Here is a 56,415-nt window from a genome sequence, read left to right as displayed (position 1 = left end):
CGAACTGACCATCGACGGCGGCCACTCCGCCTGACAAAACTGTCGGTCCGCCTGACTAGCTTGGCGGCATGCGTTTCTCTGTCACCTTCGGAGCGGTTGGCCCAGGTCGCGATCCCCGCGGCCTGAGCGAACTCGCCCGGATGGCCGAGGACTGTGGCTGGGACGCCGTCTTCCTGGAGGACTACCTGACCTACCAGGGCGACGCGTCCCAGCCGACCTACGACCCCTGGATCTGCCTGGCCGCGATGGCCACCGCAACCGCTCGAATCACCCTCGGTACGACGGTCACGCCGGTGCCCCGCCGTCATCCGTGGAAGCTCGCCGCCGAGGCTGTCGCTCTGGATCACTTGTCAGCCGGCCGTTTCGTCCTGGGCGTCGGGATCGGCGACCCCAACGATCTCTGGGACCAGCCCACCTCCGCCAAGGTGCTGGCCGAACAACTGGACGAGTCGTTGGAGGTCATCTCCCGCCTCTGGTCCGGGCAACCGGTGCATTTCCAGGGCAAGCACTACCGGCTCGACGGTGCGCAGCTGAGCGCGAAACCTCTCCAGCAACCCCGCATCCCGATCTGGGTGGGCGGCAACCTGCTCGTGCCCGCGGTCCGCCGCAGAATCCTTCGCTGGGACGGATCCTGTGCCTACAAGGGCACCCCGGCCGCACCGGAGAAGCTCACTCCGGACGATGTCCGCCTGCTGCTCGCGGAGCGGGCGGCGTTCGTCGTACCGGGGGTGCCGGCCGTGGGGTCTGCCGCCCGTCCGGGCTGTTTCGACATCAAGGTGAGTGGCGGGGATGCCGCGGAGTTCGCCGCGGCGGGGGCGACCTGGTGGGGGCGGTGGATCGCCCCGGGGCCTCGCAGCGAAGCCGAAGCCATCCTCCGAGCGGGCCCGCCGAGCCTGACCTGAGCTTCTGAGCTCCAACCGTTGACAGGGAAAGCAGTTGGGGGTGAGACTGCGAAAGCGTTTGAACGTTAAAACGCTCGTCCTCGGTGCAGCGGAGGGGGTCTGTCGTGGCTACGCTGAAGCAGGTTGCGGCTCATGCGGAGGTTTCGGTGCAGACCGTCTCCAACGCGCTGAACGCACCCCATCGACTCCGGCCGGACACCCTGCGACGGGTGACGCGGTCGATCGAGTTGCTCAACTACCGGCCCAATCGTATCGCGCGCAGTCTGCGGACCAGCGCCGTCGAGCTGATCGGGTACTGCGTCCCCAGCTGGCCGAACGGTCAGGCGCATCTGGTGATGGACCAGTTCCTGCACGCGCTCTGCGCCTCGGCCGAGAGCAGTGGGCGGCACATCCTGCTGTTCACCGCCCCGGTCGGAGTCGAGGGCATGCCGGTGTACGAGGACCTGCACGCACGCCGGCTCGTGGACGGGTTCGTGCTGTCGCAGACCGAGACGCATGATCCGCGGCACGGCTGGCTGAAGGAGCAGCAGATCCCGTTCGTCTCGTTCGGCCGGGTCTGGAAGCAGTCCACCCAGCCCGGCCCGTGGGTCGACGTCGACGGCGCCGGCGGTTGCGCCACCGCGGTCCGCCACCTGCACAAGACCGGGCGGCGCCGGATCGGCTTCCTCAGCTGGCCGAAGACCTCCGGACTCGCGGAGGACCGACTGACCGGCTGGCAGACCAGCTGCCGCGAACTCGGCCTTCCCGCCGGTCGCGAACTCGCCTTCCACTGCCAGGAAGACACCATCGACGAAGGTGCTCGCGGTACTGCGGAACTGCTCGACGCGGATCGCGGGATCGACGCGATCGTTGCCATCAGCGACATCCTTGCTCTGGGCGCGTTGCGCGAACTCACCCGGCGTGGACTCACCGCCGGTGTCGAGGTCGCTGTCACCGGGTTCGACGACTCACCGCTTGCTTCGGTGGTCTCGCCGGCGCTGACCAGCATCCGGCAGCCGATGGACCAGATCGCGACCGAGCTGATCGACATCCTCACCACCCCGGCCCCGGCCGGCGCCACCGAACGACTCCTGCAACCGGAGCTAGTAGTCAGGGGCAGCTCAGCACCTGGCTGACACGAAGGAGAACGTCATGACACTCCGCCCTGTCGGACGAACCAGAAGACAAGTCAGAAGACGGTACGCCGGTGCGGGTGGGTTGATCGCCGCGGCTACTGTCCTTGCGATCAGCGGCATTCCTTCCATCGCTTCTGCTGGAGAGCCGGCATCCGGAGTACAGGCCGCTGAATCCCACGCCGGAGTACAGGCCGCTGAGTTGTCGGAGTCCTCGCGGTTGGAGGATCGGCGGTCGTTGGTGGTGGGGGATCGGGCTTATGCGATGGGGGCCGAGGACGGGTTGTATCCGGCTACCGGGTGGCATACGCGGGGTGAGATGGGTGGGATCTGGACTCCTCCGCTGAAGTTGCTCGACGGGATCTGGTTCGGGGTGGACGGTGCGTGGCTCGGGAAGGACGTCGCGGCTGCGAAGTACACGAGTGGTCACGGCTACCAGCGGATCAGCTATCCGAGCAGCGTCAGTGTCGAGCGCACCGACTTCGTGCCCGACGGCATCCGTGCGACGCTCGTCGGTCTGACGCTCAAGTCCAACCAGGGCAAGACCGTGAAGCTCGACGTCGACGCGCACTCCGAGCTCATGCCGGCCTACCCGTGGGGCGGCACCACCCCCAACGCCGGTCAGACGAACCTTCCAGACAGCGGCTCGTACGCCGACGGCACCCTGCGATTCCGCGACCAGGGCACCCCGCCCGTGCCCAACTCGCCAACGCACGACTACAACGCGATCGTCGGCTCGTCCCTCCGCCCGGTGAGTCACGCACTCGGCCCGAACCACCGAGGCCCTCAGGACCCAGCCGTCATCTGCCCAGCCGACGGTCCGGCGCCCGAGCACTGCGACGACAGCGTCTTCGGCAAGGGCACCGGCGGACGCCTCACCTACACCGTCGACCTCAAGCCCGGCCGTACGACGACCGTGTGGTTCGCCGTCGCCGGATCGGACGACGGCAAGGCGGCCGCGCAGCGCGAGTACAAGCGGGCCATCAGCAACCCGGAGAAGTTGCTGCTGGCAAAGAAGAAGAGCCGTGCCGCGATCGGCGCGATGACCGCGGTAGACCTGCCTGGTGACCGGCTACTGCAGCAGAGTGTCGAGTGGAGCAAGCAGAACCTCGCAGACTCCGTCCAGGAAGCGCGCAACCTGCGGATCCGCGACGTCAACGAAGGCAAGTCGTACCCCGCACCGGTCGGCACCGTCGACGTCGCGCGGTGGTTCGGCGCCGGCTTCCCCGACTACCCGTGGCTGTTCGCAACCGACGGCGAGTACACCTCGTACGCCGCGGTCGCGGCCGGCCAGTTCGACACGGTGAAGCAACACCTGCGGGCCCTGCGCGACGTGAGCGACCTGCTCAACAACCGCAGTGGCAAGGTCGCCCACGAGGTGATGCCGACCGGCGACGTGTACTTCGGCTCCAACACCAGCGCCGGCAACACCGACGAGACGGTGAAGTTCCCCAGCGCCGTCGCGCTGCTGTGGCGGTGGACGGGTGACAACCGGTTCCGCGACGAGATGTACGACTTCAGCGTGCGCAACCTCAAGTACGTCTACCGCGAACTCGACAAGGACAACGACGGCTGGCTCGAGGGACTCGCGAACGTCGAGCGCAGCGGCATGGGCTCGGAGAAGCTCGACAGCACCGTGTACCTCGCCCGCGGCCTGCGCGACCTCGCCGACCTGGCGGCATCGCGCCACGACCGGCCGATCCAGCAGTGGGCGACTGCCAAGGCGAACGACGTGGAAAAGCGGTTCGAGGCGCAGTGGTGGGTCGAGAAGGCCTTCGGGTACGCCGACTCGATCGACGACCCGGCGAACCCCGCGAACGACAACACGCCGATCTTCCAGCGGCACTGGACCGGCGTCACCCCGATGGAGGCCGAGCTGGTCCGCCCGGGCAAGCCGACCACTCCCCTGGCCTCGACCGAGCATGCCAAGATCGCCCTCGACCAGCGCGAGAAGCCTTGTTACACAGGCGAGTTCGGCCTGTTCCACACCGGTACCGGACCGACCTCGGATCCGGCCGGCAATCCGGGCGCGTCGTGCGACACGGTCGTCTCGGCTGTGAAGAGCGAGCGGGCCATCTTCTCGCTCAACACCTCGATCATGGCGGTTGCCGAGGGCAACTTCGGACGGCTCGGCAAGAACCAGCAGCAGGTCTACACCACCGGCAACGCCCGGATCCAGCTGGACCCGAAGGTCTGGGAGACGCCGGGCGCGATGCCGGAGATCGCGCCGTCACCGGACTCCCCCGCGAACATCGACCGGGCCTTCACCGACCGCTCGATGGCGCTGCAGGCCTGGGGCACGTACGGCGTACTGTGGCCGGTCGTGCACCAGCAACTGGGGGTCGACCCGGATCTCGGGCACGGGAAGGTGACCGTCGTCCCGCAGCTTCCGGCGGGCCAGCAGAAGGTAGCCGGGAGCAACATCCGGCTCGGTCGTGGCTCTATCGATGTCGCCGCATCCATTGTGGGTAAGGAGCTTCGGACCGACGTGCGCAGCAAGGGGCTGCGGGCAACCATGACGGTTGGCGCGGTGCTGCCCGCGGGCGCGAAGGTGGGTGCGGTAGCGCTCGACGGTCGCGCGACGCAGTACCAGTTGGTGACGACGGCGCGGGGCACCGAGGTGCGGGTGGCGGCTCGTGGGCCGCACGCGATGCTGCGGATCACTCTTCGCTGAGAGCGCCACCACGAGACCGGCCGGTGCACTAAATGGTGCGCCGGCCGGTTCCGTTATGGGCGGAAAGAAGTGAGCCCCTCCGAGTATGAGTCGGAGGGGCCCACAAGAGCTGAAGGAAGGTGACGTCTCCAGCTTCCCGAACGAATCCGTGGGGCCGGCAAACCCCGTCACCGGTCTACCTCGGTGGGGATCCCCACCGCTAGGGTCCTCGGTTTCCGCTCGACCCACCGCTCCGGAAAGAGCAGCGTGCCGACAGTTCTACTCCCCTGGCGAGGGCCGCACAACCCTTTACTCCACAGAGATTCCGTTAAGGCGGGAACCGCCGCGTGTCGTCCACAGCGAGCACTCAACCGTCCACAGAAATGGGCGAGGTTATACACACCCCCTGTGCATAACCTCGCCCATCCGGTGACCTACCGCAGTGAAACGATCAGCACGGCTGCACCTAGAACGTGGTGGTTCCGTAGTCGTAACGAGCGCTTGATGGAGTGGCCCGGGTGAAGGCGATGTGACGTGGCCGGAGTTGCGGAAGGCGCCGACCGTGCCCCGGGTCTGATTGTTGACGTAGGACTCGAAGTAGTACGGGACGTGGTACTCACGGCAGTCGTAAAGCGAACCCTTGAGTCCGGTGAAGTCCCCGCCTTCGTAGAGGCAGAGGTTGTAGTAGTTGCAGCCGTACGGCCAGGCCCGAGGGCGGCCGGCGACTGGTTCAGGTCACATGCCCTCCTGAGAAGGATCTGGATGAGACGGCACCATTCCGGTCCAGCTCGACGCTTGGGTGACGTGGGGACGAACTCGGAGTACCAGCAGGAGAAGCGTTGCCGCCCTTGCACGTGGTGGAATTGTCTGCCCTGCTGGTCGAATCGTCACTCCCAGCGGAAGAATCGGGCTGCCAGTGCGACGCAGGCTACCGTGACGGCGAGCAGTGCGGTGACGTTCTCCAGGCCGGGCCACTGACCGGACCAGGCATCCTGCATGCCGGTCATGCCGGCGCCCATCGGGGTGATGTCGCGGAGCCACCGGATCGACTCGGGCATCAGGTCGCCCGGCGTCCAGACACCCGCGAAGAGCATGCTGGGGAAGATCAGCAGGTTGCCGACGATGTTGGCGGCCTTGGCGGTCGAGACGAGTCCGGCGATCAGAACGCCGATCGACAGCATCGCCACTGTGAAGAGCAGCGCGGACAGGGTGAACGGCAACGGCGAGGCGGGCAGTTCGGCGCCGAAGGCCGACGCCCCCAGGCCGAGGATCAGAACGATCACCGCGGCGGCAGCAGCCAGGTGCAGCAGCAGTTGCGCCACCAGCAGCTTCACCGGACGGACCGGCGTCGTCGACATCCGCCGGAGCACGCCCTTCTCACGATAGCCGGCCAGGACCGCCGGCAGGGCGGCCATCCCGAGCAGGCTGATGCCGATCCCGATCGCCATGGTGGGCAGGAAACTCACCGGTACGCCGTTGTCACCGCCGTCGTTGCCGTCGTTGATCAGCGAGAAGACGGTCAGCAGCCCGGCCGGCAGGGCGAAGATGAAGAACAGCCCGGTCCACTCGCGCAGGAACAGCTTGGTCTCGATCCGGGTCAGTGCGAGGGTCTGGCTCATCGGTCCGCTCCTTCGAAGTCCCGGCCCGCCAGGGCGAGGAACGCGTCGTCCAGGGTGGTTTGCTCGGTGTGCAGGTCGCGCGGCGGGAGACCGCGGGCGGCCAGTTCGGTGACCACCTCGACCAGGAGGTTGTCGTTGCCCGTGACAACGAATCGGCCGGTCTCGTAGCTGACGGAATCGACAGCGGGCAAGGCTTTCAGGACTGCTTCGTCCAGCTCGCCCTGGACCCGGAAGCTGATCCGCTCCCCGCCGCGCGCCGCATCGACCAGCCCGGCTGGGGTGTCCAGGGCAACGACCCGGCCGGCGTCGATGATGGCGATCCGGTCGCACAGGTACTCGGCTTCGGCCATGAAGTGCGTGACCAGGATGATCGTCACGCCCGAGTCGCGGATCTGCTTGACCAGGTCCCAGGTGTCGCGCCGGGCCTGCGGGTCGAGGCCGGTGGTCAGCTCGTCGAGGATGGCGATCTTCGGGTTGCCGATCAGCGCCAACGCGATCGACAGCCGCTGCTTCTGCCCACCGGACAGGTTGCCGAACGCGGTGTCGCGTACGCCGGTCAGTCCGAGTCGTTCGAGCAGCTCGTCCGGGTCTGCCGGGTTGGGATAGAACGACGCGTACAGCTGGAGCGCCTCGCGGGCCTTGATCCGCTCCGGCAACTCGCTGGCCTGCAACTGGACGCCGACCAGCGACGTCAGCTCGGCCCGTCGCTTGCGCGGATCGAGGCCGGCCACCCGGACGGTTCCGCCGTCCGGCGTACGGAGCCCGGCGATCGACTCGACCGTGGTGGTCTTGCCGGCCCCGTTCGGACCGAGGATGCCGAAGATCTCGCCGTCGGTGACGGTCAGCGAAACATCGTCGACAGCGACGGTAGTGCCATAGGTCTTGCGAAGGTGAGTGACGACGACCAAGTCGCCTTCAGACGGTTCTGCGGGCATGGCAAAGCCTCCCTCGGTACTGCGGGCTTGGGTGAAGCGGAGCTATGGGTGCTGGAGAAGGTGAAGCGGGTCAGCCCTTGGCGGGCTTGAGTGCCATCGGGCGGATCAGCAGGTAGGCGCAGTACAGCGCGATGGCGTTGACTGCAAGGACTCCTGGGATGCCGACAGCCAGAGGGGGTCGGTGGTAGCCCGTGTTGGCCAAAGCGTCAGCCATCCACTGGGCGACCAGGAGGAACTCGGCGGCAGCGGCCGGCAGCAGACCGAGCGGAAGGAAGGCGACGCCCTTCCAGAAACCGAAGCGGTAGAAGGCACTGCCGATCAGCCAGCCGGCTGCTTCGTGCGACAGGATCAGCAGGAAGAACTCGACGAAGATCAGGCCGGCCTGCGACGTCTTGGTGAACAGGTGCGGATTGGCCAGCGCCTGCTGAAGCCCGGCCCAGTCATAGATGCCGCGCTCGACCTGGTAGGCCAGCACCCAGAGCAGCGAAGTACTGGCCGCCGCGCCGAGCAGAAGGATGCTGCCCGCCACGGCGAACATCCGGCGGGTCACGCCGTGCGCGACCAGCAAGGTGAACAGCGCGGGCGTCAGGGTGATGCCGACGGCTGCGGAGAAGTACTTCGGGGACTGCGTCCCGTAGTCCCACATGCTGCTGTTCAGGTCTCCGGTGAACAGCTTGATGACCAGGCCGCCGAGCGAGAACGCCAGCAGCATCACACACCAGTACCCGACGATCATCGGGCGCAGCCCGACCATCATGGCCTGCAACACGTTGCGCAGCCGCCCAGTCGCGGTGACTGCCCCGGGCAGGGTCGCCGCGCGGGCCGTAGTACCGGCTGCTGTTTGGGTGGTGGCGGTCATCGCGAGCCCTCCTTCACACGCGTCGTGCCGGTCAGATGGACGAAGAGTTCTTGCAGGCCGACCGGGCCGATCTCGAGTCCGGCCGAGTGCGCCTTGGCGTGCAGGCCGTCGTCCAGGTCGCCAAGCACAGTGGTGGACTTGGTGCCGCCGAGGCGCTGCTCGGCCAGGACGACCATGCCGGCGGTGAGCTCGTCGACCGCGGCTGCAGGGCCGACGATCGAGGCGCCGCGACCGCGCAGCGAATCGACCGGCGACTGGGTGACCAGCTTGCCGTTGTCGAGGATGACGACCTCTTCGAGCAGCGCGCTGACCTCGTTGACCAAGTGGGTGGACAGGACGATCGTGCGCGGTACTTCGGTGTAGTCGGCGAGCAGGGCGTCGTAGAAGAGGTTCCGCGATGGCACGTCCATGCCCAGGTAGGTCTCGTCGAAGATCGTCAGCGGCGCGCGACTGGCCAGTCCCAGCACGACACCGAGCGCGGACTTCTTGCCCCGGGAGAGTTTCTGGACCTTCTTCCCGGTCGGTACTTCGAACTTGTCCAGGAGCTCGCCGGCCAAGTCCTCGTTCCAGTACGGACGCAGGGCGCCGGCTAGAGCGAGCACGTGCTTGACCAGCGCGGAGTCGACCAGGTCACCCGACTCGCGGATCAGGCAGATCCGGCTGGTGACGACGGCATCCTCGTACGGCGGCAACCCGCCGCCCAGCTCATCGCCCTCGATCAGGACTCGGCCACTGTCGGGCTGCCGGAAGCCGGCCAGAGTGGCGGCCAGCGTGCTCTTGCCGGAGCCGTTGCGGCCCAGCAACCCGTGGATCTTGTCGGGCGCGAGCCGCAGGTCCAGCCCGTCCAGCGCCGGTACACCGCCGAACGTGACGGTCAGGCTCTCGGTCCTCACTCCCAGGCCGCTCACTGCTCCCCCTCCTTCTGGACGTACTCGACGATTTCGCTCAGCGGTACGCCGATCGCCTTGGCCTCACGGATCATCGGATCGACCACCTCGGTGAAGAACGAGTCGCGCCGGCCGGTCCGCAGCAGCTTGCGCGCATCCGGGCTGACGAACATGCCGATCCCCCGCTTCTTGTAGAGCACGCCCTCGTCGACCAGCTGGGCGAACCCCTTGGCCGCGGTGGCGGGATTGATCCGGTAGAACGCCGCGTACTGGTTCGTCGACATGACCTGCTCGTCCTCGGCGAGGGCACCCGTGACGATGTCGTTCTTGATCTGCTCCGCGATCTGCAGATAGATCGGGCTGCGATCGTCGAACACTGTGCCCCCTCCTGGTTCTTCGGTTCGTAGGTTCATTACTTGACTAACGAACCGTAGCACCCGGGGTCGGTACCGTACAACCGTGACTGACAACGTGCGAGAACTGCGCCTGGTCGTGACCGTCGACGACTACGAGGAGGCCGTCGCGTTCTACCGCGACGTGCTCGGACTGAGCGAACGGGAGGCCTACGAGTCCGAGGACGGCCGAGTAACGATCCTCGAAGCCGGCCGCGCCACCCTGGAAATCGCCGACCCCAACCAGGCCGACTTCATCGACAAGGTCGAGGTAGGCCGCCGAGTAGCCGGCAAATTCCGCGTAGCCCTCGAGGTAGACGACTCCACAGCCACCACCGCGAAACTCTCCGAGGCCGGCGCCACCATCATCGCCGACCCCACCCGCACCCCCTGGAACTCCCTCAACGCCCGCCTGGAAACCCCAGGCGGCATTCAGTTGACCCTGTTTACTGAACTAGACGACTAGCGCTCCACGGGTGCTGATCTTGGTACGGCATGGGATGCCGGTTCACGGGCCTGATGTGGCCGCTCGGGACTGGGTGTTGGCGCCGGAGGGGGAGGTCGCCGCACGCGCGCTCTGCCGGCGGCTGCCGGTCGGCGCGCGGCTGGTTGCGAGTTCGGAGCCGAAGGCGATTGGGACGGTTGCGCCGGCCGGGAGGGTGATCGAGGATCGGCGGTTCGACGAGATCTCGCGGGTCGAGGCCTACGACGACGACTTCCGGACGCAGCGCCGGGCGTATGTCGGCGGGGTGGACCACACCGACTGGGAGGCCAGGGAGGACGTCGTCCGGCGTTTCGCGGCTGGGGTCGCCGAGCACGTCGCGGCAGCCGACGGTCGGCCGGTGGTGATCGCCTCGCACGGCATGGCGATGACGTTGTGGCTCACGGCAACCATCGGCCTGGATGACCCGGGTGCGTTCTGGGCAGCTCTACGGTTTCCCGATGCCCACGTCGTCGATCTGGCGGCGAAGACCGTCGTTCAGCTCTAGAGCGGTGTGGCCAGGGTGGTTAGGGATTGTTGCCACTCGGAGGATGTCGAGAGGGGGAGCGGGTCTATCGGGTTGGTGTGCCAGGCGTGGATGGGGCGGATGCCGTGGAGGGCGTTGACCAGCCAGACTTCGTCGGCGTCGGCGAGGTCGGCGGCGGTTCGGGTGCGTTCGGCGATCTCGGTGCCTCGGTCGGTGGCCAGGCGGCGGAGGAGGGTGGCGGTGACGGACGGGAGGATCGGGAGGGTGGCCGGCGGGACACACAGGACGCCGTCTTCCCACCAGAGCAGGGCTGAGTAGGCGCCTTCGAGGGCGATGCCATCCGGCGCGACCAGGAGGACCTCGTCGGCGCGGTCGGTTGCGGCCGCTTCGGCCCGCAACTCCCCGAGTACTTCGAGATCCGGGCCCTTCACGCGCGGAGTACGGCGGGGATCGGGCCGGACCGCGACGCGGATCCGGCCGCCCTGGGGTGGTGCCGGGCGGAGCTGGACGGCCAGTTCGCCGTCGGTGGTCAGCTCGAACCGCGGGAACCACCGGCCGAACCCGGGCAGCCGCTTGACCTGGTCGTCGAAGAAGCCGCCGGCCTCGACCCCCAGCGCCGCGCACGACGCTGTGAACCGCTCCCGGTGCAAGGCGAGACCACGCACCTTGCCGTCGGCAACCAAGAAGGAATCCGCCACCTGCAAGGAAGTCATACCGTCCGCCCCTGGATCGTTGCTGTTGCCTTGAGCACCATTTCGTCGTACTCCGCGACCGGGTCCGAGTCGAGCACGATCGCCCCGCCCGCCCCCACCACGGTCTCCCCCGCCGTCATCACCGCGGTCCGGATCACCACACTCAGATCGGCCCGGCCGTCCACGGTCAGATAGCCGAGCGCCCCCGAGTACACCCCACGCGCCGACCACTCCAACTCGTCGAGCAGCTCCATCGTGCGGATCTTCGGTGCCCCCGTCATCGACCCCGGCGGGAAACACGCCCGTACTGCGTCGATCGCGTCCACCCCGGACCGCAGCCGCCCGCGAACCGTCGTCACCAGCTGATGCACAGTCTCGTAGCTCTCGACAGCCATCAACTGCGGCACCTGCACAGTCCCCGGTGCGCTGACCCGGCCGAGGTCGTTGCGGATCAAGTCGACGATCATCAGGTTCTCGGCCCGCGTCTTCTCGTCCTCCGCGAGCGCCTTGGCGACCAGCTGGTCCTGAGCCGGGTCGGCGGAACGCGGCGCGGTCCCCTTGATCGGCCGGCACTCGGCCCAGCCGTCGCCGTCCACGGTCAGGAACCGCTCGGGCGACGAGCTCGCCACCGCCAGTTCGCCGTACCGGAGGAAGGCGGAGTACGGCGCGGGGTTGCTCTGTCGTTGCCAGAGGTAGAACCCGAACGGGTCGTCGACAGCGGGCAGCCGGACCCGGTTCGTCAGGCAGACCTCGTAGGTCTCGCCGGCTTCGAGCGCGGCCATGCAGGCGTCGATCCCGGCCAGGTAGGTGGCGCGATCCTGCTCGAGGTGCGCTTCAAGCTCGAGCTCGGCGATCGGAGGCGCGCCCAGCCAGCCCATGGACCAGCTCGCGGCAACCGACTCCGCACGGTCCAGCCACTCGCGCGCCCCAGAATCGCCAGGAGCATGCACCGCGACGAGAAGGGAGCGATCCTCCTCGTGATCGACGACGACAAAACGGTTGGCCCAGATCCACAACGCATCCGGAGTCGGCGCTTCGTGCGCGGCCGCTCCCCCGGTGAGCGCCTTGAGCTCGTAGCCGAAGTACCCGACATAACCGCCGCTGAAGACATCCCGCAGCTCAGCCGGTACTGCGTCCAGCTGGGCTGACCGCGCGCTCAACAGCTGCTGCAGCTCCACGAAGACGTCACCGTCGGCGACATCCCGTACGACGACCTCCGCGTCGGCACCGCTCGACGTACCGAGGACCGAGACGCGGCGGACGTGCCGGTCGGTCAGGCTGCCGTCGAGCCAGAAGGCGGCCGGCTCGTCCGCGAGCAGCTCCCGGTAGATCCGCTCACCGTCCAGCGCATGATCAAGCGCACGGACGGACCAGATCAGAGCAGGCACAGCATGAACGGTACCTAGTGGAGAGCGACCTTGGTGCGCATGGCCGTAATGCGGCGGATCGGGATGGCGACCTGGAGAGGCTCCTTCGCGCCGCGTTCGGCCAGCCAGACGGCGGCGACTTCGCGGCGTTTGTCCGAAGTACCGGGCAGGTAGAGCGCACCGACCAGGCGGCGGGCGTCGTCGAGGGTTCGCACGGTGTACGCGTACCGCTCGCGCTGCGACTCCATCACGTCGAACCCGGCCGCCCGCAACTGATCCTTCAGATCCTTGATCTCGCCACCGCCAGGGAACTGCGGCGTCGACCGCAGCCGGGTGGTGAGACTGGTGAGCGTGCGAAGGTCGCTGCGGCGCAACGGCCGGACCGCCGGGACCGTCGCGGCCAGCACGCCGCCGCGTCGCAGTACGCGAGCAGCCTCGGCCAGTACTTCGGGCAGCGGCTGCAGGACCGCCAGCCCCATCGAACAGGTGACCACGTCGAAAGCCTCGTTGGCGAACGGCAGGTGCCGCGCGTCCGCCTGGACCTTAGGACCGGGCGCGCCGGCCAGCTGTGCGGCGTTGTTGTCGGCGCCGACCACCCACCGCCCGTACAGCTCGCGCGCGACCGGGCCGTTGCCGCAGGCAAGGTCGAGGACGCGCCGCGCCTCGCCGGAGACCGCACGGACCAGCCAGCGATAGGGCGTGTGGTCCCCGGCCACGGCTCGTGACAACAGGGCTTCAGTGCTGCCCGGCGCCGCGGTGTGGAACTCCCGCAGGTACTCCGGCCAGTCGATCTCGTTCTCAGGCATCGCGGACAGACGTTACTGCCTGACCACTCTCAGTACATCATCGAGAGCTGTCGGTCCCACTTCTTAGTAGAGTCTTAAACCACGCTGACGAAGATGTGGCCCGCGGTTTCGTCGCTGATCACACCGCCGGCCTCGCGGCTGCCGACCAGCACGCCCTCCGCATCGAGCGTCGAGTCGACCTCGCGGCCGGGCAGCGCGCCCGCGCGGCGCAGTACCGACATGGCGTCGTCGTCGGTCTGCACCGGCTCGGCGATCCGCCGGACCAGCACCCGCACGGAGTCACCGGTGGCCTGGTCGAGCACCTTGACCAGCGGCTCCACGCCCATCCGGAACTCGCCGATCGCGGTCGCCTGACCGTCCTTCTGCAGCTCCTCCAGGCCCGGGATCGGGTTGCCGTACGGCGACTCGGTCGGGTTGTCGAGGATCTTCAGCAGGCGCAGCTCGACCGCGTCGCTCATCACGTGCTCCCAGCGGCAGGCCTCCGCGTGCACGTCCTCCCACTCCAGCCCGATCACGTCGACCAGCAGGCGCTCGGCCAGGCGGTGCTTGCGCATCACCCGGGTGGCCTGCATCCGGCCGACCTCGGTGAGCTCGAGATGACGGTCGCCCTCGACCGTGACGAGGCCGTCGCGCTCCATCCGGGCCACCGTCTGACTGACCGTCGGGCCGGATTGGTGCAACCGTTCCGCGATCCGGGCGCGCAGCGGCAGGATGCCCTCTTCTTCCAGTTCGTAGACGGTCCGCAGGTACATCTCGGTGGTATCGATCAGCTCGCTCACGACATCCATTCTCACCTACTCAGGCAAGCCTTACCCAATCGTGTGTTCGATTCCTGTGAAGTGTCTCCGAAAGTTGTGCGTCGGACAGGATTGGGTGATGGCTACTGCGGTGATGTGGTTTCGGCGGGATCTGCGGCTGGCGGACAACCCGGCCTTGCTGGACGCGGTCGCGGCGGGTGACGGGCGGGTGGTCGCGCTCTTCGTCCTCGATCCGTTGTTGTGGGATCAGGCAGGTGCGCCTCGGCGGGATCATTTGACCGCTTCTTTGCGGAGTCTGTCCGAGTCGATCGGTGGGCGGCTCGTCGTACGGCGTGGGGATCCGGTGGAGGTCGTTCCGGCGGTGGCGGCCGAAGTCGGGGCGGCGAGTGTGCACGTGTCGGCGGACTTCGGGCCGTATGGGCAGCGACGCGATGCGGCTGTCGAGAAGGCGCTTGGGTGTCCGTTGGTTGCGACGGGTTCGCCGTACGCCGTTGCGCCGGGGCGGGTGCTGACACAGCAGGGCTCGGCGTACCAGGTGTTCACGCCGTACTTCCGTGCGTGGCTCGACCATGGCTGGCGGCAACCGGTGGATGCGCCGAACCGGGTCGATTGGGTCGACCTCCCGAGTGGCGAATCGCTCAAGGCGGTCGAGGTGGTTGCCGGCGAGGCGGCGGCTCGGGAGCGATGGGAGCGGTACCTCGACGAAGTCGCGGAGTACGGGCAGGTGCGGGACCGGCCGGATCTCGATGCCACCTCGCGGATGTCGGCGCCGTTGAAATACGGGGAGATCCATCCGCGGACGATGCTCGCCGATCTCGCACGGGAGCGGAGTGCAGGAGCGGAGGGGTACCGGCGGGAGCTGGCGTGGCGGGAGTTCTGCGCGGAACTGCTCGCGCGGCATCCGCAGGCCGCGTGGAAACCGGTGCGGGCGGAGTTCGAACGGATGGAGTACGACGAACCGGGAGATGTCTTCGAGGCGTGGTGCCGCGGGATGACGGGGTACCCGATCGTGGACGCCGGGATGCGGCAACTGGCCGGGACCGGGTTCATGCACAACCGGGTGCGGATGGTGGTGGCGTCGTTCCTGGTGAAGGACCTGCATGTGCACTGGAAGCACGGCGCGCGCTGGTTCATGCGGAACCTGCTTGACGGGGATCTGGCGTCGAACTCACTGAACTGGCAGTGGGTCGCGGGCTGCGGGGCGGACGCTTCGCCGTACTTCCGGATCTTCAACCCGACCACCCAGGGACTGAAGTTCGACCCGCAGGGCGACTACGTACGCCGCTGGGTGCCCGAGCTCGCGGACCTCCCCGGCAAGACAGCGCACGAACCCTGGAAGTCCTCGAACGCCGTCGACTACCCGTCCCCGATCGTCGATCACGCCGAAGCTCGCCAGGAGTCTCTCCGCCGCTACGCCGCCCTGCGCTGAGCGCAGCCACTTGACCTCCTCCCTCATCGGGGTATTGTGCTAGTTAACTAGATGAATGGGGTTGAGGATGATCGAGTTCCATCTGGACGGGCGGTCGGGGGTCTCGCCGTACCAGCAGATCGTTCAGCAGGTGAAGAACGCCCTGCGGCTGGGGTTGTTGCGGGAGGGGGACCAGCTTCCGACGGTGAAGGACGTGGTCGGGCAGCTGGCGATCAATCCGAACACGGTGCTGAAGGCGTACCGCGAGCTGGAGCACGAAGGGTTGGTCGCGGCGCGGCCAGGGCGCGGGACCTTCGTCACCAAGACGCTGACCGACCACAGCCTCGCCGCGCACGGGCCGTTGCGTACCGACCTGCAGCGCTGGCTGACCAAGGCGCGCAAGGCCGGGCTCGACGACGACAGCATCGAGGCGTTGTTCCAGACGACCTTTCGGTCCGCCGCTCAGAAGGGGATAGCGTGACCACCGCACTCAGTGCCCAAGGCCTGGGCAAGAAATACGGCCGCCGCTGGGCGCTGACCGACTGCACGCTGGACGTCCCGGCCGGCCGCGTGGTCGGTCTGGTCGGACCGAACGGCGCAGGCAAGAGCACCCTGCTGAACCTCGCCGTCGGCATGCTGACCCCGACCGCCGGCACCATCGAGGTGCTCGACGCACCGGCCGGCGGTCCACAGCTCGCCAAGATCGGGTTCGTCGCGCAGGACACCCCGACGTACGCGCGGCTGAGCGTCGCCGACCACCTCCGGCTCGGCGCGCGGCTCAACCCGGGCTGGGACGAATCGCTCGCCCTGGCACGGATCCAGAGCCTCGGCCTGGACCTGAAGCAGCGGGCGGGCAAGCTGTCCGGCGGCCAGCGCGCCCAGCTCGCGCTGACGCTCGGCGTCGCCAAACGGCCCGAGCTGCTGATCCTGGACGAACCCGTCGCCGCGCTCGATCCGCTGGCCCGGCGCGAGTTCCTGCAGGACCTGATGGAGGCCGTCACCGAGCACGAGCTGAGCGTCATCCTCTCCTCGCACCTGGTCTCCGACGTCGAGCGCTCCTGCGACTACCTGGTCGTCCTGGTCGACTCACGCGTCCAGGTCAGCGGCGACATCGACACCTTGCTCGCCACGCACTACCGCCTGGTCGGCCCGCGCCGCGACGAGAAGTCCATGCCGGGAAACCAGCACATCGTCAGCGTCAGCCACACGGATCGCCAGTCGACGTACCTGGTCCGCACCAGCGACCCGATCCTCGACCCGGCCTGGACAATCTCCCAGCTCACCCTCGAGGACATCGTGCTCGCCTACATGGGCCGCTCCACCTCGGCGCCGAAGAACAACCGCCCTCTGCTGGAGGTACAGCGATGATCTGGCTCACCTGGCGGCAGTTCCGCCTGCAGGCGTTGGTGGTCATCGGCGCCGTCGCGCTCCTCGCCGTCTTCCTGGTGGTGACCGGCCCCGGCCTGGCCGACGACTACCAGCGCTACTCGACCGAGTTCCTCAAGCGCATCGGCCTGGAGCGGATCAACTCCTACCTGTACGTCGTCGGCCAGGTTCTCGTGTACGCCGCTCCGCCGGTGATCGGCGCGTTCTGGGGCGCACCGCTGATCGCCCGCGAACTGGAAGCCGGCACCCATCGGCTGGTCTGGAACCAGAGCATCACCCGGACCCGCTGGCTGGTCACCAAACTGGCCGTCACCGGCCTGGGCGCGATGGCCGTCACCGGTCTGCTCAGCTTGGCGGTGACCTGGTGGTCCGACCCGATCGACGACGCGATCAACACCGGTCAGTCGTCCGGCATCTTCAACGTGCCGCGGCTCCTGCCTCCGGTCTTCGGAGCCCGCGGCGTGGTACCGATCGGCTACGTGGCGTTCGCGTTCGCCCTGGGCGTCGCGGTCGGTCTCGTCGTACGCCGCAGTGTGGTCGCGATCGCCGTCACTCTCACGGCCGTGATCGCGGTCCAGGTGCTGTCACCGCTGCTGCTCCGGCCGCACCTGATGACACCGGCCGAGGCCAAGGTCGTCGTCACGGCCGAGAACATGCGCGGATTCATGTTGACCGGTCCGGAGGACGACGCGGAAGTGGTGCAGCTGGAGGCGAAGCTCGAGGGCCAGGAAGGCTTCTGGAAGATCTCCGAGCACACGGTGAACTCGGCCGGCGTCGTCCAGAAGAAGCTGCCGCAGTGGCTGGCGAAGTGTGGACCGCAACCGCCGAACGCCACCGCCGACCCGGCCCGCAAATCCTTCGACGCGTGCTTCCAGCAGCTCGCCGACGAGGGCTATCGGCAACAGATCAAGTACATCCCGGCCAACCGGTTCTGGGGCCTGCAGTGGCGCGAGACCGGCCTGTTCCTGCTGCTCGCGGCGGGCCTGACCGGCTTCTGCTTCTGGCGGATCAGGCGCGATCTCTCCTGAGCCGCACCCATCTGGCGAGCAAAGCCAGCGCCAGCAGGACGGCGCAGATGACGGCCGAGGTCAGCGGCAAGGTGACCGCGAGGACGACACATCCCGCTACCCCGAGGATGTTGAGGACTCGCGGCCACCGCCGATCCCCGGCCGGTTGCGTGTACGCCGACGCGTTGGCGATCGCGTAGTACAGCAGGACTCCGAACGACGAGAAGCCGATGACGCCACGCAGGTCGGTGGTCAGCACCAGGATGCCGACCACGGCCGCGAGCGCGATCTCCGCGTGGTGTGGCACCTGGAACCGCGGATGGACGGCGGCAAGCCAGACCGGGAGATCCCGGTTGCGGGCCATCGCCAGCGAAGTCCGGCCGATGCCGGTGATCAGTGCCAGCAGCGCGCCGAGGCTGGCCAGTGCGGCGCCGACTCTGACGATCGGCTGGGCCCAGGCCGCGCCGGCCGCTTCCACCGCGGCGGCCAACGGCGCCGGCGACGAGGCGATCCGATCCGGGCCGAGGGCAAACAAAAGGCTGACGCCGATGACGAGATAGATGCCGACGGCACCGAAGAGAGCGATTAGGATGGCGCGCGGGATGGTGCGGGCCGGTTCGCGGACCTCCTCCCCCATGGTGGCGATCCGGGCATAACCGGCGAAGGCGAAGAACAGCAGACCGGCGGCCTGCAGTACGCCGTACGGGCTGGTGCCGGCGGTCCAGTCGGTGACGTGGTCGGTCGACGTCGTGAGCAGCAAAATCACGACGATGGTGAGGACTGTGAGCGTGCAGGCGACCAGGGTCCGGGTCAGCGCCGCGGTCCTGGTGATGCCGCGATAGTTCACCGCCGCGAGCGCGACCACCGCGGCCAAGGCGATCAGCCGCCGCGCCCACTCATGATCCGGTACTGCGTACGTCGCGAACGTGAGTGCCATCGCGGCACACGACGCGGTCTTGCCGAGCACGAAGGCGCAGCCGGCCGTGTAGCCCCACCACGGGCCGAGCCGCTCCCGGCCATAGGCATAGGTGCCGCCCGAAACCGGGTAGACCGCAGCCAACTGGGCCGACGCGGCGGCGTTGCAGTAGGCAACAAACGCCGCGATCACCAGCGAAACGAGCAGCAGTGAGCCGGCCGCCCGAGCAGCCGGAGCCCAGACCGCGAAGACGCCGGCGCCGACCATCGACCCGAGCCCGATGACTGCCGCGTCCCTGACCCCCAGCCGCCGCGCCAGCTCGACCACGCGCTTCAGACCGCCTTGAGGAGAGTCAGCAGGCGGGCGACCTCGGTGGCGACCGCGGTGCGGGCCGGGCCGAGGTACTTGCGAGTATCGACGAGGGTGGGCTGGTCGGCCAGGACCTGGCGCACCGTCGCGGTGAAGACGTTGTTGAGGTGGGTCGCGATGTTGACCTTCGTCATCCCCGCCTCGACCGCGCGAGTCAGGTCCGCATCCGCGACACCAGACGAACCGTGCAGCACCAACGGAACCGGTACTGCGGCCCGCAACGCGCCGATCAGCTCGAAGTCGAGCTCGGCGGTCCGCTCGGTCATCGCATGCGACGAACCGACCGCGACGGCGAGCGCGTCCACGCCGGTCGCCTCGGCGAACGCCAGCGCCTCGTCCGGCCGGGTCCGCGCACCCGGGGCGTGGACGCCGTCCTTGCCGCCGACCTCACCGATCTCGGCCTCGACGAAAACGCCGTGGTCGTGGCAGAACTTCGTCACCTCGCTGGTGGCCGCGACGTTGTCGGCGTAGTCGAGCTTCGACGCGTCGTACATCACCGAGGCGAAGCCGAGCCCGACCGCCTCGGTGACCAGGTCACGGTCCATCGCGTGGTCGAGGTGCACGACGACCGGCACCCGCGCGGCGGCCGCGGCGGCCAGGGTCGCGACGGCGATCGGCTTGAGCGCGCCGTGGTACTTGACCGCGTTCTCGCTGATCTGCAGGATGACGGGCGCGCCGAGCTGCTCGGCACCGGCGATCAGCGCGGTGGCGTGCTCCAGCTGGATCACGTTGAACGCGCCGACCCCGCGACCGTCCTTGGCGGCACCCAGCACGACCTCTGCCCCGGAAACGAGCGGCATGACGAACTCCCTTGTTCTAAAGGCTTTGGACGGCGACCAGCGGTTGCCACCGCCGGTACGCCTCGAGGTCGATGTCCCCGGCAACGGGGGTCAGTACTGCGGCAGCTGACGCCGCTACGGCCGACTTCAGCACCGAGGGCCAGCCGGGTTCGGGGCCTCGAGCGATGGCGGCCGCGACGACCGCAGTACAGGCGTCGCCTGCGCCGGTCGGGTTGCCCGAGACCTGCTCGACGGGGCGCGCGCGCCAGACACCTTGATTGCTGGCGGCAACCATTCCGCGGGCGCCGTCGGTGATCACCGCGGCGGTCGCGCCGGACGACACCAGCTGCCGAGCGCCTTCTTCCACGCTCAACTCCCCCAGCGCCTCGCGGAGCTCGGCGGCGTTCGAGCGGACCACGGCACCGGCCTTCGCGGCCGCGACCAGCGCGCTGCCGCCGACATCGATCACCGACAGTACGTCGTGGTGCCGGGCGCGCACAGCCAGCTCCGCATAGGCGTCAGCCGGCAGACCGGGCGGCAAGCTCCCCGAGCAGGCGAGCACGTCCAGCTTCGCCCATGGCATCCGGTCATGGAAGGCGCGCCACTCGTCCTCCGACACCGCCGGTCCCGCTTCGTTGAAGATGGTCGCGTCGCCGTCGACACCGTTGACGATGGCAACGGTTCGCCGGGTCTCGCCGCGGATCGGGGTGAGCAGCGCGGTCAGGCCGGCGTCGAACAGTTCCTCGGCGACAATCTCGCCGGTCAGCCCGCCGACGAAACCCAGCGCGAGCACCTGATGCCCGAGTGTCGCCGCAACCCGGGCCACGTTGACGCCCTTCCCGCCGGCGCGTTGCCGCGGCGAGCCGACCCGGTGGCTCCCGCCGACAACCAGCTCGGGAACGTCGTAGGTGACGTCGAGCGCGAGGTTGAGGGTGACGGTCCCGATCAGTCCAGCCACGAACCGGCCCGCATCACCTTCTGGACCTGGTAGTCCTCGTCCAGCACGACCAGGTCGGCCCGCTTGCCGGTCTCGATTCCGCCGACGGTGTACCAGCCGAACGCCTCGGCCGGGGTCGTCGAGGCCATCCGCGACGCGTCGACCAGTGACACCCCGGCCTTGACCGCGTTGCGGTAGGCAACGTCCATCGTCAAGGTGCTGCCGGCAATCGAGTGAGTGCCCTCGGCAAGCGTCGCCAGCCCGTCCTTCACGTCCACTTCGAGACTGCCCAGCATGTACCGCCCGTTGGGCATTCCGGTGGCAACCATCGCGTCCGTGATCAGCGCGATTCGGTTCACCCCGGCGGCGGCCAGCGCGACCCGGACCACCTGCGGGTCGAGGTGCATCCCGTCGTTGATCACTTCGAGCAGCAACCGCGGATCGTTCAGCGCGGCACCGACCGGACCGGGATCGCGGTGATGGAACGGCCGCATCCCGTTGAACAAGTGGGTCGCCACCGTCGCCCCCGCGTCGGCCCCCGCGATCATCTGCTCGTACGTCGCGTCCGTGTGCCCCAGCGCCGCGACGACCCCGGCGTCGACGACCTGGCGGATCGCGTCCAGCCCGCTCGGCAGCTCCGGTGCGATCGTCACCATCTTCACGGCGTCGCTGAGCACCTTGGCCACATCGCCCTCGACGGGATCGCGCAGCAGCGACGGTTCGTGGGCCCCGCACCGCGCGGCCGACAGGAACGGCCCTTCCAGGTGGACGCCCGCGATCACTCCGTCGGTGACGAGGTCCGCCAGGCAGGCGGTCTGGGAGACCAGCTCGTCGAGCGGCCCGGTGACCAGACTGGCCATCGTCGTCGTGGTGCCGTGCTTGGCGTGGAAGGCCGCGACCTTGCGCGCCTCCTCGGGATCGGTGGTCGAGTACGTCGCCCCGCCACCGCCGTGCGTGTGGATGTCGACGAACCCGGGCACGACGGTCACGTCGCCGAGATCCTCCGGCCGCTGCCCATCCGCGGGCATCCCGTCCGAGCGCCGCCCGAAGGACAGGATGTCGCCGTCGGAGACCTGCAGCCAGGCGTTCTCGAGCACATCGTCCGGGGTGACGAGCCGCGCCACCCGATACGTCGTCATTGCGTCTCTTCTCCGCTCTCGTCGGCCGCCACCCGGTCCCACGCCATCAGCGCGGCGCCGAGACAGCCGGCCTCTTCACCCAGTACGGCGGCCACGATCTCCGGCTCGCGCTGGAAGGTCAGCCGCGCGTGAACACCTTCGCGCAGCGGTGCGAGCAACGTCTCACCGGCCCCGACCAGTCCACCGCCGATGGCGATTCGCGTCGGCGCGACCAGCGTCGTGTACATGACGAGTGCGTCGACCAGCGCGGCCAGCGCCTCGCTCCACACCACCGCGGCATCGGCATCGCCTTGCGCGAGCAACTCCAGGACCTCGCGGGCGCCGTCGACGACCCGGCCCGTCCGCAGGTGGTACCGGCGGGCCAGTGCAGCCGCGGAAGCCACTGTCTCCAGGCATCCCCACTGGCCGCACGCGCACTGCTCGGCCGTCTCGCCGTGGACGAAGCGCGTGTGACCCAGTTCGCCGGCGTAGCCATCACCGCTGACGAGGGACCCGTCGACCACCATCGCGGCCGCGATCCCCGTGCCGAGCGGGAGGAACAGGGAGTTCGTAGTACCGGTGAGTGCGCCTTGGCGTAGCTCTGCGTAGCCGCCACCGCGCACATCGTGGGCGAGCAGGATCTGCTGGTCAGGTCCGACCGCCTCCTGCAGCGCGGCCAGCACCGGCGTACCGGCCCAGGCCAGGTTCTCCGCGACGACCGTGCCGTCCTCGGCGTTGATGATGCCCGGTACGACGACGCCGACCGCGCGCACCCGGTGACCGTCGGCGGCGGCCTTCTGCTCGAGCTCGACCACGGTCTCCAGCAGGGCGTCGAGAACCTTGCGGCCCCCACCTCGTGGGTCGTCGACGGCACGCGGTGTCGGCCTGGTCTCCCGGTGCAGCACGGCACCGTCGGCGGCGACCAGGCCGCACTTCATCCGGGTTCCACCGAGATCGACGGCAACCACGACTTCACTGGGGTCCACGGAGCGCCATTATGCAGCGTTACCTACCGGTTCGAACATCCGCGAGCAATTTCTGGACAACCCCGACCAGCCCACCGGGGCCCGTCAGCTGCGCAGTCCCCGGTCGAAAGCGGCGACCAGGAAGGCGATCAGGTTCTCCGCCAGCCGGCCCGGTTCCTCCTCGTTGCCCAGACCGTTGCCCTGACCGTTGCCCAGGCCGACGGGCTCCCCGCCCGGTGCTCTGCTCAGCGCCTGCGACTGGTGCAAGGCCAGGAGACCCAGCATGTTCACGAAGCCGAACGCCACTGCTTCCGGTGCCGCCTCCGGCAACGCCGCCTGCAGTGCGGCCAGGTACCGCGCTTCGACGGGATCGGACTCGGCCGCGTACAGCTCGCGGATCCGCTGACTCGGATCGAAGGCGACCCGGCCGATGAACCTGGCCACCACCGGCCCGCGCTCACCGCGGCGCAGGACCAGATCCAGGCCCGGCTCGATGAAGGCACGGATCAGTTCCTCGACGGCCGGATCCCCCTTCTCCTCCAACTGGTCCAGCCGGCGCCGCCGCTCGGTGTTCACCGGCGCCATCGCGCGGGCCACCGCCGCCCGGAGCAGGGCTTCCTTCGAGCCGAAGTGGTAGTTCACCGCCGCGATGTTGGCCGCCGCCGCGACCGTGATCGCCCGCAGCGAGGTCCCCTCGTAACCGCCCTCGCCGAACCGCTGCTCGGCGATGTTGAGCAGCCTCTCCCGGGTTGATTCCACGGGTGTCTCCACAGAGTTCTCCTTCCCCCCGGCCACTGCTCGCTCAGGCACCCCACCTGCTCACGCGCCGTAGCCTGCAGTCAGCATAGTTCAAACGGTCGTTTGAATGAGAGTGGTCAGGGCAGTAAATCTGGAAAGAAGCTCAGAAATCACGGGAATCCCCGCTCTCCTGCGCCTGGAGGCCGGGCGTTAGGGTCTAACGGCATGACCACGTTGCGGATCGCACCGCGCTTCAGGGGGCCGGCCCAATCAGGCAACGGGGGCTACGTCGCAGGCCTGGTCGGTACTGCGCTGGCCGCGGTGGCCGCCGCGGACACGGCTCCGCGCGTGCGGCTGCTGGTGCCTCCGCCGATGGAGACCGACCTGGAGCTCTCGGTCGAGCCGGCCCACGCGACGCTGACCGACGGAGCTTCCGAGGTGGCCGTCGGTCACACGGTCGACGCGGAGACCTTGTCCGACGCGACCATCGACCCGGTCGCTCCGGATGAGGCGCTGGCGGCGGAAGCGAAGTACCGGGGGCTGGTCAGTCATCCGTTCCCGGGGTGCTTCGTCTGCGGGCCGGAGAACGCCGAGGGGTTGCAGTTGAAGCCCGGGCCGGTGGGCGATGGACGGACGGCCTGCACGTGGCACCCGGCCGATGATCTGGTCGGCTCTGACGGGCTCGTCGACTCCGTGTTTCTCTGGGCGGCGCTCGACTGTCCGAGCGGGTGGGCGATCGATCTGGAGGGGCGCCCGTCGGTGCTCGGCCAGATGTCGGCCTGCGTGGATGCTCGTCCGCACCCGGGCGAACCCTGTGTCGTGATGGGCCGGATCCTCGCCGAGGACGGGCGCAAGACTCACACCGCCAGCACCTTGTACGACTCCGACGGCCGCGTGCTGGCGAGGGCCCGCCAGACCTGGTTCCTGGTCGACCCGGCCACCTTCAACGCCGGCTAGTCGTTCTTGGCGGGCGGCTGGTCGGGTGCCGGCTAGTCGTTCTTGGCAGCGGCCAGGGCCTGGACGATCAGCCCGTTGCGGATCTTCTGGCCCGCCGGCGTCGTGTGCGCGCCGTCGCGCAGGTAGCGCCGGGGCCGGCTGGGGTCGGCCGCGAGGAACTCCGCCCAGCGGGCCAGCTTCAGGTTCGGGTGCTTGCTCTCGGCCGCACGCAACTGCCGGTTGACCCAGGCGCTGTTGGCCCGATCCGGTTCGACCGTTCTGCGCCGCTCGACCGCCACCGTCACCCAGACGACGGTCCGGCGCCGGCCGACGATGCTCATCACCCGTTCGACGTTGCCGGCCACCGCCGGCGGGTCGAAAATGTCGTTGGTTCCCACCGCCATCAGGATCCGGTGGGGCAGGCCGTAGGTCCGCGCCCAGATCTCGAGCGCGTCCGTGGCCGGTCCGCTGGGGTGTCCCGCCCAGTTGTGCGTGGCGAGGGCGTCACCGGTCGTGGCCGTCAGCTGCCGGATCAGGGCGGGAGTGTCCTGGATGGCCAGACTGTCCCCGAACATCACCACCCCGTTGGTGCGCACCACCCGCCGGATCTCGCTCGGGTCCGAGATCACCCGGCGCTTGGTCTGCCACGGCGCCAGCTCCCCCGAGCCGTACTTCCCGCTCGACGGCTGGGCGGCCGGCTGGGTCGACGGCTCCGTCGACGACTTGGCCGACGACTGGGGCGGCCGCTCGGACAGCGGCTGGAAGGGTGGTTGGGTCAGATCCGGATCGTCGGAGCCCTCGAGCTCGCAACCGAGCGACGTACCCACCGCCGCCGCGATCGCCCCGATCAGTACCGTACGCCGCGTAGCCCCCACCGAGTTCCTCATACTCTTCAAGACTGATGAAACGCCTTCTTCGTTGAGTCAGGGAACCATATTTGCAGGTTCTTGCAAATCCGGGTGCGAGCAGCTACCGAGTGCGAGCAGCGTGCGCACGCACCTTGGCCCGGTTGCCGCAGGTGCCCATCGAGCACCACCGGCGACGTCCGCGGGGGTCGAGGAAGAGCCATCCACAGTTGTCGCCCGGGCAGAGGCGGACGTGATCCCTCGCGGGGCCGGTGAGCAGTTCCGACGCGAGCAACGCCAGCTGGTCGAGCGGCATCCCGAGGTCTTCCGGCAGCTCCCACGCCGCCCGCACCCCGAGCCCGTCGGCCGGTACGGGGCTCAAGTGCCGGCGCGCGGTGGCACGATCCACCGCGCGCGACACCGCGTCGAACGATCCGGCTGCCGCCTCGTCCGTCAGTACGTCGTACAGGTCGGCCCGGAACTCCCGGACCGCGTCCAGCCGCCGCGTCGCGTCCGTCGGTTTGCCCGAGGCCTGCTCGATCAGCCGGAACACGCTCGCGTCGGAGAGCAGGCCGACGTACCCGTTCCAGATCACGAAGGCCTCGTACGACGTGAGCCACTCACTCGCCGCCGGACCCCGACCGGCGAAGTCCGAGCGGGTGTTGAGGAAATCCAGGACGGGGTCGGCGCCGACGGGTTTCGGCAGCACGATGCCCTGGACCAGCTCCAGGTGGGACGGCAGCGTGGACACCGGTCAGCGGGGAGTCTGGGCCGGGGTCGGTACCGGGATGCTGACGTTGCCGTTCTGCGGGATGACCATGAACTGGATCTTGCCCGACTCGATCGCGGATTTCAGCAGGTAGCCGTTCGCACCGAGCATCGCGACCTGCTGCTTGACCGACTGCAGCTCGACGTTGACCTGCTGGTTCTTCTGCTCCTGGGCCTGCCGCGCGAGTTCGGCGCGCTGCTTGGCCTCGAGGCCGTCGATGATGCCCTTGTCCAGCGGGGTCGGCTTCTGGATCGTGAAGGACAGCTCGCCACAGGCGTTGTTGCCGGTGTAGGCCGGGCCGCAGAAGTAGTCGCCGCCGACGGCGGCCGGCAGCAGCCGGGTGAACGCCGCGGACGCGGCGGTCTGGAACTCCGCCTTCTTCTTCTCGTTGTTGTAGAGCTCGGCCCAGGCGTAGCTGGTGCCGACCGCGGCCAGCGCACGGTCGATCTGCGGCCGGAAGTAGGACTGCAGCATGGCGTTCCAGCCCTCGTCCTCGTAGGCCTCGGTCTTCAGACCGATCCGCTCGTGGAACTGCTGGATCACCTCGGGCTTGCGGTTCAGCGTGAAGTACACCTGGACCCGGACGCCGAGCCGGACGTTGTCCTTGCTGACCACCGTCACCTCGTCGGCGTTCTCGGTGTCAGCGCCGGCGCCGCCGATGATGTAGGAGCGCTGGTCGATCGGGTAGGAGTAGATCGTGTCGCCGGGCCCGATCAGCTTGTTGGTGGCGCCGGGCGGGATGATCGACTTGAACTTCTTGTCCTCGACCACGCCGCCGCCGTAGTGCAGGCCGATCTTGTTCGCCTCGGTGCTGGCGAAGTTGAAGATGTTGAACAAGATGATCAGCGCGACGACGATCGCGATCAGGATGCCGATCACCTTCGCCTTGCCGCCACCCCCGCCCTTGATCGCCGTTGCGTTCCCCAGCTTTGCCATCAGCGGTCGAGCTCCTTGTTGTCGGTCAGTCGCCGGATGTCGGCGAGGGTCAGGTCGGCGGTGAGCGCGACGTCGCGCGGCACCGACGGATGCGAGGAGAGCGTACGCAGCCCCTGCTCGGCAGCCGCGACCGCCTTCTCGAGCCGCCGGACCTCCTGGATCAGCGCCTTGGTCTCGCCGTTCAGTTCGGTCACGGCCTGCTCCGCGGAGACGGCCCGGCGGTACGACGACCAGGCGAACCAGACGGTTCCGACCAGCACGATGAGAGCGGGCAGTCCGAGCCTGATGACCATGGCTCCATGGGACCACGAGACGGCGTTCATCTGTCGGCGAAAACTGGTTGAACGCACGTCGCTCGCGACGTAGGTTCTGAGTACACGCGAAGGGAGGTGGTCCAACGCATGAATTGCAATCGGACTCGTGAGGTGGCGGCGGGCTAACCGCCAACCACTGTTTGACAAGTGGGCATGTGGCTAGTCAGTACGACGCCGGCCACCGGATCCGCGGGTAGTCAGGAAAGTCCGCCTGACCCTGAGCTCGACCACCCGGTCGTGTCCCAGGAAGTGCCCGCGGGTCTCTTTTTTTGCCCAACCGCCTTGCCTTACTCGGGGAGCGGGCAGTCGAGGCCGAGGGCCTCGCCGATCTCGAACAGTTGCGCCTGGAAGTAGGCGCCGGCATCCTCCAGCGCCCAGTGCAGCTGACCGAAGACCTCCATGCAGATCAGCCCGTAGAGCCGCGTCCAGTAGGTCAGCGACAAGTAGATGGCCCCGGCCGGCATTCCGTCGAAGTACTCCGCCTTCTGGGTCAGCTGGGCGAGCAGCTCCGGCCCGAGCGCCTCCTCGGGGGGATGGGCGAACGGCTGCTGGCGATACACCTTCGCGACCAGGTCCTTGAAGACCGCGCCGAACCGCATCGCCGCTTGGTGTCCCGGCGTCAGCTCGTGGTGCTCGGCCAGCGGGTTCGGCACCGGCGCACCGAAGAGCAGCCCGAACTCGGCCGGATGGGCCAGCGCCCAGTCCCGCAGTCCGCCGGCGATCAGGAACAGCTGGCCACCGAGGTCGGCCCCCGGGTCGCTGTCGCGCAGGGCGATCAGCGCGTCGGTCAGTTCGTCGTACAGGTCGGCGATCAGGGCGGAGATCAGCGCCTCGTGGCTGTCGAAGTACCGGTAGAGCGCGGGTGCGCTGAGGCCGAGCTCGCGGGCGACCGCGCGCAGGCCGACGGCCGGCACCCCGCCCTCGACAAGCAGTTTGCGAGCGGCGGCCTTGATCTCGGCAACGGTCGCGGCCCGCTGCCGGTCCCGCCGGGTCTCGCCCGTCTTCAGGTCCACCGAAAGCCCTTCTTCCACCGATCTTGACAAGCAGACCCTAGTGCTGCGTAGTGTTTACACCGTTAACTGTTAACGGTGTTCACCGCCGCGATCACTGTTCAATGTACGCCCGCGGGAGGGCTTCGTGTTCGAGACACTCGGCAGGTTCACCTACCGGCGCCGCCGCCTGGTGCTGGCACTGACCGGGGTCTTCGTGGCCGCCGCCCTCGCCTGGGGCACCGGGGTCTTCGGCTCGCTGGCGAACGGTGGATTCGAGGCGCCCGACACCGAGGCGTACCGCGCGGTCCGGACGATCGAGCAGGCCGTCGGCCGGACCGGTACTGACGTGATCGTGCTCTACCGCAGCGACTCGCGAACCGCGTCCGACCCGGCCTTTCGGCAGACCGTCGACGACCATCTCGCGGAACTTCCCACCAGCGAGGTGGTGCGCAAGGCGACCTTCTGGAGCACCAAGTCACCCGCGTTCGTGTCGAAGGACCAGCACTCGACGTACGCCGTACTGACGCTGGCCGGGGCCGATCCCGAGGAGCGGCTGGAGACCTTCCACAAGATCGCCTCGCAGGTCCGGCAGGCGCCCGCCGGGCTGGACGTGAAGGTCGGCGGTGAGGTCGCCGTCTTCGACGAGGTGAACACGCAGACCGAGCACGACATCGTGCAGGCCGAGTCGATCTCGCTGCCGATCGTGCTGATCCTGCTGGTGGTGGTCTTCGGTGGTCTGGTCGCGGCCAGCTTGCCGCTGTTCGTGGGCGGATTGGCGATCCTCGGTGCCTTCGTGGTCCTGCGCGCACTGGCCACCTTCACCGACGTCTCGGTCTTCTCGATCAACATCGTCACGATGATCGGCCTCGGACTCGCGATCGACTACGCGTTGTTCATCGTCACCCGGTTCCGCGAACAGCTTGCGCTCGGCAACGATGTCGAGACCGCCCTGGCGGTGACGATGAGCACGGCCGGCCGGACCGTCGCGTTCTCCGGTGTCACGGTCGGCGTGGCGATCTCGAGTCTCGTGCTGTTCCCGGTGATGTTCCTGCGCTCGATGGCGTACGGCGGCGCTGCCGCGGTGCTGGTGGCGATGATCGCGGCGCTGACCGCGTTGCCCGCGCTGCTGGCCGTGCTCGGCCATCGGGTGAACAACCTGCGGATTCCGTTCTTGAAACGCCACGTGGGTTCTAGCGAGCATGGCGCCTGGTACCGACTCGCGCACAGCGTGATGCGCCGTCCGATCCGGTACGTCGTTGTCCTGGTGCCGTTGTTGCTCATCCTCGGGATTCCTTTCCTGCAAGCGCAGTTGGGCGGGGTCGACCATCGCGCCCTTCCCGCCGGCGCCGACAGCCGGACGGTCACCGAGGTGTTGCAGAGCGACTTCGCCGGCGCGGGCGGTTCCGACGTACTGGTTGCTGCTCGGGTGTCGTCGGGTGATCCGGCGACGGTGCTGGCGCCTTATATCGCTGAGCTACAGCAGGTGAAGGACGTCACGGGTGTGCAGTTGGCCGGCTTCAAGGACGGCATCGCATCCGTGGTCGTGCACACGCACTACACCTCGCAAGAGTTGCCTGCTCGCGACGTGGTGGAGGGTGTCCGTGCGGTCGATCCTCCGGCCGGAGTCTCGATCGAAGCCGGCGGAGATACCGCGGCACTTGTCGACCTGCTGGAGGTACTGCGCGAGCGCGCGCCGTGGATGGCCGGGTTCATCGTGCTCGTGACCTTCGTGCTGCTGTTCGTTGCCTTCGGCTCCGTTGTGCTGCCGGCCAAGGCCTTGCTCATGAACGTGTTGTCGCTGTCCGCCTCGTTCGGCGCGATGGTGTGGATCTTCCAGGACGGCAACCTGTCCGGCCTGCTCGACTTCACCCCGGCCGGCTTCCTCGACGCGACCAACCCGGTCCTGCTGTTCGCCGTACTGTTCGGGTTGTCGATGGACTACGAGGTGTTCCTGCTCAGCCGGATCCGGGAGGAGTACGACCGGACCGGCGACAACAGCCAGGCGGTTGCCCTCGGCCTGCAACGCACCGGCGGCATCATCACCAGTGCGGCGTTGCTGCTGATCATCGTGGTGGGCGCGTTCGCCACCTCGGGCATCGTGTTCGTGAAGATGATCGGGATCGGCCTGGTGATCGCGATCGCGATCGACGCGACCGTGGTCCGCGCGCTGCTGGTGCCGGCCACGATGCGGTTGCTCGGCCGCGCCAACTGGTGGGCTCCTGAACCGCTGGCCCGGTGGTGGCAGCGGCACGGCTTTCGCGAGACGGGACCGGCTGAATCAGGTGAGCCAACGCCACCACGCGAGCTAACTCGAGTCGGCTAAGGCTGCAAGCGCTGCAGGCGCCAGGAGTCGCCGGCCTTGAGGTACTGCAGGCGATCGTGCAACCGGCCGACGCGGCCTTGCCAGAACTCGAACACGGCCGGTTCGATCCGGTAGCCGCCCCAGAAGTAGGGGGTGGCGATCTCGGTCCCCTCCGGCCACTGCCGCTCGTACGACGCGTACTGCAGATCCAGCTCCTCGCGAGACTCCACCGGCTGGCTCTGCTGGGAGGCCCAGGCACCGAGCTGGGAGCCGCGCGGCCGGCTGGCGAAGTACGCGTCCACCTCGTCCTGCGGCAGCTTGCTCGCGGTGCCTTCGACGCGCACCTGCCGTTCCATCGCGTGCCAGGGGAAGACGAGGGCGCAAGCCGGGTTGACCGCGAGGTCGTCGGCCTTGCGTGACTGCTGGTTGGTGTAGAAGACGAAACCGCGCTCGTCGAGACCCTTCAGCAGGACGGTCCGCGCGGACGGCTTCCCATCGCGGTCGGCTGTCGCGAGCACCACCGCGTTCGGCTCGTGTAGGCCGGCGTCGGCCGCCTGGGCGAGCCACAGCGCGAACTGCTTCACCGGGTCGGCGTCCACCTGGTGTTCGAGCAGCTCACCCAGGCCGTACGTCTGCCGCATCTCTCCAAGGTCCACGACCCGAGCCTAGTGCTGCTGGTACGGACCGTCCTGCGTGTGGGAGCCGTGTGGCGACTGAGGACCCTGCTGCGGGTTGCCCGGCTGCGGGAAGGTGCCCGGCTGCGGATGAGCGCCTTGCTGCGGGAAGGTGCTGTGCTGCGGGTACTGGCCGGGCTGGCCGGTCGGGAAGGTGTCCTGGACGCGGAGCGCGGTCTTGCGCGCGTCATGGAGGAGCCTGCTGGCGCCAAGCGCGATGAGGAGCACTCCGACGAACAGCATCGAGCCGTCCCAGGCGATCGAACTGCGGAATCTCGGCTGCCCGGGGACCTCGAAGAGCTTGCTGAGATCGATGGCCAGCCTGATCGGCAACACGTGGAGCGCCAGCGAGACGACCGTCCACAACAGACCGGCCCCGATCATCACCCCCGCGGCGATCGGCCGGATCGACATCAGCAGGCCGACGACCGCCGCGATCACGACGATCAGCACCGCCCACATCAGGCTGCTCCCGTCGTTCTGGTACCGGATCAGCCGCAGCATCATGTGACCGCTGGCATACGACAGAGCCATCATGCTGAGCCAGGCCACCACCACACCGGTGACCACTCCGCCGAGCAGGCCGGGCAGTTGGTTCGGAGAGCGCGTCATGGAGTGACCCTAGACGCCGACCCGGTCACAGATCTGTCCGCAAGGCTGGCCGGAGAACTATGCTGCCTGAGCGCCTAACGAGGACAAGGGAGTCGCCGGGGATGTCAGATCCAGTAGTGCCGAAGGCCGAGGTTCAGCATGGGCTGGAAGGTGTCGTCGCGTTCGACACCCAGATCGCCGAGCCGGACAAGGAAGGGTCGGCGCTGCGGTACCGCGGGGTGGACATCGAGGATCTGGTCGGCCGGGTGCCGTTCGAGAACGTCTGGGGCCTGCTCGTCGACGGTGCCTTCACGCCTGGTCTGCCGCCCGCCGAACCGTTCCCGCTCCCCGTACACACTGGTGATGTCCGGGTCGACGTGCAGTCCGCGCTGGCGATGCTCGCGCCCGCCTGGGGTCTGCGGCCGCTGTACGACATCGACGACGTCCAGGCCCGCGACGACCTGTCCCGCGCGGCCGTGATGGCGCTGTCGTACGTCGCCCAGGCGGCTCGTGGCATCGGGCAACCGATGGTGCCGCAACGCGAGGTGGACAAGGCGACCACGATCACCGAGCGGTTCATGATCCGCTGGCGCGGCGAGCCCGACCCCAAGCACGTCAAGGCGGTCGACGCGTACTGGACCTCCGCCGCCGAGCACGGCATGAACGCCTCCACCTTCACCGCCCGGGTGATCGCCTCCACCGGCGCCGATGTCGCCGCGGCCCTGTCCGGTGCGGTCGGCGCGATGTCCGGCCCGCTGCACGGTGGCGCGCCGGCCCGCGTACTGACGATGATCGAAGGCGTGGAGAAGAGCGGCGACGCCCGCTCGTACGTGAAGGGCCTGCTGGACGCCGGTGAGCGCCTCATGGGCTTCGGCCACCGCGTCTACCGCGCCGAGGACCCGCGCGCCCGCGTACTTCGGCGTACGGCGCAGGAGCTGGACGCGCCCCGCTACGAGGTCGCCCAGGCCCTGGAGCAGGCCGCGCTGGCCGAGCTGCGCGAGCGCCGGCCCGACCGGGTACTGGAGACCAACGTCGAGTTCTGGGCCGCCATCGTGCTGGACTTCGCAGAGGTCCCGCCGCCCATGTTCACCTCGATGTTCACCTGCGCCCGCACGGCCGGCTGGAGCGCCCACGTCCTTGAGCAGAAGCGCACCGGCCGCCTGATCCGCCCCTCCGCCATCTACTCCGGCCCCCCAACCCGCCCCGCCACCTCAGTAGAAGGCTGGAGCCAGAAGTGGGCCTGAGGTCTCCTGGGTGAGCCCGCAGGATCCACCCAAGGCCGACGACCTGCTGGTGGTGTCGCCGGTCAAGGCGTTCACCTGCAGTGCCTGCGGGACGACCGACGCGGGGCTGATGCGGCTGAGGACGATTCGCCGCACTGCCTCGCGTGCGTCGATCTGGACCATCTGGTCTTCCTACCCTCGGGCAACACCGCCTTGACGCGGCGTGCGCGCAAAGCGAGCACGTTGTCAGCTGTCGTGATCCGCTGGAGCAAGGCTCGCAAGCGGTACGAGCGGCAGGGAGTGCTGGTCGAGCAGCCCGCGCTGGAACTCGCTGAGGAGCAGTGCCTCGCCGACGAGGACGTCCGCGCGCGGCAGCGGGAGCGCGCGCGGGAGAAGCGAGCGGTCGAGGATGTCGACTTCCAGAAGCGGATGGCCCAGGAGATCCTCCGGCTGTTCCCCGGCTGCGACGCGAACCGGGCTGAGGCGATCGCCGAACATGCCGGCACCCGCAGCAGTGGACGCGTCGGCCGGTCAGCCGCCGGCCGGGCTCTGGAGGAGAACGCCGTCACGCTCGCGGTGGTGGCGTCCATCCGCCACCTCGATACGCCGTACGACGAGCTACTGATGGCCGGTGTGCCGCGTGCCGAGGCGCGCGAGCGGATCAGGACACAGGTCGACGAGGTGCTCGACCAATGGCGCCGTCCTCGCTAGGCGAGTGACCGGTCCGCTGCTTGTACTGCCGGCTGAAGTAGGCGATGTCGGTGTAGCCGAGGGCGGCGGCGACCTGGGTGACTGTCAGGCCGGTCTCTGTCAGGAGTTGGTGCGCTCGCTCCACCCTCGCCTGGATCACGTACTGCGCCGGTGAAGTGCCGTGCTGTGCGTCGAACCGGCGGGTGAACTGCGCTCTGGAAAGCGCTGCCTGGGCAGCCATCTCCGCGACGCTCCAGTTGCGGCTGGGGTCCTGCCGGATCGCCTGGGCGACCTCCTGGACCGCAGTGTCGGTCGCACTCGGCTGCGGGCTGTACGCCGCGTCCCAGATCAGCCCGAGCAACTGCTCCAGACACAGCTCAGCCTGCCTGCGCCCCAACGGATCACCCCGCCGGTACGCCGTATCGCTGCTGCGAGCCAGCGCTCCCAGCAGCACCCGGTCAGCAACCTCAGCCCACCGCTCCCCCGGTACTACGCCCGCCGGGCTGGCGGCGAAGTGCATCCCGAAGACCAGCAGCCGCCGCCGCGGATCGTGGCTGGCCGTCGGTGCGTCACCGGGGGCGAACACGGCGCAGACGCCGGGACCGAGCTCACGGGTGTTGCCGTTGAGCTCCAGCCGGCCGATGCCGTCGAGTACGCACCACAACAGGTGGTCCTCGAGCGGTCGCGACACCCAGGACCAGCTCGGCTCGCACCGCCAGAACGTCGGCGGGCTGAACAGCTCGAGCTCGACCGGACCGGCGAGGGCCGGGGCCGGGGTTGCGGCTGCGGCTGCGGCTGCGGCGGCTGGGCTTGGGTGATGCGTCAAAAGGTCAAGTCCTTGCGTCGATCGACCGTCGCTGATGCGGGCTCTGGAAGGAAGGATCTGATTGTCAGCATAGTCGCGGGAGGCACCGGTGAGCGGTTCGTTCAAGCAGGAGTTCGACAGCGCGGGGTACACGCTGGTCCGTGGGTTGTTCGCCGTCGACGAGGTGGAGCGGCTGCGGGATCACTACATGGGCTTGCGCCGCCGGGGGTCCTACGAGAACGACGTGGTCGGAGTACAGGCTGATAGCCGGGATCCGTTGCGGCGGTATCCGCGGATGGCGCAGATGCACCGGTGGGACGAGTTGTCGCTGCAGTGGCTGATCGACAGCCGGCTGGACGAGGTGATGACCGGGCTGCTGGGCAGGTCGCCGTACGCGGTGCAGACGATGATCTACTTCAAGCCGCCGGGCTCACGCGGGCAAGCGTTGCATCAGGACAACTTCTATCTCAAGGCCGAGCCGGGGACGTGCGTGGCGGCCTGGATGGCGCTTGACGAGGTCGACGTGGAGAACGGGTGCCTCGAAGTCGTGCCGGGCAGCCACCGATGGCCGATCCTGTGCACCGAGAAGGCCGACACCAAGGTGAGCTTCACAGACATCACCGTCCCACTGCCTGAACCGGACGCCGCAGTACCGGTGGAGATGGCGCCTGGAGACGTCCTGTTCTTCCACGGCGCACTGGTCCACGGCAGCGCCCCCAACGTCAGCACAGACCGCTTCCGCCGCGCCCTGATCGGCCACTACATCCAGGGCGAGGCCAAACAGGTCGCCGAGTACTACCACCCAGCCCTCCAAATGGACGGCACTCCCCTAAACCTCGACGTATCCCAGGGCGGCGGCGCCTGCGGCGAATGGGTACCCAGCGAGAACGGCCCAGTAGCCGTCCTAACCGGCCAAGAAACCCTCACCCGCAAACACGAATAAACCCGCCGCCGCCCACCGCCCCGCACCACCCCGCCTCGCACCGCCCCCGCCCTCCACCACCCGGCCACCCGACCACCCGACCACCCGACCAGCCCTTCCACACCACCGCGAGAACCACACCACGCGGACACCCACCTCGCCTGTCCCGCGAGACACCCCCACCACAACCGCGCGCACCCCCAAATCAGAACAAGGCGGACGCCCACCCCAGCCACCGCGGCGGACCTCCGCCTCATCACCGCGACGAGCACCCCAGGCAACCCTCCCGCCACACCAGGCGGACACCGCAGATGGACGTCCTGGCGGGATGTGGAAGACTGGTGAGTGCTGACAGCGTCGTCGGCGAGATGTTCAGCAGACGACGAAGGGAAACGCTGGTGACCAGCGACATCATCATCCCCGCAGAGCTCAAGCCCGCCGACGGACGGTTCGGTGCCGGTCCGTCCAAGGTGCGCCCCGAGGCCGTCGCGGCCCTGGCGACCGAGGGTGCGAAGCTGCTCGGCACCTCGCACCGCCAGGCCCCGGTGAAGAACCTGGTGGCCCGCGTCCAGCAGGGTGTCTCCGACCTCTTCCAGCTGCCCGACGGCTACCAGGTCGTGCTCGGCAACGGCGGCTCGACCGCGTTCTGGGACATCGCGACGTTCGGGCTGATCCGGGAGAAGAGCCAGCACCTGAGCTTCGGCGAGTTCTCCTCGAAGTTCGCCAAGGCCGCTCAGCTGGCGCCGCACCTGGGTGAGCCGAGCGTCATCAAGGCCGACCCGGGCACCCGCCCGGCGCCGGTCGCCGAGGCCGGCGTGGACCTGTACGCCTGGCCGCACAACGAGACCTCCACCGGTGTGATGGCGCCGGTCAAGCGGGTCGAGGGCGCCGACGAGGGCGCGCTGGTCGCCATCGACGCCACCTCGGGCGCCGGCGGGCTGCCGGTCGACATCAACGAGGTCGACGTGTACTACTTCGCGCCGCAGAAGTGCTTCGCCTCCGACGGCGGCCTGTGGATCGCGCTGATGTCCCCGGCCGCGCTGGCCCGGGTCGAGGAGATCACCGCCTCCGGCCGCTGGATCCCGGCGTTCCTGGACCTGGCGACCGCGATCGACAACTCCAGCAAGAACCAGACCTACAACACGCCGTCGCTGGCGACGCTGTTCCTGATGGCCGAGCAGACCGACTGGATCAACAGCCAGGGCGGCCTGGAGTGGAGCGTCGCCCGCACCACCGACTCCAGCAACCGGCTGTACACCTGGGCCGAGAAGTCCGACTACGCAACCCCGTACGTCGAAGACGCCGACGCCCGGTCCCTCGTCATCGGCACCATCGACCTCGACGACTCGATCGACGCTGCAGCGGTCGCGAAGGTACTCCGCGCCAACGGCATCGTCGACACAGAGCCGTACCGCAAGCTCGGCCGCAACCAACTCCGGGTAGCAATGTTCCCGGCCGTCGACCCAGACGACGTCGAAAAGCTCACCCAGGCAATCGACTACACCGTAGAAAAGCTCCGCTGAACTAGCAGTACCTAAGAGCAGCCGTCACCCCCGCGGGGTTGACGGCTGCTCTCATGTTCCGCGCCTTGTCCCTCACCCCCCGCCTGCACCTGACCGGTGCTGCCCCTCGGGGCAGCTTCCATCCGCTTGGATGTGTGCGCACCTGACCTTCCACCTGCGCGGCGGATGGAACCAGCTGTGCTCGAGGACCGAGCACTGCGCACTCGCCAACTGCCCGTGTCGGAAGCCAGACACGGCTGTTAACTGTAGGTCGCCGTGGTCTGTCGGGTAGTGCTGGGCGCTGTGGTTGGGTTGGCTGTGGGGGTTAGGCGTTGGAGCGGCGGCGGCCGTGGGGGTTGGGTGGGGGTTGGCCTGTTAGGCGGGCGTTTTCGGCCATGCGGTCTAGGCGTTCGCGGCGGCCGGGTGGGAAGGTGACGAAGGTGATGATGAGGGCCAGCAGTCCGGCGCCGATGATGATCCAGCGGAGGCTGTGGTTCTGCTTGGGTTCCGAGTTGGCGCTCGCGGCCGGCTTCGGCTTCCCCGTGGGGGCGGAGGAGGCGGGCGGTTTCGCGGCGGACTTCTTCCCCGGCGGGAGCATCTGGTAGACCGGCGAGTTGTCGCCCTCACTGCCGACCAGGATGTCCGTCCCGGCCGGTCCCACCGCGACCGACTCTCCCTGCGCGACAGGCGTGCCCGCGCGGGCGACCAGCGTCGGGGTTTCTCCCCACGCCACGGTGGCGACGTCGATGTAGGTCCGCAGTACGACGGTCTTGCCGTCCGGCATGAAGGTGCCGTCGGTCACCCCGTACGGCGAAGCCGGGGCGTCGCCGAGCTTGGTCAGCTCGTTCGTGCCCTCCCGCGACGACGTCTCGGGCGCCGCGTAGATCGCTCCCGGTTTCGTCTTGACCTTGGTGACGAAGTACAGCCGCTTCGTCTCCGGCTCGATCAGCAGTGTCTCGGCGTCGTGGGCGCCGTCGGGATACTCGAAGTCGTACCGGTGGAACTTGACGTTCTCCTCGTCCTCGAGCTGGGCCGGCTCGGGGATCGTGTACACCTCGATGGTCTTGCGGGTGCGGGTGTTGTCCCCGATGTCGGCGATGTAGATCATGCCGTCGCGGTCGACCCCGACCGCTTCCACGTCGCGCACCGGCGCCTTGAACTTGAGCTCGACCCGCACCTTGCCCTTGGCATCGACCCCGAACACCCGGGCGGTGTCCCCGGAGTCGTTCACGGTCCACCAGATGCTGTCGTACTTCGCGCTCTTGGCGAGCCCGGAGGACTCGTCCACCCGGCTGTCGTTGATCGAGAACAGCTTCTTCGGTGCGCCAGGAGTCGGATCCGCGGCCGCGGCCGGACCGGCCGGGATCGCGGCTCCGCCCAGGCTCAGCAGGGTCACCGCGGCCAGGGTGAGGGCGTTGCGCAGCAAGCTCAAAGCACCGCCTTGCGGTCGGGGGCAAGGAGCAGCGTCGCGAGCCGCGGCTGGACCTGCCACTCCCCGGTCAACGCCTCGTACTCCGCCCGCACCTCGGGGCCGGCCGTCGCCCCGGTCCGGGCAGCCCGGAGCAGCAGATTGCGCGGCGTGTGCTGACTGTCCACGAACTGCACCACCTCTACCCGGTAACCGACCTGTCGTAGTACCGCCGCCCGCAGGGAATCGGTCAGGACGTCGGCGAACCGCTCCCGAACGATGCCATATCTGGTGAGAAGCGCGTAAGGCGCCGGTGGTTCGACGCTCTTGAGCTGTTTTTGGATGTCATGGTGACAGCACGGCGCCGCCAGGATCAGCGGAGCCTCCCAGCCGACCGCCCGCGCCAGCGCGTCGTCGGTCGCCGTGTCGCAGGCGTGCAGCGCCAAGACGACGTCCGGCCGGGTGTCGAGCTCCGCCTCCGCGATGGTCGCGTCGACGAACCGGAGGTGGTCCTGCCACCCGAGCGCCGTGACTCGTTGGGTGTTCCGCTCGCGCGCGGCCGGAGTACGGTCGATGCCGGTCATCCGGACGTCGTGCCCGGTCGCGGTCAGCAGGTGGTACGCCGCGAGCGTGAGATAGGCGTTCCCGCAGCCGAGATCGACCACGTGAAGCGGCCGCCCGGTCTCGATCCGGCCGGCTGCCAGCGCGTCCTCCACCGCCGGCAGCAGCAACTTGCAGAACTCGTCGATCTGCTTGTACTTCGACTGGCGCGACGGCTTCACCCGGCCGCGATGGTCACTGATGCCCAGCTCGATCAGGAACGGCGCGGCCGGATCGAGTGTCCGCTGCTTGGTCCGGTCGTGCGAGGTCTCCTGCTCGTGCTGCTCCGCCTGCCGATGCAGCAGCGACTTGCCCTTCTTGGTGTACCGCAGTCGCAGCGTCTCGGCGGTCGTCTCCACATGCCAGCTCCCGTACGGCGCCGCGAGCAACTCGTCCACCACCGCGTCGGCCGCGGCAGGACCGGCGTTGCGGGTGTGCGCCTGCCGCTCGTCGAACTCGGTGACCTGCAGATGCCGAACGCCCTTCAGGTCGACATACCGCACCTCGACCCGCTGGTAATTCGGCGCCTCCGCCCCCCGCCGCCGCCCAGACCCGATCGCCCGAACCAGCCCACCCGGCTCCAACAAAGCAGCCCGCACCGCATCCCGAGCCTCAGACTCCTCACCCACACCAGCCCCCGCAACAGCACCCACACCCGCGTCGGAGCCAGCGTCGAGGCCCCCGTCCCCAGGCACGTCGGAGCCAGCGTCGGAGCTCCCCTCGCTCACGGCGAGGTTCTCGTCGGAGCCAGCGTTGGGGCTCGCATCCCCCGCGTCGCTGCGCACGTCGGAGCTTGCGTCGCCCGCGTCGCCACGCGCGGCGGGGCCAACCTCAGGGTCTGCGTCACCCGCGACCCTGCGCACGTCGGAGCGCGCGTCGGCGTGCGGGTTGGTGTCCGCGTTGCGCGCCCGCTCGTCCGCTTGCTGGTCAGCCTGCATCGCGCCATTGTCGCCGACCCCGCTACGAGATCACAAAACGGTCTCGTCCCGACCCGCAGGGTGGGCAGTTGCCCTGGACATCACGCGTACCCGCCCGGCGTGCGGCTTGCTGACGCCAGCCGGTCGCGCGCGGCCAATCGATGCAGCGCTCAGCACCCCCGACTCAGGTGAGCTTCTCCTCCTCGCTGAGGAGATTGAGGGCTCTGAGGCGGGTCTCGATACCGCCTGGTTGACGGCCGAGGGCGGCCACCAGCTCGTCCTTGGTCGCGCCGTTGTTGAACATCTCGGTCAGTTGGTCCTCCTGCTCCTTCGTCCAGAGCCGGAAGGCGTTCGGATAGGTCTTGCGCGCTTCCTCGATCCGGCGGCCGAACGAGCGGGCGGCCGGCAGTTCCAGCGCGCGGATGCGCATCTGCCGGTGCCGGCCCACCTCCTCGCCGTCGCGCCAGAACACGATGACGCCGTCGTCGAACGTCATCAGGTCGGACGGAACGTCGCAGTAGTCCGCGTCCTCGAGCATCACCCGCACCATGGTCAATCTCCTTCTCCTCGACGGGCCGCCCGGCCACTGCAGCCGCGTCCGTGCCCAGCTTTTCTTTCTCACCAGAGAAGATGCCGCGATCCGGGCCGCCGGCGAGGAAAAAGTTCAGACCTGTGGACAACCGGCCGGAGCCAGGCGAGGCACGGGGCGGCAGGGCTGGAGGCGGTAAGGCAGGAGGGCGGCAAGGGGCTGGGAGGGGGGCCGGGGCGGCGGGCGGGGCGAAGGGCGGCGCGGTGGGAAGCGGGTAGGGCCGGGCCGGGCGGACCGAAGGGCGGCGCGGCGCGGCTGGGAGGAGGTTAGGCGGGGTCGGCTGGGTCTGGGGGGAATGGGGGGCTGGCTGGGTCGGGTGGGAGGGCCCAGAGTTTTGGTTTGGTGGGGGGTGGGGTTGCGGCTCGTTGTAGGCGGTCGCTCTCGGCGCCTAGGAGACCCAGCAGGATCAGGTCCAGGGTCATTCCGCCTACTGCGGCGAATTGGGTGCCGGCGAATTGGAAGACCTGGGTCACCAGGAGCGACACCAGTACTGCGAGTTCGAACAAGCGGACTGCCCGGGCGCGGTCGCGGGCGCGCAGGCGCAACCAGCCGCGTACGGTGAAAGTCGCTGACAGGAGGCTTCCGCCGGCTACGCCTAGTACCGGGAGGTCTGTCAGTAGTCGGTCGTTGTCGAAGCGGATGCCAGCGGCGATGACGGGCGCACTCAGCGCCTGCACTCCCAGTACTGCGACCGCAATGCGTGGCGCGAGTGGATGCGTCGCCAGCCGGTCGAATCCGCGCTGCAGCGCTCGCCAAGCGGCGTCGATCGGCGCAGCCAGCTCTACCTCGTCCGACGGGCAAGCAGCCAGCAGGCCTCGTGTCTCCAGCCGCCCAGCGACATCCGGTCCGACGGCACGAAGCTGCTTGGCGGCCTGCGCTCGCCGGCGCCGGGAGAGCCCGCCGGCGACGCCCTCGACAGCGTGGTCGACCACGTTGGCCAACTGCTCCCGCTCATCGAAGGGCCGCCGGTTGTTGACGAACCGGGAGCCGAGCACGATCAGCACGAACACGACGTACACGATTGCCGCGGTCGGCTGGTAGAAGTAGTTGTTGTCGGAGGTGACGAACTTGCCGACCTCGTCGATGAACAACCCGAAGCCGACACCGCCCACCAGCGCGGCCGCCGGCCGCACCACCGGGCCGACGTACGACAGCAGTAGGTAGATCGACAGCAGCATCAGTAGGCCGCCCGGCAGGACGTGGGCGATGTGTAGGCCCTTCCCGCCGATCTGCGGGTAGCCGCTCAGCCCGAGAATCAGCCGGGTGATCAGGACGGTCGCAACGCCCGACACCACGAAGGTGGTCAGGTGCTCCCCGGTCCGGACGTTGCGGACCAGACCGGCCCGCAACAAGTACGGCGACCGCTGGTCCGGTCCGGTCATCGCACCAGGGCCGCGATCACCACGATTGCGACCAGTGCCGCTAGTACGACAGAGGTGACGAGCCGTCGGGTCCGGGGGTCCACCGGCCCAGGTTAATCGACCAGCCACCAGTGCCCGACCAGCAGCCCGACCGGCTGGCTCCAGATCAGCCCAGCTTCGGTACTGCGAGGAGGGGTTCCGGGCGGTGTACTCCGCGCGGGCGGTAGCCGAGTACGTCGGAGAAGCCCAAGTAGTCGGACAGTAGCCAGATGATTGCCAGCCACATCTCGGTGCCCTGCAGACCGGGCAGCGCGCGGTCGCCGTTGCCGTCGGGGGCGAACGCGAAACCGGCACCGTCCACCCAGCGGCCAAGGATGGCGGTGAGCATCCGCTCGGCCCATTGGCGGCCCTCGGCGCGACCGAAATCGGTCTGCTTGCCGGCCAGCCAGAGCGGGTGGATGACGTCGAGCACGTTACAGGCGTTGAAGCCGTCGCCGCTGAAAACGCGCTGGTCCTGGGAGTGGGCCAGCAGGGTTCGGACGGCTGCCTCTGGATAAGGCAGAGGCAGTCCGTACTGCGCGTAGGTGCCGCGCGTGAGGCGGTAGAAGCCGTTGACGACCTGGAGCCAGCCGTCGTCTGGATGCGGGGTGCCCCACATGCCGGTCTCTGGGTTGGCTCTTGCGGTCAGCCAGCCCATGAGGGTGAAGAGTTGGGCGGAATCGCCGTGGTCGTTGAGGTTTCGGGCTATTGCGGTGCCGAGGGCATCGATCGCTGCGCCGGCACTCCAGGCGTTTCTTGCCCAGGGCAAGCTATCTAGCTGATTGGTTGCCACGTCGACGCGGATTGGATGCTCGAAGCAACTTCCGAGTAGTTGCAGGGCGTAGCCGACGCACAGGATGTGGTAGCTCGCGGGGCCTTCCAGGACGGATAGGTCATTGGCGTCAGAGGGATTGTCGAGGCCGGCGTCGGCGAGATCGCCTGGCGCGACGAGGCCGGTTGATGGATCTTGGCGAGCTCGCAGGCGGCGTACCAGGTCGTCTACTGAATGCCCTGCCGGAGTACGTCGGAGCAGCAGGTCGGAGAGTTCGATCGCGTCACACCACGGGCGGATCGAAGGCTCACCCCCTGGCTGATCCACAAACCGCTCCCCGTCCCAACACCGCCCCACCACTTCATCCACCTGCTGTCGAGCACGCCCAGCAAACTCCCCAGCCAACCGCTGCAAATCCGTTGCAAGTACCAATGCAGGACCGGACGGTTGGCGGCGGTCTCGGAGTTTTTTGGCTGGGTTGCCGGCTACGACCGACCAGGGGGCTACGGTTTTGGTTACTACTGCGCCGGCGCCGATGATGCTGTGAGGGCCGATGGTGACGCCGTCGAGGATGAGGGCGTTGGAGCCTATCCAGACGTCGTCGCCGACGGTGATGCCGCGTGCGGTGTGGGGCTGGCGGAAGATTGGCTGGTCCGGGGCGGTGCCGTGGTTGAAGGCGAGTAGCGAGGCGTGGGCGCCGATGCGGACGCCGTCGCCCAGGGTTACTTTGCCGCGGACGACCGTGAACGGGTTGATGGTCGAGTCTGCGCCGACGGTCACCTCGCCGGTGACGTAGGCGTGTGCCCCGATGTATGACCGCTCCCCCATCCGCAGGACGTTGCAGAACACCGCGGCGGTCTCGGCGACGAAGGCGTCCGCCGCGAGGTCCGTCTCGCCGGTCAGCTCGCGCTGGCGGTCGGCCTGGCGTTCGCGCTCGGCGTCCGACGCGCCACCGGCGTACTCCCAGGGCAGGAAATCGAGGCGGCTGACAGCAGGGCGCGAACCGGGAGAGGTCATGGGATAACGCTATCCAAGATGTCCACAGGCACGCAGAGCCCAGATATCCGGCCACCCGACGCAGTCAAGAAGACGCTCACCAAGGAGGAGCCTGGCCAGAACGTCAAGCGAGAGTGTCTACGACTGGCCCCAGGTTGCGGACGGCAGGCTGTTGGCGAATCGCGCTGCTAACGTTCGGCCCATGCAGGGAGGGAGCGACGAGATCGCCGGCGAAGATGCCACGAGCAGTGGCGGGCGACGTCGGGTCACGATCAGCGACCTGGCTCGCCGGCTGGACATCTCCAAGGCGTCGGTCTCGTACGCGCTGAACGGCCGGTCCGGGGTCAGCGAGGAGACCCGGCAGCGGGTCCTCAGCCTCGCCGCGGAACTCGGCTTCCACCCGAACTCCGCCGCCGTCGCGCTGTCCGCGAGCCGGACCCGGACGATCGGCATCGTGATCGCCCGCGACCCCGCGCTGATCTCGACCGAGGCGTTCTACATGCGCACCCTGGTCGGCATCGAGCAGTACCTCAACGAGGTCGACTCCTCGCTGCTGCTGCGGCTGACCGGCGAGCAGGGCCAGGATCTCGACGTACTGCGCCGTTGGAGCCGGCAAGGGCGGGTGGACGGGTTCATCCTGTTCGACGAGCACAACGACGACCCGCGGATCCCGTTGCTCAAGGAGCTCGGGGTTCCTTGCGTGGTGGTCAGTTCCAATGCGCCGGACGACGGTGTCGGGCGGCTGATCACGTCGCCGGAGCGCACCGTCACGTTGCTGCTCGACCACCTCGCGGAACTCGGGCACACGGATATCGCCCATGTCAGCGGGCCGTTCCACTTCGTCCACGAGCAACTGCGTGTGCAGTTGCTGCAGGAGCAGGCCAAGCAGCGCGGCATCCGGGTGACCCACTTCGAAGGCAGCTACCGGTACGAGGACGGTGCCGCGATGACGCGCAAGCTGCTGGCGAAGAAGAACCCGCCGACGGCTCTTGTCCTGGGCAACGACCTGATGGCCGTCGCCGCGTTGCGGGTTGCGGTGGAGCTCGGCACCGGAGTACCGGAGGAGTTGTCGATTCTCGCGTGGGACGACTCGCCATTGTGTGAGCTGGCGTTGCCGGGGATCACGGCGGTCGACCAGCAGACGATGGAGCGCGGCCGGATGGCGGCCGACCTGCTGTTCCGGATCGCGGCCGGCGAGTCCGGACTGCACTGGGAGACCCCCGCCGGAGTACTGCGCGCCCGCGACTCCTCCGCCGCGGCGCCCCGCCGTACCGGCTGACGCACCACCCTGCCCCATCAGGTCGTTACCCAACCTTGTGTGATTGTGCATGGGACCGGAGACAGTGCGCCGATAACCTGCAGCACACGGAGGGCACGGTCACGGTGACGTAACGAAGCGGGTGCGACTGAACCGGTTCGGGTTCCCAAGCTTAACCGGTTCGGCCACTATGGGGCGGACCCGCCTCCGCTTCCCTGCCGGAGGCTCGATGGGACGAGGGAGTCCGACGTGAGACTGCGTTCGTTTGTAGCCGCAGCAGCGGTGACCGCCCTGGGAATCAGCCTGGCCGCCTGTGGTGGCAGCGACTCGGGCGACTCTTCCGGCGGCAGTGGTGGAGACCAGACGCTGACCTACTGGGCCAGCAACCAGGGGACCAGCCTGGACAACGACAAGCAGGTCCTGACCCCGGTGCTGGAGAAGTTCACCAAGGACACCGGGATCAAGGTCAACCTCGAGGTGATCGGCTGGAACGACCTGCAGACCCGGATCCAGACCGCGATCACCTCGGGCCAGTCGCCGGACGTGGTCAACATCGGCAACACCTGGGCCGCGTCACTGCAGGCCACCGAGGCGTTCCTGCCGTTCGACGGCGACGCGATGAGCGCGATCGGGGGCAAGGACAAGTTCGTGCCGACGGCTCTGGCGACCGGCGGCAAGGAAGGCACCGACCCGACCTCGGTACCGCTCTACGGCCTGGCCTACGGCCTGTACTACAACAAGGCGATGTTCGCCGCCGCCGGCCTGCAGCCGCCGACGACCTGGGAAGAGATGGTCACCGCCGCGCAGAAGCTGACCAACCCCGCGAAGAAGCAGTGGGGCATGGCGCTGGCGGCCGGCAGCTACACCGAGAACGTGCACTTCGCCTTCATCAACGGCGCGCAGAACGGCGCGGACTGGTTCGATGCCCAGGGCAAGCCGACCTTCACCAGTGACGGCAACGTCCAGGGCGTCCTGCGGTACCTCGACCTGATGCAGAAGGACAAGGTGGCCAACCCGTCGAACGCGCAGTACGACAACGGCACCAAGTCGGTGAACGACTTCGCGACGAAGAAGGTCGCGATGGTGATCAACCAGAACAACGCCGACTCCTCGATCGTTGCCAACGGCATGAAAGCCGGCGAGTACGGCGTCGTCCCGTTCCCGGCTCCGTCCGGTGGCAAGCAGGTGGCCAGCCACGTGGCCGGGATCAACCTGTCGATCTTCAAGAACACCAAGAACAAGGACGCGGCGCTCAAGTTCGTCAAGTACATGACGGACCCGGCGACCCAGACCACGCTGGGCAAGCCGTTCTCCTCGCTGCCCGTGCTGAAGGACGCCAAGCCGGTCTTCACCACCGACGCGGCCGAGGCGGCGACCTTCCAGGACATCTACAACACCAAGTCCAAGCCGCTGCCGCTGGTACCGGCCGAGGACCAGTTCGAGAGCACGGTCGGCAAGGCGATGAACGGCCTGTTCGCCAAGATCGCGACCGGTGGCACGGTCACCGCCGACGAGGTGAAGTCGGTGCTCAAGACCGCCGAGGATCAAGTCGCGGCCGGTAGCTGAGCGGCCGGTAGCTGAGGTGCGAACGGTGGCCCGGCGTACGCCGTCCGGGCCACCCTCGTAGCCGTCGACCCCCGATCCAAGACAGGAGGCGACCGGATGTCCGTCGCCACACAACAGGCCCCCGCGGCGGCCGAACCGGCGGCGCGGAAGAAGCGCGGGCTGGATCGCCGCCCGGGGCTGAGCCGCAAACTTCCCTATCTGCTGCTGGCTCCCGCGGTACTGCTGGAACTGCTGATCCACATCATCCCGATGCTGGTCGGCATCTGGATGAGCTTCGTGAAGCTGACCAAGTTCTTCATCGCGAACTGGTCCGCCGCCCCCTGGGCCGGCTTCAACAACTACCGGGTCGCCGTCGACTTCGACCACGCGGTCGGTGAGGGCCTGCTCAAGTCCTTCGGCGTGACGGTGGCGTTCTCGCTGATCACGCTGGCCATCTCCTGGTGTCTCGGGATGGCCGCCGCCGTCGCACTGCAGCCGGCGTTCCGCGGGCGCAGCGCAGTACGGACGCTGTTCCTGGTGCCGTACGCACTGCCCGCGTACGCCGGCATCCTGACCTGGAACTTCATGCTCCAGCGCGACACCGGCGCGGTGAACCACGTCCTGGTCGACAACCTCGGCCTCACCTCGGACCGGCCGTTCTGGCTGATCGGCAGCAACGCGCTGGTCTCGCTGATCACGGTCGCGGTCTGGAAACTGTGGACGTTCGCCTTCCTGACCCTGATGGCCGGTCTGCAGAGCATTCCGAACGACATCTACGAGGCCGCCTCGGTCGACGGTGCCGGGCTGGTCCGGCAGTGGCGCCACATCACCCTGCCGTCGCTGCGGCCGGTCAACCTGGTGCTCGTGCTGGTGCTGTTCCTGTGGACGTTCAGCGACTTCAACACGCCGTACGTCCTGTTCGGAAACTCGCAGCCGCCCGCGGGTGACCTGATCACCTTCCACATCTACAACGCGTCGTTCCTGACCTGGAACTTCGGCTCCGGCGCGGCGATGTCCGTGCTGCTGCTGATCTTCCTGATGATCGTCACCGGCGCCTACCTGATCGTCACCGGCCGGAGGTCTCGTCGTGCGTGACACCAAGGGGTTCAAGATCTACCGGGCCGTCGTGCTGACGGTCCTCGGCCTGTTCGTCCTGGTCCCGCTCTACGTGATGGCGACCTCGTCGCTGAAACCGCTGAGCGACGTCCAGGGCGCGTTCACCTGGTGGCCGTCCACCATCACCCTCGACCCGTTCGTCGACATGTGGAAGACGGTGCCGCTGGCCCGGTACTTCGTCAACAGCACGATCGTGTCGGTGGTGGCGACGGTCTGCTCGGTCGCGATCGCGATCCTGGCGGCGTTCGCGGTCTCCCGGTTCCGGTTCCGCGGCCGCAGTGTGTTCACCACGACGGTGCTGTCGACGCAGATGTTCCCCGGCGTCCTGTTCCTGCTGCCGTTGTTCCTGATCTTCGTGAACATCAACAACTCCACCGGCCTGCAGCTGGTCGGTACCCGGCTCGGCCTCATCATCACCTACCTCACCTTCAGCCTGCCGTTCTCGATCTGGATGCTCGCCGGGTACTTCGACAGCATCCCGCGCGAGCTGGACGAGGCGGCACTCGTCGACGGGTGCGGACCGATGGGCGCGCTGGCCCGAGTCGTCCTGCCGGCGGCCCGGCCGGGTGTGATCGCGGTGGCGATCTACTCGTTCATGACCGCCTGGGGTGAGGTGCTCTTCGCGTCGGTGATGACCACCGAGGCCAACCGGACGTTGTCGGTGGGGCTGCGCCAGTACTCCACGCAGACCAACATCTACTGGAACCAGATCATGGCTGCCGCCCTGGTGGTCAGCATCCCGGTCGTGATCGGCTTCCTGCTCGCCCAGCGGCACTTCGTCGCCGGCGTCACCGCGGGAGCTGTCAAGTAACAACACAGGGAGCGGAGGCTGTCACCCGGCAGTCTCCGCTCGGGGCAGCCTGCGCCGATCAGTACGTCGATGGGCCGTAGATGTGCACCGAGGTGGAGTAGCTTGCGGCGCTTCTGCCGTTGCCGCGGATGACGACTCCGCTCACACCGTGGCAGGAGAGCCTGAAGCCACCGATCTTGCCGTCCCTCGCAGTACTGGCGCCCTGGTCCGCGTGGCCTGAGTTCTTGGCGGTGAAGGTGACGATCTGCTGCCGGACAGCCGCGTCGGCGATGAACAGCGGCAGCACCCCCGGCAGACCGGCGTTCAGTCGCGTGTAAGCGTCCCGGCCGCCGCGCGGGTAATCCCCTTTGGCACTGGCTCGTCCGGTCACGTCGACGTTGTCGATGTAGTTCTTGTGCCGGTAGTTGCGATCGAGGCCGACCTCCAGGTTGCCCTTCTCGCACTGGATCCCGGTGATCCGGTCCTCTTTGCAGACGAAGCCCCGCTTGCCGAGTTGCTTGACCATCCCGTTCACCGTGAGACCGGGGAAGCAGCCGTTGCAGTCCGCCGGCACCGACGGGGTGGCAGCAGGCTTGCTCGGCTTCGAGGTCGGTGCACCTACGCTCGGCTTGCTCCCGCTGGTGGGCGCTCCGGTCGGCTGGTTCGAGGCGTCGTCCGTGGCGTGGCTCGAGGGCGCCGTGGTGGAGCCGCCCGCGCTGTCGTCCGAGCCGCCGGTGAAGCGGCTGACGATGAAGATCCCGGAGCCGATCACGACCAGGACGACCACCACGCTGAACACGATCAGGAGAGCCTTGTTGCTGCCCTTCGGCGGTGGCGGCGGTGGAGGTGGCGGCGGGTACTGCTGGTACTGCGGGTAGCTGGCCACGGGCGCGATTCTAGGACGCACCGGGCCGGCCAAAATGGTCACTTAGATCGTGCTCTAACTGAACGGTGACCTAACTGAACAGTTTCTCGCCCCAGTACGAGCCCGGCTTGACGCCGGCCGGGCAGGCGAAGATCCCGGAACCGACGTGCCGGATGTACTCGTTCATCACGTCGGAACGGGCCAACTGGTTCTGGATCGGGATGAACTGCTTGCGCGGATCCCGCTGGTAGGCCAGGAAGAACAGGCCCGCGTCCAGCCGGCCGAGACCGTCCGAACCGTCGACGAAGTTGTAGCCGCGGCGGAGCAACTCGGCGCCGTTGTTGAACTGCGGGTGGGCCAGCCGGATGTGGGCTTCCTTGGCGACCTTCAGCTCACCGTCAGCGTTCTTCGCCTCGAAGTCGATCGGGTCGAACTCGTCCGCCTTGCCCAGCGGGGCGCCGGTGCCCTTGCCGCGGCCGACGATCGCCTCCTGCTCACTCAGCGAGGTCCGGTCCCAGGTCTCGATGGTCATCCGGATCCGGCGGGAGACCAGGTACGAACCGCCGACCATCCAGTCCGGACCGTCCTCGGGCTGCACCCACAGCTGCTGCTCGAGTTTCGCGGTGTCCTCCAGCTTCAGGTTGTTGGTGCCGTCCTTGAAGCCGAACAGGTTGCGCGGTGTGGTCTGCGCCCGGGACGTCGACGACGTCCGGCCGAAGCCGAGCTGCGAGTAGCGCACGACAGTGGTCCCGAAACCGATCCGGGCCAGGTTGCGGATCGCGTGCACGGCGACCTGCGGATCGTCCGAGCACGCCTGTACTGCGATGTCGCCGCCGCTGCGGTTCGGGTCCAGGTTGTCGCCGATGAAGTGCGGCAGGTCGACCAGCGCGGCCGGCCGCTTGCCCTTCAGGCCGAACCGTTCGTTGCCCTTGGCATCGACAAAGAAGCTCGGACCGAACCCGATGGTCAGGGTCAGCCGCGCCGGGGGCAGCCCGACCGCCTCGCCGGTGTCCTCCGGTGGGGCCTCGCCCGGGCCGTTCACCGCGCCGTACTGGCCGATGTCGCGGCCGGCCGTCATCAGTGCGGCGGCCGCGGTCCACTCCTTCAGCAAGGCGATCACCGCGTCGCGCTTGTCCGTCGTCACGTCGAAGGTGGCGAAGTGCAGCCGGTCCTGGGCCGGGGTCACGATCCCGGCCTGGTGAGCGCCGTGGAACTCGACCGGGCCGGTGGTGTCGGCGGCATGCGACTCCTCACCAGTCAGGGCCGCATGCGCGGCGTACCCGGCGACGCCGGTGGCGACGGCCGCGCCCGCTGCGCCGAGCAGGCCGCGACGTGAGATTCCCTGTCGGTCGGTCATTTCTTCGCGATCACTCCGGCGACCTTGCTGACCGGCTCGGCCAGCCCGTCCACGACCCGGCCGAGCTCCTTGCGCTCGGCAGCGGTCGGCAGGTACGGCTTGAAGCCGTCACCGACGCGGAACTTGTCCAGCGACGCGTAGACGGTCTTGAAGTTCGTGTCCAGCGTGGCGACCAGGGCGGCGTCCCGCTTCTGCAGGGCCGGCCGGAGCGCCTGGATCGCGGCCTGCGATCCCTGCACGTTGGCCTGGAAGTCCCACAGGTCGGTGTGCGAGTAGCGGTCCTCCTCGCCGGTGATCTTGCCAGTGGCAACCTCGTCGAGCAGCTCCTTGGCGCCGTTGGCCAGCTGCAGCGGGTTGAGCTTCACGACCTTGGCCTTGGCGACCACGGTCTTCACGTCGACCAGCAGCTGGTCGGCGTACTTCTCCATGCCCTTGGTGGTGTTCTTCTCCCACAGAGCCTGCTCGATCCGGTGGTACCCGGTCCACTCGGTGCCCGGCTCGACATCGTTGACCCGGGCATCGATCTTCGGGTCCAGGTCGCCGAACGACTCCGCGACCGGCTCGATCCGCTCCCAGTAGGTCCGCGAGATCGGGAAGAGCTCCTTGGCCTTGGCGACGTCGCCGCCCTTCACCGCGGTGACGAACTCGGTCGTCTTCTGCTCGAGCGCGGTCGCCTGCGAGTTCACGTAGCGCTGGTAGCTCTCGGTCGCCTGCTTCAGCGCGGCGTCCTCGTCGACCTGCGCCGCGGCTTCACCGGTCACGGTCAGGTCGCCACGGATGCCGTCGCCGATCATGCCCGGCTTGCAGACCGCCTGGTACTTGCCGGTCGGCAGCTCCACGATCAGGTCGCGCTTGAGGCCGGGGCCGATGTTCTCGACCTCACCCATCACCCGGTCGCCCTCGGCGTACACGTAGAACTCGGTGACCTTGCTGCCGCCGTTGGAGACGGAGAAGGTGCTGGTCCCGGACTTGACGTCCTTGCGGCTCAGCGAGCACTCGGAGTCGGTCGCCTTGACCGCGACCGGGCCGGTGCCGTCGTCGGAAGCGGCCGGCTTGTCGTCCGCACAACCGGTCAGACCGGCCAGCAGCAGTACTGCGCCGAGGGCGGTGGCCCGGCGGACCGTGATCGTGCTCATGTGGTGTCTCCTGGGACGGGTCGGGCGGTTCATTGGTTCATGCCGCTTCGGTGCGGGCAGTGGTGGGCACCGCGGGCGGCGCCGAGGACTTGACCGGGCGGAAGTAGAGCACCAGCACCGGGACGAGATAGGCCAGCCAGGCGATCGACTCGATCACCGTCGGGGTCGGGTTGAAGTTGAAGATGCCCTTCAGCAGTACGCCGTACCAGCTGTCCGGCGCGATCACGTGGGTGATGTCGAAGGCGAGCGTGTGCAGGCCGGGCAGGATGTTCGCCTCCTGCAGGTCGTGGAAGCCGTACGCGAAGATCCCGGCCGCGACCAGGATCAGCAGGGCGCCGGTCCACTTGAAGAAGACGGCCAGGTTGACCTTCACCGCGCCGCGGTAGATCGCGTAGCCGAGCACGACGGCGGTGCCCAGACCGAGCAGTACGCCGACGAACGGGGTCGCGGTGGTCGCGGTCGCGGCCGAGGCGTAGACGATGAAGGCGGTCTCGATGCCCTCGCGGAAGACCGCCAGGAAGGCCAGCAGGACGACCGCGCGGCTGCCGATCTCGAGCGCCTGGCCCATCCGCTCGCGCAGCTCGCGGGCGATGCTGCGGGACGCCTTGCGCATCCAGAAGATCATCCAGGTGACGAAACCGACCGCGGTGATCGACATCACGCCGCCGATCGTCTCCTGGGTGGTGAACGAGCGCGCGGTCAGCGCGGTGATGAACTGGAGCAGCGCCCAGCCCGCCACCGCGACCCCGACCGCGGCGCCCACACCGATCCAGACCAGTTTGAGCCGGTCCCGATGCCCCGACCTGACCAGGAAGGTGGCGAGAATACTGACCACCAACGATGCCTCGAGTCCTTCGCGAAGACCGATCAGGTAGTTGGCGAGCATGGCGGGGAGCTCCAGGAATTAGGTACGGCTAACCTTCCGAAGGCTAGCCTAAGAATCCCCATTCGCCCACTGTGTCGTACGCCGCACCCTGGCTCGGCCCCTCACCCAGCCGTGAGGAGATCAGTTGAATACTGTCCGCTGTCCAGATCGGCCCCTGGTAGGTGTCGAAAATCCGGACCCAGCGGACCACGTCCATCGGCCGGCGCAGCCGCGCCAGCGTCACGTGCGGGGTGAACTTGCGCCCGTCCACGGTCACACCCGCCTTGTTCGCCGCCGACCGCGCGGTCATCGCCAGGTGCGGCAGCGCCTCCGACTCGTCCCGTACGCCGGTCCACAGCACCCGCGCGTCCGCCACCCCCGGGAAGGCCCCGGCGCCACCCAACTGCAGGTCGAACGGCTTCTGCCGCCCGGCCACCCGCTCCAGCCCGTCGGCCAGATCATCCGTCTTGTACTCCGGTACGTCGCCCAGGAACGCCAAGGTGATGTGCCAGTTCTCGTCAGCCGCCCAGCGGACGTCCTCATCGGGATACTCCCGGCGAGGCTCCACGAACTCCGCCAGATGCTCGACGATCTCCACCGGCGGCACCACCGCCACAAAAAGTCGCATCCTTCGAGGTTAGAGGCCGGTGTCCATCGAATTGGAATCGCTCAGCAGGCCATGGCTGGGAATCAGCAGTCCATCGCGGGGAACGTGTAGCCCTGAGCCACCAAGGTGGCGAGCGCCCGGTCGAGAGCGGCGACGGTCTGGCTGCGGTTGCCGCCGGCATCGTGCATCAGCACCACGCTGCCGTTACGGGCCTGGCTCAGGATGCTGTTCACGATCGCCTTCTGGCCGGGGCGCTGCCAGTCGAGGGTGTCGATGTCCCACAGGACCGGGGTCATCCCGGCGGCCTTGATGTCGGCGCGGACCCGGTCGTTCGCCGCGCCGTACGGGGGCCGGAAGCACTTGGACCGCGGGCCGTCGAAGATCTCGTGGTGGCGCTTGGCGGCCGAGAGCTTGGTCAGCTGCGCGTGCGAGATCGAGTGGTTGCCGATTGAGTTGCCTGCGGCAAGGACCTCGTCGCGGAGCGCGGGATGCGCTTTCTGCATGCTGCCCAGCTGGAAGAACGTTGCGTGGGCGTCGTACTTCGCCAGCACCCGCAGGATCTGCGGCGTCCAGACCGGGTCGGGGCCGTCGTCGAAGGTGAGGAACACCACCTTCTTGCCGGCGGTCACCGCGGTCGGGCTGCCAGTCGCCTTGGTGCTTGGCGGGGTTGCTGTTGCCGGGGTCGCCGTCGTCGCCGCTGTCGCTGTCGGTGCTGGGGTTGCCACGCTGTTCGGCGCGGTGGCGGAGGCGTGGCCCGCCTGCGCCAGGCCGAAAGCGACCACACCGGCGACGACGAAAGCCGCCGAGATCCCGATGCCGGTGTTGATGAAGGCGCCCAGCTTGCCGGACATGACACTCCTTGTAGCTCAGATGTTCCCCGTGGGTGCCCCTCACCGGGGGCGTCACACAATGAGACGCCGCAACTCCCGATCCGGTTGGAAACTCTCCCGATCCGGCCCGCGCGGGCTCACACTGAGACATGGACGAGCGGAACCTCCCATCGCCGTGCGTGGTCGTGCTGGTCGGGCCGGGCGCGGCCGGCAAGTCGACCTGGGCAGCCGAAAGGTTCGCGGCCGAGTTGGTGGTGTCGAGTGATCGCCTGCGCGCGTTGGTGGGAGCGGGCGAAGACGATCTCGCGGCCAGCGCGGACGCGTTCGCGTTGCTGGAGGAGGTGGTCCGGCAGCGGATCGGGCGCCGGCTGACGACGGTGATCGACACGTTGGGGCTGGATCGGGAGCGACGGCTCCGGTGGTTGGGGCTGGCGCGCGATGCGGGGATGCCTTGTGTGGCTGTGGCGTTCGATACTCCGGCTGCTGAGTGCCGTCGGCGCAATCGCGAGCGCAGCAAGGCGATTCCGGCCGACGCGCTCGCGAGTCAGCTCAAGACGTGGGCGGCGGTCAAGAAGGTGCTGCCGGACGAAGGGTTCGACGCAGTACTCGCGCCTGGTGGGATTCGCGTAGTACCGGAGGCGTTTGTCGGGGCTGGGGAGGCGGCTCGGCGGCAGTCGGAGGAGCCGATCGGGTTGCGGTTTGGGCTGCAGTTGAGCAGCTATACGCACAAGGGTGGGCGGGCCACGACGGGGCAGTGGGTGAAGGAGGTCGGGCGCGCGGCCGAGGCGGCTGGGTTCGATGCGATCTATGTGATGGACCACTTCCGGCAGATTCCGCAAGTTGGTCGGGCGTGGGAAGACTTCCTGGAGAGTTGGACGACGCTGGCTTATCTGGCGGCGTGCACCGAGCGGGTGAAGGTGGGGACGCTCGTGACCGGCATCACCTATCGCAACGTCGCTCACCTCGGCAAGATCGCCGCGACGCTCGACGTGCTGAGTGGTGGGCGTGCGGTCTGCGGGTTGGGGCTAGCGTGGTTCGAGCAGGAACACAAGGCGTACGGGTGGGAGTTCCCGTCGGTCAGCGATCGGTACGCGCTGCTGGAGGATGCGTTGCAGTTGCTGCCCGTGATGTGGGGACCAGGCAACAAACCGTGGCGTGGCAAGGTCCTCGACGTACCGGAAACCGCCTGCTACCCAAGGCCTCTCCAGGATCCTCTGCCGATCCTGCTGGGTGGCAGCGGCAAGCGAACGCTACGGCTCGCCGCGCGGTACGCCGACGCCGCAAACGTCTTCGGCGATGTCAGCAAGGTCCGCGAGTACGCCGCCTACCTGACGGCCCACACCCCACCCGATCGCCAGCCACCCCGCCTGACACACCTGTCAACCACACTCATCGGCAAAAACCACCACCACGTCAACGAACTCGTCGCCAACCTCCGCCCCCGCAACCAAAACCCAGCCACCTACGCCAAACACGTCAACGCCGCCACCATCCCCGACCACATAGGCCGCTTCCGAGCCCTAGCAGAAGCCGGCACCACCGAACTCATAATCAGCCTCCCCAACCTCAACGACAACCTCACCCCACTAGAAACCGCAGCCGAGGTAATCGCCGCCTTCCGCTAACCGACACTGCGGCTTGCCGAACAAGACACCGACATGGACCGGAGCTCCCCGAGAGCCAGGTAGCAACTGCTGCGCAGAGCGAATCACCGCCGCATCCGTACCGCTACGTGGCAACACCGCCGCGTTCCCAGCAGCGCGACGGGTAGCAGCCGCATCGCACCCCAGGAGAGGCTGCCCGCCACATAGCAACGCCGACACGTCCGCCACGGTGGTGCAGACCGGCGCCGAGAGCAACCACTCCTGGGCGGGCTTGAGACCGGCCATTTGGCCGTCGGCTTGAGCGGGTCCGCCATCGACCTATCGCGCCGTCAGCTCCGCGCCCGTCGTCTCTGGGTTTCGCATGTGCCGTTCACAACCGCGCTGCGTCGGGGCCCAACAACCGGTCCTGCGCAACCCTGTCCGGGGCAAGGAGCCGTTGCTGCACGTGTGTCAGCCAACATGATGCAGTCGCCCAGCCAGCGCCATAGCCGAGCCGCAGACGCCCGCGAGCTGCATGCAATCTCACCGCTGCCGTACCCCGAACCCACCCGCACCCCCGCTGCCCACCGCAACCCGCAGCAAGCGGGGGACTGTCTGTTGCTCTTGTCTGTTGCTCTTGTCTGTTGCTCTTGTCTGTTGCTCTTGTCTGTTGCTCTTGTCTGTTGCTCTTGTCTGTTGCTCTTGTC

The 56,415-nt window shown here is 68.2% G+C and carries 56 protein-coding genes (1 of these 56 only partly in view); 21 read left to right on the top strand and 35 right to left on the bottom strand.

The genetic code is table 11. The features are described from left to right. The 4 genes from AB0F51_RS31820 to AB0F51_RS31805 all read left to right on the top strand — a co-directional run. Positions 1-34: the end of an SDR family oxidoreductase gene (locus AB0F51_RS31820; protein WP_360285810.1), read on the top strand. It extends 707 nt beyond the left edge of the window; only the last 34 of its 741 coding nucleotides appear in the window; its start codon lies off the left edge, out of view; the stop codon is at positions 32-34. A gap of 34 nt (positions 35-68) precedes the next feature. Next, complete coding sequence (locus tag AB0F51_RS31815; RefSeq protein ID WP_360285809.1) at positions 69-902, top strand: LLM class flavin-dependent oxidoreductase; 834 nt, start codon at positions 69-71, stop codon at positions 900-902. A gap of 104 nt (positions 903-1,006) precedes the next feature. Beyond that, on the top strand, positions 1,007-2,017 hold the full coding sequence (locus tag AB0F51_RS31810) for a LacI family DNA-binding transcriptional regulator (protein ID WP_360285807.1): 1,011 nt from the start codon (positions 1,007-1,009) through the stop codon (positions 2,015-2,017). 16 nt (positions 2,018-2,033) lie between these two features. Further along, entirely contained in the window at positions 2,034-4,688 is a 2,655-nt protein-coding gene (locus AB0F51_RS31805) for a glycogen debranching protein (protein WP_360285805.1), read from the top strand. An 866-nt stretch (positions 4,689-5,554) separates the two neighbouring features. On the opposite strand, the gene AB0F51_RS31800 is transcribed toward AB0F51_RS31805, so the two are convergent. From AB0F51_RS31800 to AB0F51_RS31780, 5 genes are all read right to left on the bottom strand, one after another. Continuing rightward, a complete protein-coding gene (locus AB0F51_RS31800) occupies positions 5,555-6,286 on the bottom strand; it encodes an ABC transporter permease (protein WP_360285804.1) in 732 nt (243 codons plus the stop codon). Beyond that, positions 6,283-7,221, bottom strand: a complete 939-nt coding sequence (locus AB0F51_RS31795) for an ABC transporter ATP-binding protein (protein WP_360285802.1) — start codon at positions 7,219-7,221, stop codon at positions 6,283-6,285. The genes AB0F51_RS31800 and AB0F51_RS31795 overlap by 4 nt, the downstream gene beginning before the upstream one ends. Before the next feature lie 70 nt (positions 7,222-7,291). After that, positions 7,292-8,080 carry a hypothetical protein gene (locus AB0F51_RS31790; RefSeq protein WP_360285800.1) on the bottom strand — a complete coding sequence of 263 codons (789 nt, stop codon included), beginning with the start codon at positions 8,078-8,080 and terminating at the stop codon, positions 7,292-7,294. Continuing rightward, on the bottom strand, positions 8,077-8,988 hold the full coding sequence (locus tag AB0F51_RS31785; RefSeq protein ID WP_360285798.1) for an ABC transporter ATP-binding protein: 912 nt from the start codon (positions 8,986-8,988) through the stop codon (positions 8,077-8,079). Before AB0F51_RS31785 ends, AB0F51_RS31790 begins: the two co-directional genes overlap by 4 nt. Next, positions 8,985-9,344 (bottom strand): GntR family transcriptional regulator, encoded by a 360-nt coding sequence (locus tag AB0F51_RS31780; protein ID WP_360285797.1) that lies wholly within the window; start codon positions 9,342-9,344, stop codon positions 8,985-8,987. The genes AB0F51_RS31785 and AB0F51_RS31780 overlap by 4 nt, the downstream gene beginning before the upstream one ends. An 82-nt stretch (positions 9,345-9,426) precedes the next feature. Here AB0F51_RS31780 and AB0F51_RS31775 point away from each other — a divergent pair, with 82 nt between their 5' ends. Both AB0F51_RS31775 and AB0F51_RS31770 read left to right on the top strand, forming a co-directional pair. Then, entirely contained in the window at positions 9,427-9,825 is a 399-nt protein-coding gene (locus AB0F51_RS31775) for a VOC family protein (RefSeq protein ID WP_360285795.1), read from the top strand. A gap of 10 nt (positions 9,826-9,835) precedes the next feature. Further along, entirely contained in the window at positions 9,836-10,348 is a 513-nt protein-coding gene (locus AB0F51_RS31770) for a histidine phosphatase family protein (protein ID WP_360285793.1), read from the top strand. On the opposite strand, the gene AB0F51_RS31765 is transcribed toward AB0F51_RS31770, so the two are convergent. The 4 genes from AB0F51_RS31765 to AB0F51_RS31750 form a co-directional block, all read right to left on the bottom strand. Then, positions 10,345-11,040 (bottom strand): aminotransferase class IV, encoded by a 696-nt coding sequence (locus tag AB0F51_RS31765; RefSeq protein ID WP_360285791.1) that lies wholly within the window; start codon positions 11,038-11,040, stop codon positions 10,345-10,347. The genes AB0F51_RS31770 and AB0F51_RS31765 overlap by 4 nt on opposite strands. After that, the gene (gene pabB, locus AB0F51_RS31760; RefSeq protein ID WP_360285789.1) at positions 11,037-12,407 is read right to left on the bottom strand and encodes an aminodeoxychorismate synthase component I; all 1,371 of its coding nucleotides are present in this window, start codon (positions 12,405-12,407) and stop codon (positions 11,037-11,039) included. Before pabB ends, AB0F51_RS31765 begins: the two co-directional genes overlap by 4 nt. Positions 12,408-12,421: 14 nt before the next feature. Further along, positions 12,422-13,192 carry a class I SAM-dependent methyltransferase gene (locus tag AB0F51_RS31755; RefSeq protein WP_360285788.1) on the bottom strand — a complete coding sequence of 257 codons (771 nt, stop codon included), beginning with the start codon at positions 13,190-13,192 and terminating at the stop codon, positions 12,422-12,424. Between the two features lie 74 nt (positions 13,193-13,266). After that, complete coding sequence (locus AB0F51_RS31750) at positions 13,267-13,971, bottom strand: metal-dependent transcriptional regulator (RefSeq protein WP_360285787.1); 705 nt, start codon at positions 13,969-13,971, stop codon at positions 13,267-13,269. A 97-nt stretch (positions 13,972-14,068) separates the two neighbouring features. Here AB0F51_RS31750 and AB0F51_RS31745 point away from each other — a divergent pair, with 97 nt between their 5' ends. The 4 genes from AB0F51_RS31745 (at position 14,069) to AB0F51_RS31730 (ending at position 17,772) form a co-directional block, all read left to right on the top strand. Continuing rightward, positions 14,069-15,379 (top strand): deoxyribodipyrimidine photo-lyase, encoded by a 1,311-nt coding sequence (locus tag AB0F51_RS31745; protein WP_360285786.1) that lies wholly within the window; start codon positions 14,069-14,071, stop codon positions 15,377-15,379. A 67-nt stretch (positions 15,380-15,446) separates the two neighbouring features. After that, the gene (locus AB0F51_RS31740) at positions 15,447-15,839 is read left to right on the top strand and encodes a GntR family transcriptional regulator (RefSeq protein ID WP_360285785.1); all 393 of its coding nucleotides are present in this window, start codon (positions 15,447-15,449) and stop codon (positions 15,837-15,839) included. After that, entirely contained in the window at positions 15,836-16,726 is an 891-nt protein-coding gene (locus AB0F51_RS31735) for an ABC transporter ATP-binding protein (RefSeq protein ID WP_360285783.1), read from the top strand. The genes AB0F51_RS31740 and AB0F51_RS31735 overlap by 4 nt, the downstream gene beginning before the upstream one ends. Next, positions 16,723-17,772 carry an ABC transporter permease subunit gene (locus tag AB0F51_RS31730; RefSeq protein WP_360285781.1) on the top strand — a complete coding sequence of 350 codons (1,050 nt, stop codon included), beginning with the start codon at positions 16,723-16,725 and terminating at the stop codon, positions 17,770-17,772. Before AB0F51_RS31735 ends, AB0F51_RS31730 begins: the two co-directional genes overlap by 4 nt. Here the strand turns inward: AB0F51_RS31730 and AB0F51_RS31725 are convergent. The 6 genes from AB0F51_RS31725 to AB0F51_RS31700 all read right to left on the bottom strand — a co-directional run bounded on the left by AB0F51_RS31725 (position 17,753) and on the right by AB0F51_RS31700 (position 23,606). Beyond that, positions 17,753-18,994: an APC family permease gene (locus AB0F51_RS31725; protein WP_360285780.1), complete on the bottom strand. Its 1,242-nt coding sequence runs from the start codon at positions 18,992-18,994 to the stop codon at positions 17,753-17,755. The two genes, AB0F51_RS31730 and AB0F51_RS31725, sit on opposite strands and share 20 nt — an antisense overlap. Positions 18,995-18,999: 5 nt before the next feature. Beyond that, positions 19,000-19,836, bottom strand: a complete 837-nt coding sequence (locus tag AB0F51_RS31720) for a class II fructose-bisphosphate aldolase (protein ID WP_360285778.1) — start codon at positions 19,834-19,836, stop codon at positions 19,000-19,002. 16 nt (positions 19,837-19,852) lie between these two features. Next, positions 19,853-20,773 carry a hexose kinase gene (locus AB0F51_RS31715; protein WP_360285776.1) on the bottom strand — a complete coding sequence of 307 codons (921 nt, stop codon included), beginning with the start codon at positions 20,771-20,773 and terminating at the stop codon, positions 19,853-19,855. Further along, complete coding sequence (gene nagA / locus AB0F51_RS31710) at positions 20,761-21,891, bottom strand: N-acetylglucosamine-6-phosphate deacetylase (RefSeq protein ID WP_360285775.1); 1,131 nt, start codon at positions 21,889-21,891, stop codon at positions 20,761-20,763. Before nagA ends, AB0F51_RS31715 begins: the two co-directional genes overlap by 13 nt. Beyond that, positions 21,888-22,856, bottom strand: coding sequence for an ROK family protein (locus AB0F51_RS31705; RefSeq protein WP_360285773.1), 969 nt, complete (start codon positions 22,854-22,856; stop codon positions 21,888-21,890). Before AB0F51_RS31705 ends, nagA begins: the two co-directional genes overlap by 4 nt. 84 nt (positions 22,857-22,940) lie before the next feature. Then, positions 22,941-23,606 (bottom strand): TetR family transcriptional regulator, encoded by a 666-nt coding sequence (locus AB0F51_RS31700; protein WP_360285772.1) that lies wholly within the window; start codon positions 23,604-23,606, stop codon positions 22,941-22,943. A gap of 192 nt (positions 23,607-23,798) precedes the next feature. Here AB0F51_RS31700 and AB0F51_RS31695 point away from each other — a divergent pair, with 192 nt between their 5' ends. Continuing rightward, positions 23,799-24,530 (top strand): hypothetical protein, encoded by a 732-nt coding sequence (locus tag AB0F51_RS31695; RefSeq protein WP_360285771.1) that lies wholly within the window; start codon positions 23,799-23,801, stop codon positions 24,528-24,530. A gap of 32 nt (positions 24,531-24,562) precedes the next feature. On the opposite strand, the gene AB0F51_RS31690 is transcribed toward AB0F51_RS31695, so the two are convergent. The 5 genes from AB0F51_RS31690 to AB0F51_RS31670 all read right to left on the bottom strand — a co-directional run bounded on the left by AB0F51_RS31690 (position 24,563) and on the right by AB0F51_RS31670 (position 28,386). Further along, complete coding sequence (locus AB0F51_RS31690) at positions 24,563-25,396, bottom strand: hypothetical protein (RefSeq protein WP_360285770.1); 834 nt, start codon at positions 25,394-25,396, stop codon at positions 24,563-24,565. Between the two features lie 82 nt (positions 25,397-25,478). Continuing rightward, positions 25,479-26,105, bottom strand: a complete 627-nt coding sequence (locus AB0F51_RS31685; protein WP_360285768.1) for a CGNR zinc finger domain-containing protein — start codon at positions 26,103-26,105, stop codon at positions 25,479-25,481. Between the two features lie 3 nt (positions 26,106-26,108). Beyond that, positions 26,109-27,059 carry an SPFH domain-containing protein gene (locus tag AB0F51_RS31680; RefSeq protein WP_360285767.1) on the bottom strand — a complete coding sequence of 317 codons (951 nt, stop codon included), beginning with the start codon at positions 27,057-27,059 and terminating at the stop codon, positions 26,109-26,111. Next, a complete protein-coding gene (locus AB0F51_RS31675; protein ID WP_360285765.1) occupies positions 27,059-27,352 on the bottom strand; it encodes a hypothetical protein in 294 nt (97 codons plus the stop codon). The genes AB0F51_RS31680 and AB0F51_RS31675 overlap by 1 nt, the downstream gene beginning before the upstream one ends. Positions 27,353-27,660: 308 nt before the next feature. Next, positions 27,661-28,386, bottom strand: a complete 726-nt coding sequence (locus tag AB0F51_RS31670) for a TetR/AcrR family transcriptional regulator (protein WP_360285763.1) — start codon at positions 28,384-28,386, stop codon at positions 27,661-27,663. A 124-nt stretch (positions 28,387-28,510) separates the two neighbouring features. On the opposite strand from AB0F51_RS31670, the gene AB0F51_RS31665 reads away from it, so the two are divergent. Next, complete coding sequence (locus tag AB0F51_RS31665; RefSeq protein WP_360285761.1) at positions 28,511-30,688, top strand: MMPL family transporter; 2,178 nt, start codon at positions 28,511-28,513, stop codon at positions 30,686-30,688. Here the strand turns inward: AB0F51_RS31665 and pdxH are convergent. After that, positions 30,685-31,323 (bottom strand): pyridoxamine 5'-phosphate oxidase, encoded by a 639-nt coding sequence (gene pdxH, locus AB0F51_RS31660; protein WP_360285760.1) that lies wholly within the window; start codon positions 31,321-31,323, stop codon positions 30,685-30,687. The genes AB0F51_RS31665 and pdxH overlap by 4 nt on opposite strands. 9 nt (positions 31,324-31,332) lie before the next feature. Further along, on the bottom strand, positions 31,333-31,953 hold the full coding sequence (locus tag AB0F51_RS31655; protein WP_360285759.1) for a hypothetical protein: 621 nt from the start codon (positions 31,951-31,953) through the stop codon (positions 31,333-31,335). A 101-nt stretch (positions 31,954-32,054) separates the two neighbouring features. On the opposite strand from AB0F51_RS31655, the gene AB0F51_RS31650 reads away from it, so the two are divergent. Continuing rightward, complete coding sequence (locus AB0F51_RS31650; RefSeq protein ID WP_360285758.1) at positions 32,055-33,176, top strand: citrate synthase 2; 1,122 nt, start codon at positions 32,055-32,057, stop codon at positions 33,174-33,176. Here the strand turns inward: AB0F51_RS31650 and AB0F51_RS31645 are convergent. Then, a complete protein-coding gene (locus AB0F51_RS31645; protein ID WP_360285757.1) occupies positions 33,144-33,338 on the bottom strand; it encodes a hypothetical protein in 195 nt (64 codons plus the stop codon). The two genes, AB0F51_RS31650 and AB0F51_RS31645, sit on opposite strands and share 33 nt — an antisense overlap. A 60-nt stretch (positions 33,339-33,398) precedes the next feature. Here AB0F51_RS31645 and AB0F51_RS31640 point away from each other — a divergent pair, with 60 nt between their 5' ends. Continuing rightward, a complete protein-coding gene (locus tag AB0F51_RS31640) occupies positions 33,399-33,866 on the top strand; it encodes a DUF2293 domain-containing protein (RefSeq protein WP_360285756.1) in 468 nt (155 codons plus the stop codon). Here the strand turns inward: AB0F51_RS31640 and AB0F51_RS31635 are convergent. Beyond that, a complete protein-coding gene (locus AB0F51_RS31635) occupies positions 33,817-34,671 on the bottom strand; it encodes an AraC family transcriptional regulator (protein WP_360285755.1) in 855 nt (284 codons plus the stop codon). The two genes, AB0F51_RS31640 and AB0F51_RS31635, sit on opposite strands and share 50 nt — an antisense overlap. An 88-nt stretch (positions 34,672-34,759) precedes the next feature. On the opposite strand from AB0F51_RS31635, the gene AB0F51_RS31630 reads away from it, so the two are divergent. Both AB0F51_RS31630 and serC read left to right on the top strand, forming a co-directional pair. Then, positions 34,760-35,593, top strand: coding sequence for a phytanoyl-CoA dioxygenase family protein (locus AB0F51_RS31630; RefSeq protein WP_360285753.1), 834 nt, complete (start codon positions 34,760-34,762; stop codon positions 35,591-35,593). A 347-nt stretch (positions 35,594-35,940) separates the two neighbouring features. Further along, positions 35,941-37,095, top strand: coding sequence for a phosphoserine transaminase (gene serC, locus AB0F51_RS31625; RefSeq protein ID WP_360286075.1), 1,155 nt, complete (start codon positions 35,941-35,943; stop codon positions 37,093-37,095). Positions 37,096-37,399: 304 nt separating this feature from the next. Here the strand turns inward: serC and AB0F51_RS31620 are convergent, their stop codons facing one another. The 5 genes from AB0F51_RS31620 to AB0F51_RS31600 form a co-directional block, all read right to left on the bottom strand. Then, the gene (locus tag AB0F51_RS31620; protein WP_360285752.1) at positions 37,400-38,506 is read right to left on the bottom strand and encodes a hypothetical protein; all 1,107 of its coding nucleotides are present in this window, start codon (positions 38,504-38,506) and stop codon (positions 37,400-37,402) included. Then, positions 38,503-40,020: an SAM-dependent methyltransferase gene (locus AB0F51_RS31615; RefSeq protein WP_360285751.1), complete on the bottom strand. Its 1,518-nt coding sequence runs from the start codon at positions 40,018-40,020 to the stop codon at positions 38,503-38,505. The genes AB0F51_RS31620 and AB0F51_RS31615 overlap by 4 nt, the downstream gene beginning before the upstream one ends. Positions 40,021-40,183: 163 nt before the next feature. Beyond that, positions 40,184-40,549 (bottom strand): hypothetical protein, encoded by a 366-nt coding sequence (locus AB0F51_RS31610; protein ID WP_360285750.1) that lies wholly within the window; start codon positions 40,547-40,549, stop codon positions 40,184-40,186. 305 nt (positions 40,550-40,854) lie between these two features. Beyond that, the gene (locus AB0F51_RS31605; protein ID WP_360285748.1) at positions 40,855-41,970 is read right to left on the bottom strand and encodes a hypothetical protein; all 1,116 of its coding nucleotides are present in this window, start codon (positions 41,968-41,970) and stop codon (positions 40,855-40,857) included. 145 nt (positions 41,971-42,115) lie between these two features. Next, positions 42,116-43,777 carry an acyltransferase gene (locus AB0F51_RS31600; RefSeq protein ID WP_360285746.1) on the bottom strand — a complete coding sequence of 554 codons (1,662 nt, stop codon included), beginning with the start codon at positions 43,775-43,777 and terminating at the stop codon, positions 42,116-42,118. Positions 43,778-43,958: 181 nt separating this feature from the next. Here AB0F51_RS31600 and AB0F51_RS31595 point away from each other — a divergent pair, with 181 nt between their 5' ends. The 4 genes from AB0F51_RS31595 to AB0F51_RS31580 all read left to right on the top strand — a co-directional run bounded on the left by AB0F51_RS31595 (position 43,959) and on the right by AB0F51_RS31580 (position 48,486). After that, the gene (locus tag AB0F51_RS31595) at positions 43,959-45,035 is read left to right on the top strand and encodes a LacI family DNA-binding transcriptional regulator (protein WP_360285745.1); all 1,077 of its coding nucleotides are present in this window, start codon (positions 43,959-43,961) and stop codon (positions 45,033-45,035) included. 228 nt (positions 45,036-45,263) lie between these two features. Further along, the gene (locus AB0F51_RS31590; RefSeq protein WP_360285744.1) at positions 45,264-46,580 is read left to right on the top strand and encodes a sugar ABC transporter substrate-binding protein; all 1,317 of its coding nucleotides are present in this window, start codon (positions 45,264-45,266) and stop codon (positions 46,578-46,580) included. 96 nt (positions 46,581-46,676) lie between these two features. Continuing rightward, positions 46,677-47,654 carry a sugar ABC transporter permease gene (locus tag AB0F51_RS31585; protein WP_360285742.1) on the top strand — a complete coding sequence of 326 codons (978 nt, stop codon included), beginning with the start codon at positions 46,677-46,679 and terminating at the stop codon, positions 47,652-47,654. Then, positions 47,647-48,486: a carbohydrate ABC transporter permease gene (locus tag AB0F51_RS31580; RefSeq protein ID WP_360285740.1), complete on the top strand. Its 840-nt coding sequence runs from the start codon at positions 47,647-47,649 to the stop codon at positions 48,484-48,486. The genes AB0F51_RS31585 and AB0F51_RS31580 overlap by 8 nt, the downstream gene beginning before the upstream one ends. Before the next feature lie 58 nt (positions 48,487-48,544). Here AB0F51_RS31580 and AB0F51_RS31575 read toward each other — a convergent pair whose 3' ends face one another. The 6 genes from AB0F51_RS31575 to AB0F51_RS31550 all read right to left on the bottom strand — a co-directional run bounded on the left by AB0F51_RS31575 (position 48,545) and on the right by AB0F51_RS31550 (position 54,146). Continuing rightward, positions 48,545-49,351 (bottom strand): hypothetical protein, encoded by an 807-nt coding sequence (locus AB0F51_RS31575; protein WP_360285738.1) that lies wholly within the window; start codon positions 49,349-49,351, stop codon positions 48,545-48,547. Positions 49,352-49,421: 70 nt separating this feature from the next. After that, positions 49,422-50,687: an iron uptake transporter deferrochelatase/peroxidase subunit gene (efeB, locus tag AB0F51_RS31570; protein ID WP_360285736.1), complete on the bottom strand. Its 1,266-nt coding sequence runs from the start codon at positions 50,685-50,687 to the stop codon at positions 49,422-49,424. Continuing rightward, complete coding sequence (efeO, locus tag AB0F51_RS31565) at positions 50,684-51,823, bottom strand: iron uptake system protein EfeO (protein WP_360285733.1); 1,140 nt, start codon at positions 51,821-51,823, stop codon at positions 50,684-50,686. Before efeO ends, efeB begins: the two co-directional genes overlap by 4 nt. A gap of 37 nt (positions 51,824-51,860) precedes the next feature. Beyond that, on the bottom strand, positions 51,861-52,709 hold the full coding sequence (gene efeU / locus AB0F51_RS31560) for an iron uptake transporter permease EfeU (protein WP_360285731.1): 849 nt from the start codon (positions 52,707-52,709) through the stop codon (positions 51,861-51,863). Between the two features lie 43 nt (positions 52,710-52,752). Beyond that, positions 52,753-53,316 (bottom strand): RNA 2',3'-cyclic phosphodiesterase, encoded by a 564-nt coding sequence (gene thpR, locus AB0F51_RS31555; RefSeq protein ID WP_360285729.1) that lies wholly within the window; start codon positions 53,314-53,316, stop codon positions 52,753-52,755. Between the two features lie 62 nt (positions 53,317-53,378). Beyond that, positions 53,379-54,146: a polysaccharide deacetylase family protein gene (locus AB0F51_RS31550; RefSeq protein WP_360285727.1), complete on the bottom strand. Its 768-nt coding sequence runs from the start codon at positions 54,144-54,146 to the stop codon at positions 53,379-53,381. Positions 54,147-54,274: 128 nt separating this feature from the next. Here AB0F51_RS31550 and AB0F51_RS31545 point away from each other — a divergent pair, with 128 nt between their 5' ends. Continuing rightward, positions 54,275-55,750: an LLM class flavin-dependent oxidoreductase gene (locus tag AB0F51_RS31545; protein ID WP_360285725.1), complete on the top strand. Its 1,476-nt coding sequence runs from the start codon at positions 54,275-54,277 to the stop codon at positions 55,748-55,750. Positions 55,751-56,415 lie beyond the last annotated feature (665 nt).

Source organism: Kribbella sp. NPDC023855, from assembly GCF_040639475.1.
In the GTDB taxonomy this organism is placed as follows: domain Bacteria; phylum Actinomycetota; class Actinomycetes; order Propionibacteriales; family Kribbellaceae; genus Kribbella.
This window is presented reverse-complemented; position numbering and strand designations above follow the sequence as displayed.

Excerpts from the sequence above, each read along its gene's own strand:
- AB0F51_RS31815 (WP_360285809.1), top strand. The coding sequence starts at position 69 with ATGCGTTTCTCTGTCACCTTCGGAGCGGTTGGCCCAGGTCGCGATCCC.
- AB0F51_RS31805 (WP_360285805.1), top strand. The coding sequence starts at position 2,034 with ATGACACTCCGCCCTGTCGGACGAACCAGAAGACAAGTCAGAAGACGG.
- AB0F51_RS31800 (WP_360285804.1), bottom strand. The coding sequence starts at position 6,286 with ATGAGCCAGACCCTCGCACTGACCCGGATCGAGACCAAGCTGTTCCTG.
- AB0F51_RS31795 (WP_360285802.1), bottom strand. The coding sequence starts at position 7,221 with ATGCCCGCAGAACCGTCTGAAGGCGACTTGGTCGTCGTCACTCACCTT.
- AB0F51_RS31790 (WP_360285800.1), bottom strand. The coding sequence starts at position 8,080 with ATGACCGCCACCACCCAAACAGCAGCCGGTACTACGGCCCGCGCGGCG.
- AB0F51_RS31765 (WP_360285791.1), bottom strand. The coding sequence starts at position 11,040 with ATGACTTCCTTGCAGGTGGCGGATTCCTTCTTGGTTGCCGACGGCAAG.
- AB0F51_RS31755 (WP_360285788.1), bottom strand. The coding sequence starts at position 13,192 with ATGCCTGAGAACGAGATCGACTGGCCGGAGTACCTGCGGGAGTTCCAC.
- AB0F51_RS31745 (WP_360285786.1), top strand. The coding sequence starts at position 14,069 with ATGGCTACTGCGGTGATGTGGTTTCGGCGGGATCTGCGGCTGGCGGAC.
- AB0F51_RS31740 (WP_360285785.1), top strand. The coding sequence starts at position 15,447 with ATGATCGAGTTCCATCTGGACGGGCGGTCGGGGGTCTCGCCGTACCAG.
- AB0F51_RS31730 (WP_360285781.1), top strand. The coding sequence starts at position 16,723 with ATGATCTGGCTCACCTGGCGGCAGTTCCGCCTGCAGGCGTTGGTGGTC.
- AB0F51_RS31720 (WP_360285778.1), bottom strand. The coding sequence starts at position 19,836 with ATGCCGCTCGTTTCCGGGGCAGAGGTCGTGCTGGGTGCCGCCAAGGAC.
- nagA (WP_360285775.1), bottom strand. The coding sequence starts at position 21,891 with ATGACGACGTATCGGGTGGCGCGGCTCGTCACCCCGGACGATGTGCTC.
- AB0F51_RS31695 (WP_360285771.1), top strand. The coding sequence starts at position 23,799 with ATGACCACGTTGCGGATCGCACCGCGCTTCAGGGGGCCGGCCCAATCA.
- AB0F51_RS31690 (WP_360285770.1), bottom strand. The coding sequence starts at position 25,396 with ATGAGGAACTCGGTGGGGGCTACGCGGCGTACGGTACTGATCGGGGCG.
- AB0F51_RS31680 (WP_360285767.1), bottom strand. The coding sequence starts at position 27,059 with ATGGCAAAGCTGGGGAACGCAACGGCGATCAAGGGCGGGGGTGGCGGC.
- AB0F51_RS31675 (WP_360285765.1), bottom strand. The coding sequence starts at position 27,352 with ATGGTCATCAGGCTCGGACTGCCCGCTCTCATCGTGCTGGTCGGAACC.
- AB0F51_RS31655 (WP_360285759.1), bottom strand. The coding sequence starts at position 31,953 with ATGACGCGCTCTCCGAACCAACTGCCCGGCCTGCTCGGCGGAGTGGTC.
- AB0F51_RS31650 (WP_360285758.1), top strand. The coding sequence starts at position 32,055 with ATGTCAGATCCAGTAGTGCCGAAGGCCGAGGTTCAGCATGGGCTGGAA.
- AB0F51_RS31645 (WP_360285757.1), bottom strand. The coding sequence starts at position 33,338 with ATGGTCCAGATCGACGCACGCGAGGCAGTGCGGCGAATCGTCCTCAGC.
- serC (WP_360286075.1), top strand. The coding sequence starts at position 35,941 with ATGTTCAGCAGACGACGAAGGGAAACGCTGGTGACCAGCGACATCATC.
- AB0F51_RS31615 (WP_360285751.1), bottom strand. The coding sequence starts at position 40,020 with ATGCAGGCTGACCAGCAAGCGGACGAGCGGGCGCGCAACGCGGACACC.
- AB0F51_RS31610 (WP_360285750.1), bottom strand. The coding sequence starts at position 40,549 with ATGGTGCGGGTGATGCTCGAGGACGCGGACTACTGCGACGTTCCGTCC.
- AB0F51_RS31605 (WP_360285748.1), bottom strand. The coding sequence starts at position 41,970 with ATGACCGGACCGGACCAGCGGTCGCCGTACTTGTTGCGGGCCGGTCTG.
- AB0F51_RS31600 (WP_360285746.1), bottom strand. The coding sequence starts at position 43,777 with ATGACCTCTCCCGGTTCGCGCCCTGCTGTCAGCCGCCTCGATTTCCTG.
- AB0F51_RS31595 (WP_360285745.1), top strand. The coding sequence starts at position 43,959 with ATGCAGGGAGGGAGCGACGAGATCGCCGGCGAAGATGCCACGAGCAGT.
- AB0F51_RS31585 (WP_360285742.1), top strand. The coding sequence starts at position 46,677 with ATGTCCGTCGCCACACAACAGGCCCCCGCGGCGGCCGAACCGGCGGCG.
- efeB (WP_360285736.1), bottom strand. The coding sequence starts at position 50,687 with ATGACCGACCGACAGGGAATCTCACGTCGCGGCCTGCTCGGCGCAGCG.
- efeO (WP_360285733.1), bottom strand. The coding sequence starts at position 51,823 with ATGAGCACGATCACGGTCCGCCGGGCCACCGCCCTCGGCGCAGTACTG.
- efeU (WP_360285731.1), bottom strand. The coding sequence starts at position 52,709 with ATGCTCGCCAACTACCTGATCGGTCTTCGCGAAGGACTCGAGGCATCG.
- thpR (WP_360285729.1), bottom strand. The coding sequence starts at position 53,316 with ATGCGACTTTTTGTGGCGGTGGTGCCGCCGGTGGAGATCGTCGAGCAT.
- AB0F51_RS31550 (WP_360285727.1), bottom strand. The coding sequence starts at position 54,146 with ATGTCCGGCAAGCTGGGCGCCTTCATCAACACCGGCATCGGGATCTCG.
- AB0F51_RS31545 (WP_360285725.1), top strand. The coding sequence starts at position 54,275 with ATGGACGAGCGGAACCTCCCATCGCCGTGCGTGGTCGTGCTGGTCGGG.